Raw genomic sequence first — 57,671 nt, forward strand, 5'->3', positions numbered from 1 at the left:
GTTTGGCTGCAGTACAAAACTCACTCCTGCTCCCGACTTTTTCTTCGGAAAATAGATCTTTTTATGAATGGTGAAGGCTTCCCTGCCAGAATAATTGGAGATCACCTTCGCAGCACGGCCGGTAGGTGCCAGCAAAATCCCGCTTTTCTTGACCTGCCACAGGTTCTTTACCAGAGCACTTATAATGGTGGTCTTTCCTGTACCTGCAAATCCTTTTAAAAGAAAGAGCGCATCTTTTTTTTCATCAACAACAAAAGAGGCTAATTGCTGCAGTGCTATGTCCTGTTTCACTTTGGCTTCAAAATTCAGGTCCTTGAGTAACAGGTTGTAGAATGTAGCAGCAGTCATTTTATCCATAAGCAGTTTCCTCTGAGCCCAAAGATAACACGGTTTTTTTCGGAAGAATCTTTTGTGAATAAAAAAAAATTGTAGATTTGCGTGGAACACTTAAATAAATCTTAATCTGCACCCACATGAAACTTGTAATTCAGTTAGTTCTTTGGATCGTAATTATCTTCCTTGGATATCTGGTTTTTAATTCAATTTATGAGCCTATTAAATTTAACGAAGTTAAGGAGGCACGATATGCCAAAGTAATTAATAACCTTAAAGACATAAGGGATGCAGAGCTGGCTCATCGCCAGGTGACAGGAAAATTTGTTGGAGACTGGGATAGTTTGGTTCGTTTTATTGATACTGCACAATTCACGCTTACTCAGAGAAGAGATACTACAGTAATGGACGAGGAGTATCGTAAAACTTATGGCGTAGATCGAAGAATTGAGATCGTAGTAATTGATACTTTAGGGTACAAATCCATCAAAGATTCTCTTTTCAAGGGAACAGACAGATATAAAACTATGATGAACATCCCTATTAAAGGAGTTGATCGCAAGTTTGATCTTACTGCCGGAACGGTAGATAAGAACGATACAAAAATTCCTGTTTTTGAAGCCAAAGTTCCTAAAGAAGTTATTCTTTACGACCAGGATCCAGATCTAGTGAACCAGGCTGAGGAAATAGTTGGCGTTGACGAAGTTCCTGGACCATTCATATCTGTAGGTTCTATGGAAGAAGTTAAAACCAGCGGTAACTGGCCACTTAAGTATGGTGACGCCGAGTAAGGTCGCAGAAAATAAAAATATAAAGTTGTCCATTCAGGTTAGCCTGAATGGACTTTCTTTTTGCGGTCTTTCTGTTCCAGAAAGAAGGATCATCTTTTTCAAAGATCTTCTTTTTACCCGAAAACTCAGCCCCGCTCAAGTACTTCAGGAAATTGAGAAACTGTATGAGCAGGAGCCTTTTTTGAGGCAGGAGGATCCTGAAGTTGTAGTGCTTTTTTCCAACGAACTCTACAATCTTGTTCCCCAGGCGTTCTTTAACGAAGAACACGCATCAGAATATTTGAAGTACAACACCAAGATCCTGGAAACAGATTATGTAGCACATGACGAGGTGACAGTAGCAAAAATGGTGAACGTTTACATTCCCTTTACCAACATCAATAACTTCTTTTTTGAAAAGCATGGAGAATTTGAATACCGGCATTGTGTAAGTGTACTCGCCGCAGAATTTCAGATCCAAAACAAATATCAGACTGCCGGAACTCGTGTATATCTCAACTGCTTTCCGGGAGGTTATGACTTACTGGTCTTTCAACAAGGGAAACTTCAGCTCGCTAACACCTTTAAATGTGCAACAAAAGAAGATTTTATCTACTATTTACTCTTTACTGCCGAGCAGCTTGACCTTGATCCCTCCAGGTTTGAATTGATCCTGTTAGGTCGCATTAAAGAGCGATCAGATTATTACGAGATCGCATATAACTATGTCAAGGAAATAAAATTCCTCGACACCTCCTTCGGCTTTATTTTTGCTTCAAAAGAAGAACCTCCAAAAGGTTATATGCATTATCCACTATTTAAAGTACTCGAATGAGGATAGTATCTGGAATACATAAAGGAAAGAAGATCATAGCTCCAAAAAAACTTCCTGTTAGGCCTACTACAGATTTTGCCAAGGAAGCACTTTTTAATATTTTAAATAATCAGTATCATTTCTCTGCCCTAAAGGTTATTGACCTCTTTAGCGGAACCGGAAATATTTCTTTTGAATTTGCCTCACGTGGGGCCATCGAGATTATAGCCGTAGATGCCCATTATGAGTGCGTGAAATTCATCAATAAAATTTCTGAAGAACTGGATCTACCTATTCGTACAGTTAAGAGTGACGCATTTAAGTTCCTTCAGGCAACAGGAGAAAAAGCAAATATCATTTTTGGCGATCCACCATATGATTTTGATGCCGAAGCCTTGTCGAGAATGGTAGACACTACTTTTTCAAGAGGCCTCCTGGAAGAGGGAGGGGTTTTGATCCTTGAACACTCGAAGAAAATGGATCTTTCTACCCTGGAACATTTTTCTGATGCTCGCAAATACGGGAATTCTGTATTTAGTTTTTTTGTTTAACTTAGTGCATGGCCCTACCCTTAAAGATCCTTGAACTGGAGTTTACGGTTCTTGAATTTCATCCCACCTATGTCCTCTCCAAACCCCGGGAAGGCCAGGTTCTGGCTGGAAAACAGGTGGCAGATCTTGTAGAGGTCTGTTCAGATTTCTATGCTGATCAAACCTTTGTTTACTTGTCTTACAGAGTAAACGATTACAATGTTAATCCCACGATTTATCTGCATCTTGAAAATGTGAAAAACCTTGCTGGAATTGGTGTGGTTAGCAAAAAGGTCTCTTCACTGAACATGGCAAATTTCGAGAAAAACTTCTGTAAACTTCCCTATGAGATCTTTATGGAGCTCCCTCCAGCCGTGGAATGGGTAAAAGAGGTAATTGCCGAAAAGAATAAAAAAGCAGACCTGTAAGCCGGATTCTGTTGTGGAATAAATTCCGCCCCTTATCATTTATCTGAGACTTCTGTTGCCAAAAGCCTTTAGCTGCCTACCCTCCGGCATCGGACGGGCAATCCTTAACAGCCGGTATACATGGCATTGCACCGCATAGAGTTTACCTGATTTCACTACAGCATTACCTGTACATCCTTTCTGTTGCACTAGTCCTATTCCATTCATGAAAATTCAGAATGAAATGGTGGGTGTTACCCACTATGCTGCCCTGTGGTGTCCGGACTTTCCTCCATTCCAGATCAAGTCTGAAACAGCGATAAGGCGGTCTGCTTCGGGCAAATATACACCAATAATGCCATTTTTGAGAGGTATAAAAAAGAAGTACCAATGTCACCTATGTCAACAGGTTTTTGTGGATAAAAACATACCTAGAAGCCCCCGCTTCGGTTTGGTATTTTTATATTTGTCCTTCTAAAGCATTTCAATGGAACATTTTGTAGTATCGGCGCGAAAATACCGGCCCCAGACTTTTAAAGACGTTGTGGGCCAGCAGGCTATTACCAATACACTTTTAAATGCCATTGAACATAATCACCTGGCACAGGCCCTGTTGTTCACCGGCCCAAGAGGCGTGGGAAAAACTACCTGCGCACGTATTTTGGCCAAGAAGATAAACCAGGATGGAGAACAGGATCCCAATGAAGATTTTGCATTCAACATTTTTGAGCTCGATGCTGCCTCCAACAACTCTGTAGATGATATTCGGAACCTTATCGACCAGGTTCGCATTCCGCCGCAGGTTGGGAAATACAAGGTATACATCATTGATGAGGTGCACATGCTCTCACAGGCAGCTTTCAATGCTTTTCTGAAAACGCTTGAAGAACCGCCCAAGCATGCGATCTTTATTCTGGCAACTACCGAAAAGCATAAGATCATTCCCACCATCCTCTCCCGGTGTCAAATTTTTGACTTCAAGAGAATAACAGTTAAAGATGCGAAAGAATATCTTGGGTTCATAGCTGGGCAGGAAGGCGTTGAAGCGGAAGATGATGCCCTTCATATCATTGCACAAAAGGCAGATGGCGCTATGCGGGATGCGCTGTCAATCTACGACAGGGTGGTGAGCTTCAGCGGAAAAAACCTAACGCGACAGGCCGTTACAGAAAACCTGAACGTTCTGGATTATGACACCTACATTACCGCGACAGACCTTATTTTGAAGAATGACATTCCGCAGTTGCTCTTATTGTTCAACGAGATCCTGTCTCACGGTTTTGACGGCCATCATTTTATTGCAGGCCTGGCTTCTCATTTCAGAGATCTGTTAGTTTGTAAAGATCCAAAGACCATCAACCTGCTGGAAGTAGGTGATAATACCAAAGCGTTGTATTACAAACAGGCACAGGAAGCTTCCGCTCCATTTTTACTGAAGGGAATAGAACTGGCCAATGAATGTGACCTGCAATACAAGAGCAGCCGAAATCAACGTCTATTGGTAGAGCTGTGTCTTATGCAGCTTGCCTCGGTCACGTTCGGCGAAGAAAAAAAAAAGGATAGGGCATACATAATTCCGCCGAACCACTTCACTGGTACACCCATTCCGGCGCCGGCATTGAAACTCAGTCCGAAGGAAAAGGAGGTCATAGTAAACAATGAGTACGCCACAGGAGATTCGGCTGCTCCAGCTGCAGCGCAAATCCCTAATTTGAGTAAAGAACCTGGAGATTGCGCACCCGAAAATCAGCCACAGGGAGAAATAAAACCTGAAGTACCAACTCCACCCGTTCATGACCCTGGAAATAATTCTCCAGGAGCAGCTACAAATGTTTCTTCGGAAGCAGCTGAACAGGAAGAGATCCAGGTAGATGTGATGCCCGAAGTTAGCCAGAAAGTTTCTGGCCTGTCCTTAAAAAGTATTCGAAAGAAAAAAGAACTGGAAGCTCAGAAGAGAGAAGCCAGGGCTGAAGTTGAGGTGGTAAAAAATGGCAAATTTTCCGAGGAGGAAATGCAGGCCGCCTGGCAGGAATTTAGTGAAGAGCAAAATGAAAAAGGAGAGAAGATCCTTGCTTCTATCATGCAAACCGACACCCCCGCACTTATAGGAAAGAACATATGCGTGGAATTGCCGAATGAAACCATGAAACTGGAACTGGAGAAAGTACAGTACCATTTAATGGGATTTTTAAAGGAAAAACTTCAAAACACCCATATCCAACTAAAAGTAACGGTAAATGAAAAAGCTGAAAAGAAGTTTGCTTTTACTGCTATTGAAAAGTTTGAGAAACTGAAAGAAAAAAATCCGATGATCGAAAAACTGCGTGCAACTTTTGATCTGGATATTTAAGTTATGTTAGGACTAAAATTACCCACAGACCCAAGATGGGTCAATATCGTTGAGAAGAATATCGAGGAAATCCTCACAGATCATGCATACTGCGAGCAAAAAGCTGCATCTACGGCAATTTCGTTGATTGTGACACATCCCGAATATTCGGAATTAGTCACTGCTATGACAGCCCTGGCGCGAGAAGAAATGGGTCACTTCAAAATGGTTCATGACCGAATTTTAGAACGCGGCTACACCCTGGGCCGAGACAGAAAGGATGAATATGTGGCGAAGTTGATGACCTTCTTTCCAAAAGGGGGCAGCCGGTTGACCAGCCTTGTTCATCGCTTACTCTATGCAGCTTTGATTGAAGCCAGAAGCTGCGAACGCTTCAGGTTGCTTTCAGAAAACCTGGAAGACAAGGAGCTGGCAGAATTTTATCGTAGCCTTATGGTAAGTGAAGCTAATCACTATACCATGTTTCTAAATTTTGCGCGAAAATATGGAGATCGTAAGGAGGTGGACCAAAAATGGCAAAATCTGCTTGAATTTGAGGCCGAGATCATGAGAGATCTTGGTAAATCTGAAACTATGCATGGGTAGAGGCTTTCTCCAGGCTCTCCTGGTAAAGCGACTTAATAATACCATCTGAAAGTCCTATTTTTGGCACATATATTCTACGGGCCCTCGTCCACTTCATGGCCGATAAATAGATCTTTGCAGCAGGAACGATAACATCTGCCCTGTCCTGGTTAAGATTCAACTGAGTGATACGCTCTTCATAGGTAAATGACTGCAGCAGCTGGTAGTAGGAACTCAGATACAAAAAGCTGAGGGGCTTTCCATTCGCTTTTCCGCTGCTCTTGAAGATGTTGTTGATGTTTCCTCCGGAACCTATAAGGTCGATCTTGGTATATTTTGCAGTCACTTTTTTGATCCAAACCTCCACCTCTTCCCAAACATCATCGGAAACCATATTTTCCAGCAGTCTCACAGTTCCAAGTTTAAAGGAACGAGACGCTATGGTTTTACCTGCCGAGTATAACGTAAATTCTGTACTTCCTCCTCCAACATCCACATACAGGTAGGTCTTATCACTTTGGATCAAAGCATTAAGATCTGTAGCAGCAATGATGGCTGCTTCATCATTACCATCAATGATGTTGATCTTGATGCCTGTTCTTTCTTCAATAAGCTGGGCTACTTCTTCTCCATTTTTAGATTCTCTCATAGCAGAAGTCGCACAAGCTTTGAACTTTTCGATCTTATGAGATCTCATGAGAAGCTTGAACGCCTCCATGGTGTCGATCATGCGCGTAATGTTCTCTTCAGATATCTTCTGAGAAAGAAAAACGTCGGCGCCAAGCCTTATAGGCACCCGCACTAACGAAGTTTTCTTGAAGAGCGGTTCTCTTCCTTCCTGTTCAGTAATGGTCATGATCAAAAGCCTTACGGCATTCGATCCAATATCAATAGCGGCATATTTTCTTTGGTGGATCAAACTTTTTCTTTTTCTGGTTCAAGCTTTTTCAGGTAGTAGTCATAGAGGGCGAATTGAGATCGAAGTGGCGGCCTGTTATTCCGTCGGTACGCGTTATCCTGTTTGAGAGAGATTACGCGGGCCTTTACATTGTCACTCCAGCAAATTTCAAAAGTTTCCATCAGCTCTCGTTGAATGTTCTCGTCATAGATAGGACAGGTGATCTCCACGCGATAATCCAGGTTTCGCGTCATCCAGTCGGCCGAAGAAATATATACTTTTGGCTGACCTGCATTTTCGAAAATGTAGATTCTTGGATGCTCGAGATATTTGTCGACTATACTAATGACCTGGATGTTTTCACTCATCCCTTCGATACCAGGAACAAGACAACAAATTCCGCGTACAATAAGCTTCATCTTCACTCCCGCCCTGCTCGCTTCATATAATTTGTCAATAAGGGCAAAATCTGACAGGCTGTTGAGTTTTAATCTTATTCCCGAAACCTTGCCTTCTCTCGCATTATCGATCTCGGTTTGTATCAGTTTTACCAGGCTGCTGCGAGTATAATGGGGAGAAACAATAAGATGCTTATAACGACTTACCTTGTAATTCACTTCAAAAAAGTCAAAGACTTTGTTGACTTCCTTCAGAATATTCTGGTCACTAGTAAATAATGTAAGGTCTGAATAGACCCGGGCAGTAGATTCATTGAGATTTCCGGTGCTAATAAATCCATATCGCACCAGTTTTCCGTTCTGCATTCTTTCTATTACACAGGCTTTGGAATGTACTTTTAGGCCTTTCACCCCAAAGATGAGATTTACGCCTTCCCGTTGCATTTGTTCGGCATAATTAATATTTGCGACCTCGTCAAACCTGGCGCGCAATTCAATTTGAACCGTTACTTTTTTTCCGTTTTTGACAGCATTTATAAGGGAACTGGCAATGTGAGATATTTTCGCCAGCCGGTAGATGGTTATTTTGATTGATTTTACTGCTGGATCTAGAGCTGCTTCTCTCAAAAACTTCACGGTATATGAAAAGGACTGGTAAGGAGTATGCAGGAGATAATCCCTTTTCGCAATCTCTTTAAAAAGACTTCCCTGAAGGACCAAACCGGGAACAGGAAGTGGCTCATAGGCCTTATACTGCAGCTCTTCTGAACCCAGACTTGGAAAATTCATGTAATCCCTGCGATTGTGATACCGGCCACCGGGAATAATACTGTCAGTTGCGTCTATGCCCATCTTCCGCATCAAATACTGCAGCGTGTCCTGCTCAATATTCATGTCATAGACGAACCTTACCGGCTCTCCTTCAATTCGTTCCCGTACGCTGGCAGAAATTTTTTCAATAAAAGATTTACTCAGGTCACTGTCAATATCCAGTTCTGCGTCGCGTGTTATTTTTATCATATGAGCCGTAATGTTCTCGTACTCAAAGATGTTGAAAATGGAATGAAGATGATATCTTATGAGGTCATCGAGTAAAATGATGTACTGCTTATCCCCTTCTTTCGGAAGCACAACAAATCTTTCGATACTCCGTGGAATTTCGATGAGCACGTACTTTTTTTCTTTTTGTTGCCCCCTAACAACCTGAGAATTTACCCTTTTTGGCACTGTATCTTTCATGACCATTTTTACGGCCAGGTAAGCTGCACTGTCCTTTAATCTTGGTAATTCGGCAAGGTCATTAAGTACAATGGTCACCAGCGCCGGACTCACTTTTTGTAAAAAGAAGTTCTTGAGATAGGCCTGCTGGGATTTCTTCACCTCCTTTTCATTAATGATGAATATGTTATGATCTTTCAGTTTATTCTGAATGGCATCAAGGATCTTCAGACTTTCAGTTTGCTGATCAATTACGATCTGGGTGATTTCCTCTAGCAGTTTGTTGGCTTTAATACCTCCCAGTACGCTCTTTCCTCCCTTACCTGCGAGATCAATGCGTTTTATGGTTGCATATCTTACCTTAAAGAACTCGTCGAGATTATTTGAAAAAATTCCGAGGAACCTCAATCGCTCAATCAGGGGAACGGTTTTATCTGCCGCCTCCTGTAAGACCCGGGCATTAAACTGCAGCCAGCTGAGCTCCCTGTTTATATACTGGTTGTTCTCCATTTATCTTAAATTCTTCGGGAATAAATATAGTAGCGTTTTGCCATTTTTGACACTGCTCCAGTCATTGGTCTCAAATTGGATCATACACAATCCTGTGGTAGGTATATTGGAAAAATTCTGATCTCCTAAGGTGTTTGCAACACCCGTCATAGCGGGATTATGTCCAAAGATCATTAAATTTTCAACAGCTTGATCGCAACTGCCAATCATCTTAAGGAGTGCATTCCTGTCAAAGGTGTACAGGTCTTTTTTAATTTGAAACCGAGCTTCAGGAATTTCCAATTCTTCCTGAAAGTATCTTGCTGTTGTCGCGGCTCTTACTGCAGGACTGCTCCACAGCTGAATTTCTTCAGGAACAAATTCAGAAAATGCATTTATAACCAGGGTCGCATCTTTGTAAGCGCGTTTTTTTAAGGGCCGTTCAACATCGGGCAAATCATCTACCCATGACGATTTGCCATGCCTTACCAGGATCAATTTCTTCATAGTTTTATGGTGCCAGGCGATCCATTTTCCAGGTCGTATCCTCCTTGCTGAAATAGATACGATCGTGCAGCCTGTTTGGTCTGCCCTGCCAGAATTCAAATTCTGATGGGATCACTTTATATCCTCCCCAATATACGGGTTTTGGAATTTCTTTTCCCGAAAATTCCTGTTCCAGCAATTCGAGTTTTTCCTGCAGGTAAGAACGAGAAGGAATGACCGAGCTTTGTTGAGAGGCCCATGCTCCCAGTTGACTTCCTCTGGGACGGGTCTGGAAATATGCTTGAGATTCCTCGTCTGTAGTCTTTTGGGCTAAGCCTTTGACCATAACCTGTCTTTCAGAACCTGGCCAGAAAAAGCTGAGACAAACCTTTGGGTTTCTTTCTATAGCCTTCCCTTTCTCAGATTCGTAGTTGGTATAGAACACAAAACCTTCACGATCGTATTCTTTTAAAAGGACCACCCTGGTTTTAGGAAAGCCGTCCAGGCCAATGGTAGAGAGGTTCATGGTGTTCACCTCTTCAACTTCCCTGTTTGCTTCTATTTCTTTTAACCAAACCTCAAATAATTCAAAAGGATTATTGGGAATTCCCTCCTCCAGTAACTCGTGTTTCTGGTAAAGCCTGCGGTAATCGTGGAGTTTATTTTTCATACTGCCAATTTACAAAATCTTCATTTTCCGGAAGTAAAAATCGACTGTAGAAAATGGACCTTATTTGTAAGAACAACTCAGTTCTTAATCAGGACATTAAGGTCTGGTTAAAGGCATAATGGAAGGCAAAATTCAGCGTCAAAAATAAGAAAATTTTAGGTCGATTTTTCTCACCTTTTTCACATCCTAAAGAGGGAATGACGGCGAGGATTTCTATGAATTTATGCTCTTTTAATCAGGGATAGTTTGCTGTTTATGTGTCGTTTGTCCGTAAAAACCCACACTACATCTAAAAGATTTGAAATTTCTTTTTTTAACAGATTATCGCGCTAATTTTACTTCAGAATAAGATTGAATAGTGCCCCAAATTGATCTGATTTCCCCCCAACAAGTCAGACAGAATTTGTAAGAAAAAAATTTTCAAGTTGTCCTTCCCTAAGGGATGATATGAACTTAACCGAGACCAACGAACAAAACATAAAAAAAGTAACCTCTTGAGGATTGGTTCTATGAACTAATACAAGAGCAGGTCACCATAATTCAAACATGACGACTATGATTTGGAAAACTACGCTAACCAAAATTTTCCTTCCTTCGAATAAAGTCTCCTCCAGCAGAGAGAACTTGCTATTCGGGAAAATTTTCTCGAACCTGGACTCTACAACCGCTCTATTAACGACATTGTTGTTTGCTTTGTCTTTTGGTGTCGGTGCACAGAACAACAATAATACTCCAAATAGTATTGTTTCTGGAGACAACTGTATTGTTTTTGACAGCTGTCCTGAAGACCAGGAAATATGTGCAACTACCATTCAGGACGGTGTTCTTGGAGCAATGGTGAACTGGACAACTCCAATCGTTTCTCAAACTTGTACTGGAAATGGCAATATTGGAAATTTCCAGATGTTATTTGAACTTAACGAAAATCTTCTAACAGAAGAATGCTGGTACTTTAACTGGATTACCAGGGCAGGTGGAAATGGCGGACACTTGAAGCTTTTCAATAGTGTTGATGCAGACGGTTCTAAAACCTCTATTGTTGCAACTCCTTTTTTAATTTTAAATCCAAATGCTGAGACTTCCTTTGAAATTCAACATGCTAATGGAGAATATTACATACAGTTATTCCTTGAGGATCAAAACGGAAATACTATTGAAAGTGGTGCAAAGCAACAGGTAACAAAGGCATCTGACACTTATACTTTTAATACTTTAAATCCTCAAACAGGGGTTTACCGTCTAAAATATGTTTTCACCTATGTTGGAAGTAAGCCATCAAACGCAAATACTGGAGATACTTTAATAGCAGTTGATGGTATACTTAATGACGACGGTTGTACAGGAGGAATAGACTTTACTGTTTCAGGACCGCAGCAGGGATTTTATCCTGTAGGTTCTCATGACCTTGTATATGTTGCTACCTATACAAGTAATACCGGAACAGTAAAAACGAAAACCTGTTCTTTTAACATAACTGTTACCGCCCCAGATAAACCTGTAGTTACTTCGGTGGTGCAGCCAACTTGTAGCTCTGCCGTAGGATCGATTGAAGTCGATGTGGTAGCGGGTCAGGAGTATAGCATAAATGGTACAGATTACCAACCTGGCGGAATTTTCGCCAATCTTTCTGAAGGAACTTATACAGTAAGTACGCGCAGTAGCAGTGTTTGTTACCCCGTACAATCTGAAGTTATTACGATCAACGCACAACCTGCAACTCCAGCTGCTCCGGTTGTTGCTGAAACTACTCAGCCAACATGTACTGTTGCTACCGGATCTTTCAGCATCACTGCAGTTGGCGGAATGGAATATAGCTTCAACGGAGGAACTTTTGGAACTGCAACTTCCTGGTCTGCTCTTGCTGCCGATACTTATACTGTAACTGCGAGAAACGCCGACGGATGTGTGTCTGAGGCGGTTTCTGTAACGATCAACACGCAGCCTGCAACTCCTGCTGCTCCAGTTGTAGCTGAAACTGTTCAGCCAACATGTACTGTAGCTATCGGATCTTTCAGCATCACTGCTGTTGCCGGAATGGAATATAGCTTCAACGGAGGAACTTTTGCTACTACAACTTCCTGGTCTGGACTTACTGCCGATACTTATACTGTAACTGCAAGAAACGCTGACGGATGTGTGTCTGATGCAGTTTCTGTAACAATAAACGCACAACCTGCAACTCCTGCTACTCCGGTTGTAGCTGAAACTTCTCAGCCAACATGTACTGTTGCTACCGGATCTTTCAGCATCACTGCTGTTACCGGAATGGAATATAGCTTTAACGGAGGAACTTATGGAACTACAACTTCATGGTCTGGTCTTGCTGCCGATACTTACACCGTTACTGCAAGAAACGCGGATGGATGTGTTTCTGATGCGGTTTCTGTAACGATCAATGCACAGCCTGCAACTCCTGCTACTCCGGTTGTAGCTGAAACTACTCAGCCAACATGTGCTGTAGCTACCGGATCTTTCAGCATCACTGCTGTTAGCGGAATGGAATATAGCTTCAACGGCGGAACTTTTGGAGCTACAACTTCCTGGTCTGCTCTTGCTGCCGATACTTACACCGTTACTGCAAGAAACGCTGACGGATGTGTTTCTGATGCAGTTTCTGTAACTATCAACGCACAACCCGCAACTCCTGCTGCTCCGGTTGTTGCTGAAACTGTTCAGCCAACATGTGCTGTAGCTACCGGATCTTTCAGCATCACTGCTGTCGCCGGAATGGAATATAGCTTTAACGGAGGAACTTATGGAACTACAACTTCATGGTCTGCTCTTGCAGCTGATACTTACACCGTTACTGCAAGAAACGCCGACGGATGTGTGTCTGATGCAGTTTCTGTAACGATCAACGCACAACCTGCAACTCCTGCTACTCCGGTTGTTGCTGAAACTACTCAGCCAACTTGTACTGTAGCTACCGGATCTTTCAGCATTACGGCTGTTAGCGGAATGGAATACAGCTTCAACGGAGGAACATATTCGGAAAATGTCACTTTTGACAACCTATCTGAAGGAACTTATACTGTAACTGCAAGAAACGCAGACGGATGTGTGTCTGATGCAGTTTCTGTAACGATCAACGCGCAACCTGCAACTCCTGCTACTCCGGTTGTTGCTGAAACTGTTCAGCCAACTTGTACTGTAGCTACCGGATCTTTCAGCATCACTGCTGTAAGCGGAATGGAATATAGCTTTAACGGAGGAACTTATGGAACTACAACTTCATGGTCTGGTCTTGCTGCCGATACTTTCACCGTTACTGCAAGAAACGCGGATGGATGTGTTTCTGATGCGGTTTCTGTAACGATCAATGCACAGCCTGCAACTCCTGCTACTCCGGTTGTAGCTGAAACTACTCAGCCAACATGTGCTGTAGCTACCGGATCTTTCAGCATTACAGCTGTTACCGGAATGGAATACAGCTTCAACGGAGGAACTTTTGGAACTGCAACTTCATGGTCTGGTCTGACTGCTGATACTTATACTGTAACTGCAAGAAACGCCGACGGATGTGTGTCTGATGCAGTTTCTGTAACGATCAGCGCACAACCTGCAACTCCTGCTGCTCCGGTTGTAGCTGAAACTACTCAGCCAACATGTGCTGTAGCTACCGGATCTTTCAGCATCACTGCTGTTAGCGGAATGGAATACAGCTTTAACGGCGGAACTTTTGGAACTACAACTTCCTGGTCTGGACTGACTGCTGATACATATACTGTAACTGCAAGAAACGCTGACGGATGTGTTTCTGATGCGGTTTCTGTAACGATCAACGCGCAACCTGCAACTCCTGCTACTCCGGTTGTAGCTGAAACTACTCAACCAACATGTACTGTTGCTACCGGATCTTTCAGCATCACTGCAGTTAGCGGAATGGAATATAGCTTCAACGGCGGAACATACTCTGAAAATGTCACTTTTGACAACCTATCCGAAGGAACATATACTGTAACTGCAAGAAACGCGGACGGATGTATTTCTGATGCAGTTTCTGTAACGATCAACGCGCAGCCTGCAACTCCTGCTACTCCGGTTGTTGCTTCCACTACTCAGCCAACTTGTACCGTCGCCACCGGATCTTTCAGCATCACAGCTGTGGCCGGAATGGAATACAGCTTTAACGGCGGAACTTTTGGAACTACAACTTCCTGGTCCGGACTTACTGCCGATACTTATACTGTAACTGCAAGAAACGCCGACGGATGTATTTCTGATGCGGTTTCTGTAACAATAAACGCACAACCTGAGACTCCTGCTGCTCCAGTTGTTGCTGAAACTGTTCAGCCAACATGTGCTGTTGCTACCGGATCTTTCAGCATCACTGCTGTTAGCGGAGTGGAATATAGCTTCAACGGTGGAACATACTCTGAAAATGTCACTTTTGACAACCTATCTGAGGGAACTTATACTGTAACTGCAAGAAACGCTGAGGGATGTATTTCTGATGCGGTTTCTGTAACGATCAACGCACAGCCTGCAACTCCTGCTGCTCCGGTTGTAGCTGAAACTACTCAGCCAACCTGTACTGTTGCTACCGGATCTTTCAGCATCATTGCTGTAGCCGGAATGGAATACAACTTTAACGGTGGAACTTTTGGAACTACAACTTCCTGGACTGGACTTACTGCCGATACTTATACTGTAACTGCAAGAAACGCCGACGGATGTGTTTCTGATGCAGTTTCTGTAACGATCAACGCACAGCCTGCAACTCCTGCTGCTCCGGTTGTTGCTGAAACTGTTCAGCCAACATGTGCTGTAGCTACCGGATCTTTCAGCATCTCTGCTGTTAGCGGATTGGAATATAGCTTTAACGGCGGAACTTTTGGAACTACAACTTCCTGGTCTGCTCTTGCAGCTGATACTTATACCGTAACTGCAAGAAACGCCGACGGATGTGTTTCCGAAGCGGTTTCTGTAACGATCAACGCACAACCTGCAACTCCTGCTGCTCCGGTTGTTGCTGAAACTACTCAGCCAAGCTGTACTGTAGCTACCGGATCTTTCAGCATCACAGCAGTTAGCGGAATGGAATACAGCTTCAACGGTGGAACTTTTGGAACTACAACTTCATGGTCTGGTCTTGCTGCCGATTCTTATACTGTAACTGCAAGAAACGCTGAGGGATGTGTGTCTGATGCGGTTTCTGTAACAATAAACGCACAACCTGCAACACCAGCTACTCCGGTTGTAGCTGAAACTACTCAGCCAACGTGTGCTGTTGCTACCGGAACTTTCAGCATTACAGCTGTTGCCGGAATGGAATACAGCTTCAACGGAGGAACATACTCGGAAAATGTCACTTTTGACAACCTATCTGAAGGAACTTACACCGTTACTGCAAGAAACGCTGACGGATGTGTTTCTGATGCGGTTTCTGTAACGATCAACGCACAACCTGCAACTCCTGCTACTCCGGTTGTAGCTGAAACTACTCAGCCAACTTGTAATGTAGCTACCGGATCTTTCAGCATCACTGCTGTTGCCGGAATGGAATACAGCTTCAACGGAGGAACTTTTGGAACTACAACTTCATGGTCTGGGCTGACTGCTGATACTTACACCGTTACTGCAAGAAACGCTGACGGATGTGTGTCTGATGCAGTTTCTGTAACAATAAACGCACAACCTGCAACTCCTGCTGCTCCGGTTGTAGCTGAAACTACTCAGCCAACATGTGCTGTAGCCACCGGATCTTTCAGCATCACTGCTGTTAGCGGAATGGAATACAGCTTTAACGGCGGAACTTTTGGAACTACAACTTCCTGGTCTGCTCTTACTGCCGATACTTATACTGTAACTGCAAGAAACGCCGACGGATGTATTTCCGAAGCGGTTTCAGTAACAATAAACGCACAACCTGCAACTCCTGCAACTCCGGTTGTTGCTTCCACTACTCAGCCAACTTGTACTGTTGCTACCGGATCTTTCAGCATTACTGCTGTTAGCGGAATGGAATACAGCTTCAACGGCGGAACTTTTGGAACTACAACTTCCTGGTCTGCTCTTGCTGCCGATACTTATACTGTAACTGCAAGAAACGCTGACGGATGTGTGTCTGATGCAGTTTCTGTAACAATAAACGCACAACCTGCAACTCCTGCTACTCCGGTTGTAGCTGAAACTGTTCAGCCAACTTGTACTGTAGCTACCGGATCTTTCAGCATCACTGCTGTTACCGGAATGGAATACAGCTTTAACGGCGGAACTTTTGGAACTACAACTTCCTGGTCTGGGCTGACTGCTGATACTTACACCGTTACTGCAAGAAACGCTGACGGATGTATTTCTGATGCAGTTTCTGTAACGATCAACACGCAGCCTGCAACTCCTGCTGCTCCGGTTGTTGCTGAAACTGTTCAGCCAAGCTGTACTGTAGCTACCGGATCTTTCAGCATCACTGCTGTTAGCGGAATGGAATACAGCTTTAACGGCGGAACTTTTGGAACTACAACTTCCTGGTCTGGACTTGCTGCTGATACTTACACCGTTACTGGAAGAAACGCCGACGGATGTGTTTCCGAAGCAGTTTCAGTAACTATCAACGCACAGCCTGCAACTCCTGCTGCTCCGGTTGTTGCTGAAACTGTTCAGCCAACCTGTACTGTTGCTACCGGATCTTTCAGCATTACAGCTGTCGCCGGAATGGAATACAGCTTCAACGGAGGAACATACTCGGAAAATGTCACTTTTGACAACCTATCTGAAGGAACTTATACTGTAACTGCAAGAAACGCCGACGGATGTGTGTCTGATGCAGTTTCTGTAACTATCAACGCTCAACCTGCAACTCCTGCTGCTCCAGTTGTAGCTGAAACTGTTCAGCCAACATGTGCTGTAGCTACCGGATCTTTCAGCATCACTGCTGTTAGCGGAATGGAATACAGCTTCAACGGCGGAACTTTTGGAACTACAACTTCCTGGTCTGGACTTACTGCCGATACTTACACTGTAACTGCAAGAAACGCGGACGGATGTATTTCTGATGCGGTTTCTGTAAGCATCAATGCACAACCTGCAACTCCTGCTGCTCCAGTTGTAGCTGAAACTGTTCAGCCAAGCTGTACTGTAGCTACCGGATCTTTCAGCATCACTGCTGTTAGCGGAATGGAATACAGTTTTAACGGCGGAACTTTTGGAACTACAACTTCCTGGTCTGGACTTACTGCCGATACTTATACTGTAACTGCAAGAAACGCCGACGGATGTGTTTCCGAAGCAGTTTCTGTAACGATCAACACGCAACCTGCAACTCCTGCTACTCCGGTTGTAGCTGAAACTGTTCAGCCAACATGTACTGTTGCTACCGGATCTTTCAGCATCACTGCTGTTAGCGGAATGGAATACAGCTTTAACGGGGGAACTTATGGAACTACAACTTCATGGTCTGGTCTTGCTGCCGATACTTACACCGTTACTGCAAGAAACGCCGACGGATGTGTGTCTGATGCAGTTTCTGTAACGATCAACACGCAGGAGTCGATCCCTGCTACTCCAGTAGTTGAGGAGCTCATGCAGCCAACTTGCGAAGATCCAACTGGATTTGTAATGCTTACACTGGTTGACAATATCACATTTATCTTAACAGATGCTAATGGAAATGAATTTGAGGATGAAGATGCTAACGGAATTTTCGAAGACCTTGCTCCTGGAACTTATTCTGTTGTTGCAGTGAACGAAGATGGTTGTGAATCAGAGTCAGCTACTATAACCGTAGAGGAGCCTCAAGGTAATGTTACCGTTAACAACCCAACAAGCCCAATATGTGACGATTCAGAAATGTTTGACCTTGATAGCCTTGTTAGTGGTACTGCGACTGGAACCTGGGTTGATACAGATCAAACGGGAGCACTGTCTGGAAGTAATTTAAACCCAGATATGCCTGCTGGTTTTTACACCTTCACTTATGTTGTTGAAGGGGCATGTTCTTCAAGCACAGATATCACTGTAGAAATAGAGGATTGCGGACAGGTTCTTCCCTGTGAGATCCAGGATATTAGAAACAGCATCTCTAAAGCGGTTACTCCAAATGGAGACCAGATCAACGATGAGTTCGAAGTCGGAATCGGGATCAACTGTGATTTCACCTATACACTTCAGGTATTCAACCGTTGGGGGAATGAAGTCTATAAATCCAACAACTACACAGGTGGTTGGGACGGAACCTCCAGTAGCTCTGTTACCGGGGATCAATTACCATCTGGAACCTACTACTATATAGTTGAAATTAAACAAAGCGGATTTGAACCTATCCAGGGTTACATTTATCTAGGAACAAAATAAATTAATGAACATGAAAAAAATCTACCCAATATTAATCCTTCTGTTTGTTAGTGTATGTGCCAATGCGCAGCAGTTGCCCCAATTCACGCAGTACATGTACAACACTATTTCCATCAATCCGGCGTATGCGGGGAACCGCGATGCTATTTCGGTGGTTGGACTACACAGGAGTCAGTGGGCAGGAATAGACGGAGCTCCCGAAACTCAGACCTTATCCATACATTCCCCCTTGAGAAATGAAAAGATAGGTTTAGGTGTTTCTGTGATTAACGACAACATAGGTTATGAAAATTACACTTATGCCTATGCAGATTTCTCTTATACCATCAACGTTAGTGATAACACTACGCTTTCCATGGGCCTTAAAGGTGGAATGAGCTACTACAACCTCGAAGAGGAACTAATGACCAATGTACCCGATGATCCATTTTTTCGGGGAGATACTTTTAATCGCTGGACGCCAAATTTTGGAGCTGGACTTTACCTCTCTTCTCAGGAATGGTACCTTGGCCTTTCGGCTCCTAAGTTCATCAACAATGACAACAATGACCTGGAGGGAAGCGATTACGTGGCACTGGAACAGGTGCATTATTATTTGACTGGAGGTTATGTCTTTGATCTTAGTGAAAACGTTAAACTTCGCCCTACTTCCCTCTTAAAAATGACAAAAGGAGCTCCTCTTTCAGTAGATGTTTCAGGAACCTTTATCTTCAATGAAAAATTATATCTGGGCGCAAATTACAGGTTTGATGATGCGGTTGGAGCATTCGTAGATTTCCAGATCCTACCAAGTTTTAGAGTGGGTTATGGTTATGAATATTCTGTTTCAGATTTGCAACCCTATACTTCAGGTTCTCATGAGATCCTGTTGATCTATGAATTAAGATTAGGAAATACAAAATACAAATCCCCAAGGTTCTTCTAATTAAAATAAAGGATTATGAACAAAAAATACTTTCTGCTTCTGTTACTCTTCCTTCCTGCTATTCTCTTCGCCCAGGCGTCGAAGCAGAAGAAGGCAGACAGGTACTATGAGAACTTCGCCTACACCAAAGCAATAGAAGAATATAAAGACCTGTTGGAAAAAGAGTATAACCAGGCTTATAACCAGCAGCAACTTGCCAACAGCTACTACAAACTCAGAGACCCTGAAAATGCTGTAAAATATTACGCAATGGTAGTGGAACAACCCAATGTTTCCCCAGAGGTATATTTCAATTACGCCCAAATGTTACGCGGAGTGAGAGAATATGAAGCTTCACGCAGGTGGCTTGAAAAATACCAGGAAGCAGCTCGAAATCCCAAAGGAGTCGAACAATTGCTGAAAAGTGGAGACATTAACGTCTATAAAGGCCTGGAAAGCTTTAGAGTAAGACCGGCTGGTTTTAATTCCCAGTTTAGTGACTTCGGAAGTTTTGAGAACAATGGAACCATTTACTTCACTTCAGCAAGAGGAACTGCCGACACTAAGACTAAGATCTATGATTGGACGGGAGAGCCCTTCCTTGATATTTACAAGGTTACTGCCGGAAGTAATACAGTAAATCCCGTAAGCGGCGACGTTAATACAGTACGCCATGAAGGGCCGGTTACTCTGTCGGCCGATGGAAATACCATGTACTTCACACGTAATAATTATCTTAAGCGCGACGGGAAGAAAGATGATGAAGGGATAAACCATCTTAAAATTTACAAGGCATCCCTGGTAAATGGATCCTGGTCAAATATTGAAGAGCTGCCTTTTAGCAATAATGAATATTCGGTGGGACATCCAAGTCTTTCGGCCGATGGCAGGACCTTATATTTTGTTTCAGAAGCACCCGGCGGCATGGGAGGATCTGACATTTATAAAGTAAGTCTTGAAAATGGCATTTTTGGAACTCCAGAAAATTTGGGAGCTCCTGTAAATACTCCCGGAAATGAGGTTTTCCCTTTTATAGCTGAAAATGGTAATTTCTACTTTTCTTCAGATGGACATAAAGGATATGGTCTGTTAGATGTATTTGTAGTTACTACTGAAGCTCCAGGAAATGTTCAGAATCTGGGCGAACCTGTAAACAGCAGCATGGATGATTTCTCTTTTTCAGTTTCGGGAGCAGAGAACACTAAGGGCTTCATTTCTTCAAACCGCACGGGTGGCCAGGGGAATGATGACATTTATGAACTCAACATTCTCGCACCCCTTGTTCTAAAAGGAAAGGTCACAGATTCTATTAATGATAAACCTATTGCTAATGCTACCCTAAGGCTTCTGGATCAATCAAATCAACAGCTCGCCGTGCTGGAAACAGATTCTGTTGGAAACTATCAGGTGGAGATTGCAAGAGATAAGACTTATCCTTTAGAGTCAAAACACATTAAGTACAACACCAAAATGGAGGAGATCAATACTTCCAGCATGGATGAAAAGACAGAACTAGTTCATAATATCGAATTATCTCCAATTAACGACGTAGAATATCTTGCTGAGATCAATAAGATCTATTTTGACTTTGATAAGGCAAACATCCGTCCAGATGCTGCCACAGAACTGGATAAACTTGTTAACCTGATGAAGAATGAGTATCCAGAGCTGGTGATCGAAATTGGTTCCCATACAGACAGAAGAGGATCTGCCGCATATAACCGCAGACTTGCAGAAAGACGTGCCCAGGCTACTCGTGACTACCTTGTGAAAAACGGTATAGCTGCAGAAAGAATTGTGACCTATAAAGGTTATGGTGAGGAGCAACCAGAAGTTGACTGTACAACTTGTAATGAAGAACAACATCAGCTTAATCGCAGATCGATTTTCAAAGTGGTGAAAATGGAATAAGATCATTTTCTAACCAACCATCGAAGAGGAGGCTTTTATAGCCTCCTTTTCATTTTTGAAATCTTGGGGTCCTTTAAAAGCAGGGAATGTAATTCATGTAATACCAGTTAATCTTGTAGAATATAAACGAGCAGGTAAATTGCGGCGTCAAGTAAAGCTGAAGTATTTGACAGCTTCCCTCCGGCCTGTTTTAAGGAGCTTCATATTTTATGGATGATCCTTATCTCCTTTCAGCAGGTCTCAATAAAAGATCTGGAGAGCAGACTTGATTTATTTATTCCGGCATTTGCGATTGTTTTCTGGCTGCTTATGAAGCGGGGAATTTGTGAGTTAGTGTAGGGATCAGGTCGGCAGTATCTATTCAATTAAGAGCTCCTCTAAGATCATTATTCCCTACCATAGTTAATAGAAATAAAAAAGAGGCTGAAAAGCCTCTTTTTACTAACCTTAAAAAACTATGAAAAGAAAAGTATGCAGCCGTTTCTAAATTATTTTTTGACAAAGATATTGGTAAAGTAAAGCTTCCCATCTTTAGCTTCTTTTACAGAAATTCCGAAATGTGTATGATCGCCTTCTAAGTTTTTACGATGGCCATCACTTTTGATCCAAGCATTTACCACAGCATCTGCGGTACGAAAACCAAATGCAACATTCTCACTCACCGCTTTTGCATTAACGGAATTGACTAAAGCCTGATATCTGTTTCCGAAGAAATCATGACACACCTCATCATTTTCGATCATGTGCTCATTATGTGATGCCGCCTGAACTGAACCTTCAGCAAGGTCTACTAGTTCAGACAATCCTTTTTGGGCCCGGTAGGCATTAACTAAATCCAGTATTTCAGTTTCTATGGAGGAATACTCAACAGGTGCGGGTTTGGTAGTAAGATCGGCAGTTTCCATTTCCTCTACGCTATCCTTGGAGCAGGATGTAAGAGAAAACACACAAATTGCCAGTAACCAAACGGAGTAGGTTAAGTTCTTCATAATAAATTGATCTGTAGGTTTGGGATAGGAAAAGTAAGAATTATTTCCGATAAACAATCAATTTAATCGATGAACTACACAACAAAGTCAAATTTTAACACTAATTTAGCATTTCCCTACAAGATTCAGGGAAATTCCATATAAGATAAAGTGTAAAATAATATCGATAAACGGCAATTAAGAAAAACTGAAGCTTTTACCGTCATCGGCAAGTTCCACATGTTCAAATATCTCCTGCGCCTCTTCCTTAAAAGATGCTATAGAGTCGTAGCGGGTTGAATAGTGACCAAGTACAAGGGTGGATACTTGTGCTGCCCTGGCAATCGCAGCTGCTTCCCTTGCGGTAGAGTGCCCTGTAGGTGCAGCCAGGTAGGCATGTTCTTCTAGAAAAGTAGATTCATGATAAAGCACAGTTACACCTTTTAGCTGCCCGGCAATGCGTGGCTGGTAAGTGGTGTCACTACAAAATGCATAACTTTTGGGGGGCTCGGGGTCTGCAGTGAGCTGTACATTAGGAATGATAGTTCCATCATCCAGTACCGCATCTTTGCCCTTTTTTATACCATTATAATATGCAACGTCAATATCGTATTTCTCAACTTCCTGAAGTAGTAGCTTTCGAGGTTTAGGCTTTTCCCTGAATAAAAATCCATTTGCGTAGATGCGGTGCTTGAGAGGAATGGTCTCAACGGTAACCTTTCTGGTTCTTAAGATCACCTGCGGTTCTTCTCCCTTAAGTTCATGGAAGTATAGAGGATATGAAGTCCAGGAGTTGGAATGCTTGAGCTGTAGAAGTATGATCTCCTTAATTCCCACCGGTCCGTAAATGTGGAGCTCAGTTTTGCGGTTAAGGAGCATAAAGGTGGAGATGAGACCTACCAGGCCATAAAAATGATCCCCATGAAGATGGGAGATGAAAATGTGCTTGATCTTCCCGAATTTTACTTTGTTTCTGCGCAATTCCACCTGGGTCCCTTCCCCACAATCTATCAGGAAAACTTCATTATTCAACTCAAGTACCTGTGAGGTAGGATTGGTAAAGGTTCTAGGGGTTGCAGCATAACAACCTAGTATGGTAAGCTTCATAGCAGGCTTTTTTGGGTACAGGAGCTTAAAATCCGAGATCTCGTTCTATCTCCTCCATTTGAATAACGTCCGCCGCTTCCATAAGGGTGGGAACTACAACCAGCTCTTCTGGTACTGTATCAATGTTGATCGCATCATTAGCAATGACAAATGATCTATTACCTTTTCGATGCTCATTGGAAAGCTCAAGGAAAAGGAGCAGTTCCTCCATCTTCAGTTCTCCGTATTTCAAAATATCTATAACCACATTATCATTCCTGAAGAGATGGTGCTGCGATTTTAAATAAGTAGCATAATCAGAAACATCCTGCTTTTCATCTTCCAGGATCTTATATCCTTCTTTTTGAATCACTTTCATACCTGTTTGATTTTTGAAGCCAGTAAATAGATGACGGCCATTCGTATTGCCACTCCATTTTGCACCTGGTCCAGAATTATCGCCTGCTCAGAATCTGCCACATCACTGGTGATCTCTACCCCCCTGTTGATCGGTCCCGGGTGCATGATCACTATCTTTTTGCTCAAGGAATCCAGCAACTGCCGGTTAAGACCAAAGAGCTGTACATATTCTCTTGTGCTTGGAAAATAGCTAATATCCATTCTTTCATTTTGTACCCGCAGCATATTGGCCACATCGCACCATTCCAGAGCTTCTTTTAGATCTGGCTCAACTTCTACACCAAGGGATCTAATATGTTTTGGGATCAAGGTGTGGGGCCCACAAACTTTTACCTCAGCTCCCAGGAGTTTTAAAGCAAATATATTTGACAAAGCGACGCGACTGTGAAGTATGTCTCCCACAATCACTACTTTTTTTCCTTCTACTTCTCCTAATTTTTCTCTTATGGAATAGGAATCCAGCAATGCCTGGGTGGGATGTTCATGGGCTCCGTCTCCCGCATTGATAATACTGGCACCAACGTGTTTTGACAAAAATATTCCTGCTCCTGGATTAGGATGTCGCATTACAACCATATCCACCTTCATGGAAAGAATGTTGTTTACCGTATCTATAAGCGTCTCCCCTTTCTTCACAGACGAAGATGCGGCAGAAAAGTTGACCACATCTGCGCTCAGCCGCTTTTCGGCCAGCTCAAATGACAATCTCGTTCTGGTACTGTTTTCAAAGAATAGATTAGCAATAGTAATATCTCGCAGGGAAGGAACTTTCTTAATTGGCCTATTGATCACTTCTTTAAAATGATCGGCAGTTTGAAAAATGAGATCTATATCCTCTCTTTTCAGATATTTGATTCCCAGTAAATGATTTACACTTAACTCACTCATGTTGATTGTTTGCTAATAAGATAGACCGCATCTTCTCCTTCATTCTCCTGCCAATTCACTTTAACCTTTTCCTCGTTAATGGCGTCCACCTGCCTTCCATTATAATCAGGCTGAATAGGCAAATGGCGACTAAACCTGCGATCGATAAGGGTGAGCAATTCGATTTCGCTTGGTCTTCCAAAAGATTGCACCGCCGTAAGAGCTGCTCTTATACTGCGACCGGTATACAAGACATCATCTATAAAAATGACGCGCTTATCTTCCACCACGAAATCTATATGTGTCTTATTCGCTTCAAGGGGTTTTTCTCCTCTGCGGAAGTCATCGCGGTAAAAGGTGATATCCAGCTGCCCCATTTTTATTTCCGGAATGTTATATTCTTCCTTGAGAATTTTGTGAATTCTGTTGGCAAGAAAAACTCCACGCGGCTGAATGCCAATAAGAACGGAATCTTTAAAAGAAGTGTGATTTTCAATCAACTGGCAGGCCAAGCGGTGTAAAATGATGTGCATCTCTTTAGACGTAAGCAGCACTTTTTGGCTCATAGTTTCGATGTTAACATAACAAAAGTAAGATTTTTTTCCCGAGCAGGAGAGCAGCATCTCTGTTTTTAAGGCTCGAAAAATGGCTTTTTTTATGGTCAATTTAACCCTCCTGCTCTTTAGAGATAGCTAAATATTAAAGTATCTTGCAGTAAAAAATTTTCATGCTCTACCTTTTACATGAACCTTCGGAAACAGAAACTGTAAAAGAAAATATCCTTCCCCTGCTGAAGAATATTGAGCATGAAATGATCGCGCTTCCCCTGGAAAAAGAATTCGATCTTGACACCTCTTCTTCCCTGATGTGTTACCTTCCAGATGCAGCTCTAAAGGAGATCATTCCAATGGCTGCGCGCAATAAATGGACAGTGACCATACTGCCTCATCCCGAAAATAAGTTCACTTCCCCCGGGCTCGGAGTTTCAGATAATTTAGAAGAAGTGATCACCGAGTATGCCGAATGTCAGGAGCCATTTAAAGTAGACCTGTTGTCCTGTAATGAAGTTCCGGTCTTTAGTTCGGTAAACATTGGAGACATTTTTATTTTTTCAGAAAGGAATGGCAAAAAGAGCTTTTTTCAGGAGGTAGTAAATATTGTTCGCAACATTAGGCGTGCCTCTTCTCTTTCTCATCACTCCTACCAATTAAGTGCCGATGGCGAAAAGCTCATTCACACCTCAGCTCTTGGGATAGTTGTGGTGGAACATGCCTCTAGTTCTCTCGTCTCCCGCCGCCTGCTTAAAGGCAGCTCAATGAGCGATGGCTCCTTTCAGGCTTTTATCCTGGCGCCGCAAAATATTCTGGTGTTGTTCTGGTTCTTTGTAAAAAGCCTTGTTCCCAGAAGTAAGACCTTAACTCGTCTACCATCATTCATTGGCAAGATAAAGACTTCAAATCTCAAGATCGCAGATGAAAAAGCTATGGAATATACCATAGACGGTGAAAAAAAACAGGCCCGTGAATTACATTTTGAAGTGAAGAATCAGGCGGTAATTCTACGGCAGAAGAGCAGTTTCAGTCAGAATGAAAGCAAGGAAGATGGCAGGAAGAGTCTGAAGCTGGAAGGTATGCCAAAAGGAGAAACCCGTAAGGAATTAATAAGAAGAAGTCTTCCCCTCTTGCCCCGGGCCAGTTCAGAACAGTTCCAGGAGCTGTTTAAGGTTTTAAGGTCAAACTCCACCATTAGTCCCGCTTTTATGGTCATGATGATCCTTTCTACCCTTATTGCAACCTTTGGCTTATTTGGGAATTCATCACCCGTGATCATTGGCGCAATGATCCTTGCACCCGTAATATCGCCCATAGTTTCCTTCTCTATGGGAATGGTGCGATACGACGTTCAAATGCTAAAGGCGAGTTTTTTAACCATAACAGCTGGAACGCTCGTCTCCCTAGCCATTGCTGCCGCAGTAAGTCTTATAGTACCCTTGAAAGTTTTAACGCCCGAGATCGAAGCCCGCCTCTCTCCTACGCTTCTCGATATGGGAATAGCGATTTCCTCTGGAATTGCCGCCGCATACGCTCATTCTAATGAAGGCATAGCAAAAAGTTTAGCAGGAGTTGCCATAGCAGTAGCGCTGGTACCACCATTGGCGGTATCGGGAATTGGAATAGGCTGGTGGGATTGGCAGGTATTTTCGGGAGCTATTCTTTTGTATGCGACGAACCTCGCCGGGATCATCCTTTTTGCCGGACTCACCTTTTTACTTCTCGGATTTGCCCCCTTTAAAAGGGCAAAAATGGGATTGGTCTATACGTTGATCATCGTGATCCTCGTTGCAGTTCCTTTATCACTGTCGTTCAACCGAATTATGCAGGAAGCAAATATCACGCGTGCCCTGGAAGGAGCTACTATCGAAAATGTGGTGTTAAGAGATGTAAGGATCAGGTTTGGGCCACAAATGGTCGTTTCCCTGAGGCTCGTTGGTGCCGAAACCATTGAGCCCGAAAGAATTCAGTCGATCAAAGAGGAAATTGAAAACAGGATCGATCAACCCATAGTCCTGGAGGTTGTCTCTGCAATGTCCTTTTAACCTTTGCTCAAGCACCTCGTGCTACCATATTCTCAGCTTTCAAAAAAGGTTTTGCAAGGAAATTTCAGGAATATTGGGTTTAATTTTTTAAATTTTTCCGCGGAACTTATCTGCTTATGAAGAAATTCTTACTTTTTCTTGTCACCTGTCTGCTATTGTTCTTAGGGCTCACCTACTGGTCTCTTGCTATAGGGCCTTCAGAAATAGAAATTTCCCGGGTCATTTCTCCCGAGGTAAATTCCGAAGAAGATTATCGGAATCTGGAACTGGTTGAAGTTGCACCAACCAATCAATATCATCCCAACAGGCTCAAATCCTTCATGCAGGGAGTAAACTATCGCAAAGCATGGGAAACTCCTGTAAAAGCACAAGTCTTTTTCCTCGATTCTTTTGCTATTGTAAAGGAAGGTGGTGGAAATCAAACCCGCTCTCTGGAGATCAAAGGTCCCGATAGCATCGTTTACAGCCTTAGAAGCATTAATAAGGATCCGGCCCCGTTGATCCCCAGGGTTGCAAAAATTTTAGGTCTCGAAAATATCATTATTGACGGTGTATCTGCACAGCACCCTTACGGCGCTCTTTTGGCAGCTTCCCTTTCCGAAGCAGTGGGAATTCTTTATACCCACCCGCGTATCGTCTTTGTTCCAGAACATCCTGCCCTGGGAACTTTTTCAAGAGCCTATGCCAACCGTCTGTATTTGCTGGAATACGAAACTGAAGGAGCAGTGAATTGGACCAGTTATGAGCATGTGCTGAAAATAGTGGAAACCGATGACCTGCAGGAATTAAAAGCCGAATTAGGCGCAAAATTGCAAATTGATGAACAGATGCTCGTCAAGGCTCGTCTTTTTGACATTCTCATTGGAGACTGGGACAGGCATGCAAAACAATGGGGTTGGGTATTACAGCAGCAGGAAAATTCAATTAGGGCTATCCCTTTACCAGGAGACAGGGACAATGCCTTTTTCCGGATTGATGGCGTCCTTCCTACTCTCATCACAAATGAACTCGTGCAACCCATGGTACGTCCTTTTGAAAAGGATATTGATCACATCCCCGGCTATGTCTATCCTTTCGACCGCTATTTTCTGAAATCTGTGCCTGAAGAAGTGTTTGTAGAGGAAGCAATTCGGCTGAAAAATGAACTGACAGATGAGAAGATCCGCAACGCTATTGCGCAATGGCCTGCAGGAGCAGCGAGGCTGAATGGCGATGAAATCTTTAAAAAGCTGAAACACCGGCGTGATGACCTTCCAAAATATGCGCGGGAATTTAGTAAGGAAATAAAGAATTCCAAACGAGACGAGAAGCCCTTAAAGGGCTCTGAAGACCTCCAGCTGCCAGCTCCATTACAAAAGTGCTTTCAATGTAGCTAAAATTTTTGCAGAGACTGCAAATTTTGTTGACCACTTTGTTTCTGAAGGTCAGCTAATTAATGAAATTTATTGGTTGCCATTTCATAAAACTGCAGTCATGAAAAACCAGATCTTTTTTGCGCTTCTTTCTGCGATATGCTTCTCCTGTACTGCTGTGAAATTTGAAGAACCTCAACCGGTTAACAGTCAGTCATTAGAGGAATTTCCGGAAGAAATGCGGGGTATTTTTGTTTCCAGCGAACAGGACACGCTGCAAATTGAAGCACAGGCTTTTCGATATTCGAGTGGGAAAGACGTGAGTGTGAGTACAACTCTATCTGCTTCAGAGGCAGTTTTGAGAAAGATGGATAAAAAGTATGTACTTAGTTTAAAAGAAGAGGATGGCTGGGATGTTTTCCCGCTAAAGATAAGCAGGAACCGCCTGGTTGCACAGTACGTTCAGCTCACCCCAGCTACAGAAAAATTGATCCTCAACATGAAAAGCACTTCGGCAGTAAAAACTATTAAGACCGAAGATGGAAAATTCGATCATTACCTGGTAGCGCCTTCAGAAAAGGATTTTCAGAAGCTTGTAAGGAAAAGATTGTTTTCAAACAAGATGGTCTTCAAAAGGCTGAAGTGATCAAGATTTCATTTTTCGGCTTTCAGTAGCCATTATTCTATCCCAGAAGGTAAAGTACAATCCATAGTTGGTCATATACTCTGTGTGGTGATGGTGGTGATGGGTAGCGCCGATAAACTGCTGTCCAAATTTACTTTTTTGGAACCACGTAGGATAGATCTCAATATCCAGGTGATTTACCACGCTGCTTATGGTCATTATTAAAAGATAAAAGCCAAGAACATAGACGTTGACTGGGAGGACAAGTAGTATTAAAGGTACAATAACAGCTTCGATCACGCTTTCCCATGGATGAAAGGAAAAGGCGGTCCAGGGTGTGGGAATACGGCTGTCGTGATGGACCTTATGAACAATTCTAAAAACCTTTGGATGATGCATCCACCTGTGTACCCAGTAATAATAGGTTTCATGCAAAAGGGAAAGCAGGACGAGGCTAAGCGGTAAATACCAGTAACCAAATTGATCGACCTCGAGATAAATGGCGGTTTTCCCTTCCAGCCACAGCCAGTAAGTAAGGGTTCCAAAAAAGGCAAAAATCACTGAGGATTTTATGCTCCACAGCATCTCCTTTCTCACCTGTTTCTTATCTGCCAGTCTTTTACTTAACCGCTTTTGGTCATATCTGGAAAAATTTTTCACGTAATAGTAGTAGTAAAATACCCCGGCAGCAACAAAATATCTGAAGACTATGGCAAAAAAGAAGATGGCAGTATAAACCAGCAGGAAGATGGGAGAATTCTCTATTGGATCTGAAAGTACTGTCATAGGTCTAAAAATACGATTTACAATCTTAAAACTTTCTCAAAGTGACCCGGGCACTTTATTATACCATGAAAAAAAGGTCAAATTATCAAGGCTGGGGATAAGCTTTCTGCAATAATTTATACCTTTATTTTCAAAATAAAAACATGAAAGAAACTATAGCCCTTATTGCCCACAACAGCCGTAAAACTGATCTTTTGAACTGGGCAAAGGTACACCGCGATGCGCTCCTCAAATACAATCTCATTGGCACCACCAACACTTCCAAACTCTTAAGCGAAATGCTCGATATAGATGTAAAAGGTTTTGGTCATGGCCCCAGCGGTGGTGACATTCTTCTTGCTGCCAAGATCCTTCAGGGAGAGGTGCAAATGATCATCTTTTTTATTGATGCTGAAACGCCGCACGGGCACGAACATGATATCCAGACTTTGATTAGAACTGCGGTCATCAACAACATCCCAATTGCGCTCAACCGCGCATCGGCAGACCTGTTTATTCTGAAGGAAAAAGAACAGGAGCAATCAAAAAATTAGGACAAAAATTCCCCTTTTTGACACCCTAGAATTCAGGATCTTTCCAGGCTCTGTTCCTGTTGCAGCGATTATTTGGGGATAACATTTTAGTATTTCTTACCTTGTTTGACTTCAGCGATCTTTTTTGCTGAAGCGATCACATCTCCGTATAACTAAACTAGAAATCACATGAAGATCCTTCTTACCGGCGCAACGGGATATATCGGCAAAAGATTACTACCTCTTTTAATAAATGAAGGGCATGAAGTGGTGTGCTGTGTAAGGGACAGGAAAAGATTTCCTTCAGAAGGTATTTATTCTCATGCAGCTGTTTCGGTTCTCGAAGTTGATTTTCTGCAGAGTCTGCCGCCATCAGAAGCAATTCAGGATATAGAGGCTGCTTACTATCTCATTCATTCCATGAATGCAGGCAGTGGAAATTTTGCAGCACTGGAGGAACAGTCGGCAGAAAATTTTCTGAAGTTCGTTGAAGGCACTAGAATTCGGCAGATCATTTATCTCACCGGTATTACGAATGAAACCGAGCTTTCAAAACATCTCGCCTCTCGTAAGAATGTCGAAGAAATTTTGAGGAGCGGTGACATTCCTCTCACATCAATAAAAGCAGGCATTATAGTGGGTTCGGGAAGTGCTTCTTTTGAGATCATTCGGGATCTCGTGGAGAAGTTACCAGTAATGATCACTCCAAAATGGCTGAACACCAAAAGCCAGCCGGTGGCTATTCGGGATGTCTTAAAATACCTGGTAGGGGTGTTGCACAGGGAAGACACCTTAAACCGTTCCTTTGATATTGGAGGGCCGGATGTACTTACATACAAGGAAATGTTGTTGCAGTTTGCAGAGGTTCGGGGGTTTAAAAGGCGAATTTTCACGGTCCCTGTCATGACTCCAAAACTTTCTTCGTACTGGCTGTATTTTGTCACCTCTACTTCCTATAAACTGGCCGTTAATCTTGTTGACAGCATGAAGGTAGAAGTAATTGCCGACGCTAACGAGCTGGGAGAAAAATTAAATATTGAACCCACCTCTTACAAGGAAGCAGTAAAGCTGGCTTTCCAAAAAATTGAACAGAACAGTGTCATCTCCAGCTGGAAAGATGCTCTGGCCTCCAGTTATGCAGATAATTCCTTACTTGAACACATCCATGTACCTATAGACGGCTGCCTCATCGATAAAAGAGAAAAAAAGATCACTGGAGAACCCGATCGGGTACTTCAGAATATTTGGTCAATAGGAGGTAAAAAAGGCTGGTATTATGGCAGCTGGCTCTGGAAGGTCCGCGGATTTATGGATAAAATGGTGGGCGGTGTTGGCCTGCGAAGAGGGCGCACTCATCCCTACCAGATCAATACCGGTGATACTCTTGATTTTTGGAGAGTACTTGCAGCCGACAAACAAAACCGCCGACTCCTACTCTACGCCGAAATGAAATTACCCGGGGAAGCCTGGCTTGAATTCCAGATCATTGAGAGGAAAAGTGAATACTTCTTACAGCAAACAGCCACTTTTAGGCCCGAGGGGCTTGCCGGCAGGTTGTACTGGTATACAGTGCTACCTTTTCATTTTTTTGTTTTCGAGGGAATGGCCAGTAACCTGCTGAAACATGGATCTGCCGCACCTGGCACTCCTCTTTCTGATTAGAGTGAATTGCCCTTTTCTAAATAGCTTTTCCCTCTGCTGAAGAAACTTTAAACGATCACTCCTTTAAAATAGCAAATTAGACGGTCACTTAGAAATTCACTTCCTCATCTCCAGAATTTCTCACGATCTTCCAGGATCTGGTAATTACTTTTACTTTAGCAACAGAATAAATTTAATGGCTGTACGAAAAACTATTCTGTCTTTAATAGTGATCTCCCAATTTCTTTGCACCTCCCTCTGGTTTGCAGGAAACGGCGTAATGCGTGATCTTATGCTCAATTTCGAGCTGGAGCCGGCGGCATTGGGGCATCTCACTTCGGCGGTACAGGCAGGTTTTATCTTAGGCACCCTGGGCTTCGCTTTCCTGAACCTGGCCGACAGATTTTCCCCGTCAAAAGTGTTTTTCTATTCTGCCATTTTTGGCGCCCTTTTAAATTTAGGCCTGTTGTGGAATAGTAACACCATGACCTCTTTGTTCCTCCTTAGGCTTGGCACTGGGATCTCCCTTGCGGGAATTTATCCAGTGGGGATGAAGATCGCATCAGATTATTACAGAAAAGGCCTCGGCACCTCCTTAGGTTTTCTAGTAGGAGCGCTGGTCTTAGGTACTGCTGTGCCACACCTGTTGAATTACCTCCTGGGAACAGGAAGTTACTCCTGGAAGCTGGTCCTGCTTCTTACCTCGATCTTTGCGGCAACTGGAGGACTGCTGGTTCGGGTTTTCATCCCCGATGGTCCTTTTCGACAACCAATGGCGCATAGAGATCTCTCTGCAGTGTGGAAAGTTTTTAGAGTAAGGGATTTTAAGATTGCAGCTGCAGGCTATTTTGGGCATATGTGGGAGCTCTATAGTTTTTGGGCCTTTGTGCCATTCCTGCTTAGCTGGTATGCCGCCACAAGGCCTCACCTGGATCTCGATATTTCCCTGCTTTCATTCCTTATTATTGGTGTAGGTGGTCTTGCCTGTGTTGCTGCTGGTTTCATTTCGAAAACTGCAGGAACCAAAAGAACTGCGGCCACAGCCCTCTCCCTCTCCGGACTCTGCTGCCTGGTATCACCGGTTTTCTTCTTGCAAGATTCAATTGGGGTATTGATGATCTTTCTTATTTTCTGGGGGATAGTTGTTGTTGCAGATTCTCCTCTTTTTTCTACGCTCGTCGCCAATCACGCCGCGGAAAATGCCCGAGGTACAGCGCTTACCATTGTCAATTGCATAGGTTTCGCTATAACTGTGGTAAGTCTGCAACTCATCAACTTCCTTTCTCTTGTTATTTCTGAAGCTTACCTCTTCCTGTTCCTCCTGCCCGGCCCTCTGCTAGGTATATTTTTACTGCTGAAAAAATCCAGGGCTGGTTGATATCGTTCCTTCTGAATCCCTTTTAAAATATGACAAACTTCCTCTTGCTGAATTTCAGCTGAAGGTTTCCTGGTCCCCGAAAGAAAGGCGAGATAGCTTCAGAAGATACTTATCAGGTTTTGTAAATTTGCATCCCGGAAAAAGGTGTCAAAAATGACATTTTTGAGAGGTAATTCAGCAGTATTATGATTAAGATCGATATTTGGAGCGACGTGCGCTGTCCTTTTTGCTATATAGGAAAACATAACCTGGAAACAGCGCTGAAAGAATTTGAAGCCAGAGAAGAAGTGAAGGTTGAATGGCACAGTTTTCAGCTTGATCCAAACCTGGAGACTCAGCCAGAGCTCTCCACAATAGATTATTTTAAAAAAACCAAGAACATCAGCGAAGATCAGGCGCGCCAAATGCTGGCCGGAGCTAAGGAAATGGGGGCTAAGGCTGGATTGAACCTGGACCTGGAAAATTCCATTCTGGCAAATTCCTTCAGAGCGCACCAGGTAATTCAGCTGGCCAAGGAAAACGATCTTGCTAATGAGATCGAAGAAGCTCTTTTTAAGGCCCATTTTTCAGAAAGAAAGAATATTGACGAGATCGAAACGCTGGTGAAAATTGGAAAATCCGTTGGTCTTAAAGCTTCCGAAGTTCGTAGCGCTTTAGAGGAAGAAACTTTTGCCTATGCCGTAAAACAAGATGAACTTGAGGCCCGTAACATTGGGGTACGCGGAGTTCCCTTCTTCGTCATTGATAGTAAATATGGAGTTTCTGGGGCTCAACCCAGCGCGACCTTTCTAGAAGTATTGAAAAAAGTAAAAAACGGATAGAATTTATTTAGACTTGGTTTCATTCAGTACAAAGATCCGGAGGTTCATGCTTCCGGATTTTTTTTATCTGTTGATTGTAACAAAAGTTACTTTACAAGAGCGATACACCTACTACTTTTACAACTGAAAAATAAGTAGTTATGACAGTAGAAAAGCTAATTAGTGAAAGAAGTGGAACCATCGTTGATGTTCGTACTGCAGGAGAATTTAGCGGAGGCCATGTAGCTGGCTCCCTTAACATTCCTCTCAACGAATTGCCTAAGCGACTGGACGAAGTGAAGGGACTTGAAATGCCTTTGGTGCTTTGTTGTGCCTCGGGCATGAGAAGCAGCCAGGCCGAAAGTTTTTTAAGTCGGGAAGGTATTGAATGCCTTAATGGCGGTTCCTGGTTAGAGATCAACTTCCTTCAATCTGAAAATCTTTAAGATGCTAAATACGTTAATAAATATTCTTGGAATTGGATCAAAACCTAACTTTTCAGAGCTGTTAAAAGAGGGAGCAATGATCATAGATGTGAGAACCAAACGGGAATTTGAAACTGGGCATATCCCAGGATCCAGAAATATTCCCCTGGATACTTTACCCGTTCACCTCAAAAAGCTTGGCGACAAGCAGGCCGCGATCATTACCTGCTGTGCATCAGGAATGCGAAGTGCATCAGCCAGGAACCTTTTAAAATCGGCAGGATTTGAACGCGTATATAATGGCGGAGGCTGGAAAAATTTGAACAACAAGTTGAAATGAGAGAAAAAATACTCAGCGGCTGGACATGGTCCCGAATTCTTTTCCTGGTAATCGGAATTCTGGTCATGATACAAGGCTTTTCTGCAGATCAATGGTCAGGTACAGCTTTGGGATTGTACGTTGCGGCAATGGGTTTATTTGGGATAGGTTGCGCTGCAGGGAATTGCGGGAGCGGGAATTGTATTTCCAAACATGATCGAGATCAGGAAAAATAGGAATGCGCAGCACTAAATTTGCCTATCAAATTTCACAACATGGAAGAACATATTTATAATGTAGATCTTGAATGGAGATCACAGCGCAAAGGAGAAATTTCTTCTCCAGAACTGGAGAAGCCTATTGAGGTGGCTACCCCGCCCGAATTTCCGAAAGGGATGGCGGGCATCTGGTCACCAGAGCACCTTTATACCGCTGCAGTGAGCAGCTGTTTCATGACCACTTTTCTTGCAATTGCTGAAAATTCCGGACTGGAATTCACCTCCTTAGTGTGCCCTGCAAAAGGAAAATTGAGCAAAAAAGAAGGCAGGTTTGTTATGTCTGAAATCATTCTTGCTCCGTTACTAACAATTCAGGAGGAGAAAGACTTGGAGAAAGCCGAAAAGATCCTGCACAAAGCAGAAAAAGCCTGCCTAATCACCAACTCTATCACCGCCGAAGTTATTTTAAAGCCGCAGGTGGAACTGGCAGAATCTTTGATATATTAAAAACAGTACCCCCCTACACTGGAGATCCCGTACGAAGAACTTTCTTCTGCGGGATTTTCTTTTTATAATATATTAGTTTTCAGCGTCATATATCCGAGGCAGAATGAAAGAGGTATTTACCAGAATTTTCGGGAATTTTTTTTGAATTAGCTGTAACAACTGCATCTCCAAACAGTCTCTAGGAGGAATATACTTTGAAATTCAAATCATAAATTGAAAATTCTTTAACCTTTAATCTTTTATATAGCTATGAAGTTCGTTGTTCTCTTTTTTGCCGTTTTCACCATTTGTCATAGCTCGGCAGCCGGGGAAAGAATTATAACAACATCAGACGGGGTAAACCTGTACGTTAAAGTAAAAGGAACGGGTACACCTCTTCTTTACATCCATGGTGGTCCGGGTTCTGCAAGCTTGTGGTTTGAAAACCTTTCGGGTGAATTTATGGAGAAACATTTCACAATGGTGTATCTTGATCAACGTGGCGTAGGACGTTCGGGTAGCCCGAAGGACCAGAATTATTCCCTGGACCGAATGGCACTCGATTTTGAGGAAGTAAGGCAAGCGCTGGGTTTTGAGCAATGGCTAACACTTGGACACTCCTTTGGAGGCATTTTACAAATGGCCTATGCTGAGCGATATCCAGCTGTTCAAAAAGGAATGATCATGTTGAATTGTACCATTAATCTTACTGAATCGGCTTGTGAAAGCTGGATTCCCAAAGCAGCTGAATTCGTGGGTGAAAAATATTCCTGTGAGGGAGACACGGTGTCTATTCCACAGAGAATGAACGAGTATGGAAGTAAGTTGCGGGACACTGGCTTGTTCTGGAAAATGGGTTCCCGAAATCCGGATACTTTTTCCCGATTAGACGAGGCTTCTGCAGGAATTGAAAATTTCAACTTTGATCTAAGTAATCATGTGCTGGGTCAACAGGAGTATTGGACAAATTTTAAACCTTTAACAGCCTCAATGCAGATGCCCGTGCTTTATTTCTATGGTACATCAGATTTTATGGTGGGCCCGGAACACTATAAAGGATTAAATTTTCCGAAATTAATGCTGTGGAAAAATAATGGTGGCCACGTACCGTTTATTGAAGACAGTACAGATATGGAAAATGCAATTTTAGCATTCAGCGATAAGTTTCAATTGTAAGATAATTGTTTGAGGGAAAGGGTCGTCAAAAATTTATTTTTTGGCGACCTTTCTTTTTACTGAACTTCAACACCTGTAGTATTAGATAATGATCCGGGTTCGGGGTCGACGGAATCAAAATTCCTGGTATCGGTTCTATATTTATCTACATATGTTTTAAGGGTTCCCATTTCTTCGGCTGTCAAAAAGTTGGAATGAGGGCGCGAAGCCAGATCTAGCCATGGCGCCTGCCCCTCAAAATCGTATTCTCCAAAAACCATAAAAAGAGTTCCATTCTTCAAAATCTTCTGCCCCGATGGATCAAGTTTCCATTGTTTAGCCCAGTCATAAATGAATCTGGCATCCTCGTTTTTAAGTCTCACACAAGCATGGCTGGCAGGATATCCCGGCATAGCATATTCATGCACCCCTACCCCATCAAAATTGAGGAAATTGAAGTAGTACGGCAATATCCAGGCCTCATCTACAGTGCTTATTTTTCTAATGGCTTTATAATTTCCGTAAAAGAGCCCGGCGGGAGTAGGTGTCGATTCCTTACCCGAACTAACAGGTCCCCACCTAAGAAGGTTTCCGTTTTCATACAGCCCAAATGCCTGTACGCGCCTTGAGATCAACACCGTCCTGGGAATGGAATCGAGCATTTCAAAACGAATGGGAAAGGGAGAGTAGTCATTGAGATCAGTTGTCAAGGTATCTGGAATCACCAGCCTATCTCCAGGACTTAGTCTGTTTGCATCTATCCTGTTTAATGCAAGAATGAGATCCAGCTCCACTTCCTCATAACTGTTCTTAAAACTATCTATAGCAGCTCTTGTTGGCAGACTGTCGAGATGATAATTGATCATCAATGGGAGTTCCTCGACTTCGAGTGGCTGCGGAGGATCCATCTCTGTTTCGTTAATCTGTTCAGAAACATTTTTGGTTTGCGCAGTTTCCGCAGAAGGTTCACAGGCACAAAGGCAAGAAACCGCTATGAGGAGAACGAAGAAAAGCCGAATAACACGTAGATTTTTTAGCATTAGAAAGTGGGCTTTTACCGAATAATTCGGAATTGCATCCAGGCAAATTTGAACCCAGACCGGTACAGAAAGCATATGTAAAGGCTATTTAAAGTTCAAGATTTTGAGCGACATTTCCAATAAATAGGGACTGAATAACCTGTTTTAAAAAGGTCATTTTTGACACCTGTTATTCAGAAAAATTCCAGGTTCAAAGTACCTGAAAAACCTCGGAAAATTTTTAGCTACTTAACAAATAATTAATACCTTGTGGTCATTATTAAAATCTGCAGAATGAAAGTAATAGCGCTTATTTGTTTCTTGTTTTTTGGCTTTAGTGCGGTGGCACAGGAAACACCAGTTAGCTTTGAAGGGAAAGGAGTATATTTTTCGGGAGATCACAGTGTGACACGGGAAGACAAGCAGATTGTAGAATTTACGGGGAATGTACATTTTACTACTTCCATTGTAGAGATAGAAAAAGCTGAAAAGATCGTTTACGATAAAAAGACTAAAACCTTTACCATAAGCGGTTTCAATGAACTTCTTCTGAATGGAAAAAAACGCCTGGCATCAGATCTTGGAGCTACAACCCTGAAGATCGACCTTGGCGGAAGCATCGCATATCTCGTTGCTGAAACGAAAAACTGTAACGGAAAAGGCTGCTAATTTTCTATGGCAGATCATCTTTACCGAGATCTTGAAATCTTATCTGAAGACTATTCTTTGCAGGCATCTGCCGAAGTGACTTACGAAAACTGCGTTTTCCGGGACTGTAATTTTTCAGAAGCTAACCTCTCAAAAATGTCCTTTTCAGAATGCATTTTTGACACCTGTAACTTTAGTAACACCAGGTTAGGAAGTGCTGCATTCCAGGAAGTGATCTTTAGGAACAGTAAATTGATTGGCCTCAATTTCGAGAACTGCAACAGCTTTTTACTCTCCTTCACCTTTGAAAACTGCCAGCTGAACTTCTCTTCATTTTTCAAACTGACCCTGAAAAATACCATTTTTGATACCTGTGCGGTGATACAAACAGATTTTTCCAATGCCGATCTTTCAGGTGCTCAATTCAGGAACTGTGATCTCAGCGGTAGTACTTTCGCTGGAACTCGGCTTGAGAAAGCTGATTTTTCGACTGCCCAGAACTTAAATATTGATCCTGAAGATAATTTTCTTTCAGGTGCAAGGTTTTCAGCTCAGAATATCCAGGGTCTGCTCAACAAGTACAAGATCATTATTGAATAGCCCGCCAGAAGTCCCAGGCTCAAAAACTTCTGAAAATCAAATAATTACATCCACTTATACTCATCAATGTAATACCGGCAGATAAAAAGTGTATCTTTGTCGCCTTCTTTACATGATAACACGGCAGGTTGTAAGCCGGTTTAGAATGAAAAAACATAGCTGTTTCAAGAAAATGCAACGTCTTTTCCAGCATTTCACATAAAATAATTTAATGTCTTTTAGAAATTTAGAATTAGATGAGACCTTACTAAAGGCGCTCGACACTCAGGGTTATTCAAAACCCACCCCTATTCAGCAGCAGGCTATTCCCATTGTTCTTTCAGGAAAGGATCTTTTGGGTGTTGCTCAAACAGGAACAGGAAAGACAGCCGCCTTTGGCCTACCTATCCTGCAATTATTAAACAATAAAAATCATTCTCGCAGGGGGATCAAGGCGCTTATCCTTACGCCTACTCGTGAACTTGCCATCCAAATCGATGAAAGCCTCGCTGCTTATGGACAACATACTTCATTGCGACATTCAGTCATCTTTGGAGGAGTTTCGCAGCATACACAGGTTCAAAAACTAAAAAGAGGAGTTGACATTCTGGTTGCTACTCCCGGCCGGTTACTTGACCTGATGAACCAGGGATTTATCGACTTGAAAACTCTGGAGATCTTCGTTCTCGATGAAGCAGACAGAATGCTTGACATGGGTTTTATTCATGACGTTAAGAAGGTGATCAAAAGCATTCCAGCCAAAAGACAAACGCTGTTCTTTTCGGCTACCATGCCCGAAGAGATCCAGAATCTTGCCGGAATGATGCTGAAGAATCCGGTGAAAGTAGAAGTTACTCCGCCGTCCTCTACCGTAGATAAGATACAGCAACGAGTCTATTTCACTAACAAACCAGATAAGCGGAAGCTTTTGCTTCACCTGCTGGAAACTAATGGCATCGACAATGCTCTTGTTTTTACCCGCACAAAACACGGAGCCGACAAAGTTGCGCGGTTTTTGGATAAGGCCAAGATAAGATCGGCTGCCATCCATGGGAATAAGAGTCAAAATGCACGTCAGAATGCTTTGAACAATTTCAAGAATGGCAATCTTAATGTACTGGTTGCAACAGATATAGCGGCGCGTGGAATTGATATCGATGAGCTGACACATGTTTTCAACTTTGACCTGCCCAACGTTCCGGAGACCTACGTGCACAGAATTGGCCGTACAGGACGCGCCGGGAATGACGGAGTCGCCATTTCCTTTTGTGCTGCCGAAGAACGGAAAGAACTTAAGGACATAGAAAAACTGGCGGCTATAAAAATTCCGGTGATCGACGAACATCCTTATCCAATGGATCTTAATGCCGAACCGGTTTCTGCTGCACCTGCGCAGAACCGCAGCAGGAATAACAACAGGAACAGAAGGAGACGATAAAATAAGTGCTCGTTGGCAGTGGTCAGTTGGCAGAAATTATAAAGAGTCTATTCCACAGGAATAGACTCTTTTTTTGATCCTAATATCGTATTTCTAATTTCTGCTTTTCTAAATTCATCCGTCATTCAGAGCGCAGCTTTTGCGGAGCGAAGAATCTCTTGGGTTCCGAAGGCTTCCCAATTTGTCCAAATAAAATTTGAAGCTATGTTCGGTATTCCTATCCGTACTTCTGACATAATTCTTCAGAAGAGATTCCTCCTACGTCGGAATGACTATGAGTAAATTCGCCTTCTAACCTACCTGGCGAGGTACCCTCCATCAATAGGATAATAACTTCCGGTTGCAAAAGAAGCTTTATCATTGCCTAACCACAGGATCAATTCAGCTACTTCCTGACTACGGCCAAGTCTGCCAATGGGATGCAGAGATATGAGTTGTTTTTTAATGTCATCATCGATCTGATCCAGGAGTGGCGTATCTATGAAAGCTGGTCCCACGGCATTGATCCTAATGTTCTGAGAAGAATATTCGAGGGCAGCATTTCTAGTCATCCCAACTATAGCATGTTTTGCTGCGACATATCCCACAGAACCTTCAAACCCTACGCTCCCAAGGATGGAGGAAATATTGATGATACTTCCCTGTCCTGTTTTCAACATGGCTTCGATCTGATATTTCATCCCGTAGAAAATACTGTGGAGGTTTACGTCGATGACCCTGTGCCAACCCTCCAGGCTCATATCTACGATCTTGTTAGCCTCTCCTCCTATTCCCGCATTATTCACTGCTATGTCCAATCTGCCATAAGTACTAACTGCAAAATCAACGAGCGACTTATTTTCGGCTGCAGAGGCTACATCGACCTTAAAAAAACTTGCAATTCCTCCGGCCCTCTCAATGCGCTTCACCACCTCCTTGCCGGCTTCGATATCAATATCAGCAACTATGACCTTTGCACCTTCCTTGCCAAAAAGGAGAGCCGTAGCCTCCCCAATTCCAGAGGCGGCACCACTAATAATGACTACTTTATCTTTCATGACCGTAATTTTTATGTGCTGTTAATTTAGTAAATCAGGAAACCAAAAAGAATGATTTAAATCATCAGGATTTAGAACCTGTGAAATTTTATATTTTAGACAGGTATGAAAACAGAGATCTCAGGAGTTACCATCGAGCTGCGACAGGGAGATATCGCCCAACAGGCAGATTGCGAGGCTGTAGTAAACGCAGCTAATGCGAAGTTGGAAACGGGTGGCGGTGTTGCCGGAGCCATTCACCGGGCTGCTGGACCTGGCCTGGCTGATGAAGCCCGGCCTTTAGGACCTTTGAAGCCAGGAGAAGCGGTAATTACTGGTGCTCATCTACTTCCAAACAACTACGTGATCCACTGTCTTGGGCCTGTATACGGTAAAGATAAGCCTGCGGGACCATTGCTCGCCAGTTGCTATTCAAGGGCGCTCGATCTTGCAGAGCAAGAAAAGGTCACTTCTATTGCCTTTCCGGCTATTTCTACAGGGATATTCGGATATCCGGTGGAGGAAGCCGGTATGATTGCCTTTACCACCATATTAGAAGAAATCCCCAGGTTAAAATATGTCACCAGGATCGTTTACGTGCTATACAGTACCGAAGATCTTGAAATGCACAAACACATGTTTGCTCAACTACTTTAAGGCCGGAGTAACTAGCCGGGGAATTAAGCTCAGCAGAAGTCACTTTCTTTTATACTGTACCTGGGCTTCCTTTCAATTTCGCTACACCTTTACGACCATCTTTCCAACGTTGCGTCCTTCGAACAGGCCAAGAAAAGCTTCAGGAAGTTTATCAAAACCTTCTACTATGGTTTCATCATATTCCAGTTTTCCTTCTTCCAGCCATAGACTCAATTGCCGTAGCGCCCTTCCGAAGTCTTTCACATGATCACGCACCAGGAAACCCTGCATTAATGCTGTCTTCTTAATAAGAATTCCTTCAGGACGCGGACCGGTGGGAATTTCTGTTTCGTTGTAGTGTGCAATCGCACCGCAGTTTATAATACGGGCATCCTTGTTGATGACCTGTAGAACAGCATCCAGAATTTCGCCTCCCACGTTATCAAAATAAACGTCTACGCCATCTGTACAGACCTGTCTCAGGACGGTTTCCATATCTTCGGTAGTATTGTAATTGATCCCTTTATCGAAGCCTAGCTTCTCTTCCAGGTATCTCACCTTCTCATCACTTCCAGCAATTCCTACCACCATACAGCCTTTTATTTTTCCAATCTGCCCCACGATACTGCCCACCGCTCCTGCAGCACCGGAAACAACCATAGTATCGCCTGCTCTCAGTTTACCAATCTTGTCTAATGCCAGGAACGCAGTGAGTCCAGTAAGTCCCAGGACTCCTAAAAAGGCAGAAGGAGGAGCAAGCTCTGCATCAACCCTGTTTAAGCCTGTTCCGCCCGAGGTTTGTAATTCTTTCCATTTCAGCATTCCCGAAACAAACTCGCCTTCTTCAAAATTATGGTTCTTAGAAGCAATAACTTCAGCAACGACCATGGATTCCATAGGCTCATCCAACTTAAATGGCGGAATGTATGATTCCTCATCTCGCATTCTACCGCGTAAATAAGGATCGACAGAAATATAATGTGCTTTTAAAAGGACCTCTCCCTCACCGGGCCCCGGAATTTTTTCATTAATGATCTCAAAATCTGACGTTGCTGGTTTCCCTGCCGGACGATTTTTGAAAAGAACGGTTTTACTCATAATCTCTCAATTTCAATTGGTTGGTTAAAGAAGGTAGGGAGCTTCAGATTGTTTTTAGGACCATATGTGGTAAGACATATTTGGTTGTAAAAAGATATAAAAAAACCTCCTTAGTTGCCTAAGGAGGTTTAGAATATTTAGAAAAATTTGCAAATAATACTTTCCCCTGAAACTATTACGTAACTGCTATCTGTTCTAGGTTTGCGCCAGAATTGTTTTGATAAGAAGGAAGTTGTGGTGCAAAAAATATTAGAACGAGTTTTTCCTGATTTGTTAGGTTGGAACTAGTCTTCTTCTGTTGAAATAACAAAACCACTCCAAGGCCTGTTGGAATCTCCCCAGGTGTAGGTGCCGGAAACTTCATTTTCAATAATATCTCCGGTTAGAATGTAATCATCCCTATCATCATCGGGAAGCATATCGTAAGTCAGGAAATTACCTTCCAGGTGCCAAACTCCCCAACTGTCATAAACCCCCGGCGCATCAGGTTCTGTATAAAATGCCGTGCCATCTTCGTAAAACGAAAGGTGCGCCATCCAGGACACATCTTCTTCATGATGAAAAGTAATCTTCCAGGTACTTTCTGCCAGTCCGGGAGTTTCCAGGCTAATCTCATCTCCGTAAGCAGTGCCGGCATCATTGGTAGCAAAGGTGCGGAAGTAATATGTCTCTCCCAGATCAAGATCTGTAATTCGTACTACAAAAGAATCTTCAGCCTGCTTGGTGCTGTACCTGTTACTGGAAGATGTTGCAGCTGCACCAGATTCCGGAAATGCGACATTATCTTCAAGAGTAGGATTTGGTTCTGTTCCCCAGGCTACTCCGTAGGCAGTGATCTCATCAGTTTCCTTGATACTGCCATTGATTTCTACTGAAGTATAGGTTACCGCAGCTTCTGTCTCATCACTTACTGTAACTACTTCCGGAAGTTGTGGTTCCTGTGGATCATCCTCATTATCACAACCAAATAACGAACTAAGGAAGAATACAAACAACAATTTTGGTAAAGCTTTAATTTTCATAAGATCAATTTTTGATGAATTAGAAAATTAGTACAGCTCTGGTTGAAACGCAATACCCACTTTGAGGTATTTTATTCATTATCAGATAAATACAACTCCTTAGTAGGATCCATAAAAAAACCTCCTTAGTTGCCTAAGGAGGTTTAGAATATTTAGAAAAATTTCCGGATTATGACTTTCCTTCCATTTTATCTTTCAACGCTTGAAGTTCTGCGTTCACATCACCAATTGTAGTGTTGTTCTGAGCTTGTTGCGCAGCGGCTTTTTTCTGAGCCTGCTTTACAATTTGCTGCTCTTCTTCCTTGTGGATCGCAGTGTGAGATGCTACCACTCTCTTGAATTCTTTGTTGAACTCAATGATTTGGAATTCTGCAGATTCTCCCTGCTTCAGTTTGCTTCCGTCTTCTTTTTCAAGGTGACGTTGCGGCACAAATGCAGTGATATCTTCGTTAAAGTCGATAGTCGCACCTTTGTCAACGATCTCTGTAATTGCAGCTGTGTGTGTAGTACCTACAGCGAATTCAGTTTCGTATTTATCCCAAGGGTTAGACTCAGTTTGCTTGTGACCAAGGCTTAGTTTACGTCCTTCAACATCAAGTTCAAGAACTACAACTTCAAGTTTATCACCTACGTTAGTGAATTCGCTTGGATGCTTGATCTTCTTAGTCCATGAAAGGTCTGAGATATAGATAAGTCCGTCAATTCCTTCTTCAAGTTCTACGAACACTCCGAAGTTAGTGAAGTTACGAACAATACCAGTATGTCTTGAACCTACAGGGTATTTAGAAGTGATGTCAGTCCATGGGTCTGGAGTCAATTGCTTGATACCAAGGGACATTTTTCTGTCTTCACGATCTAAAGTAAGGATCTGTGCTTCAACCTCATCTCCAACGTTCACGAAATCCTGAGCTGAACGCAGGTGCGTGCTCCATGACATTTCAGAAACGTGGATAAGACCTTCAACACCTTCAGCAACTTCGATAAATGCACCGTAATCTGCGATCACAACTACTTTCCCTTTTACTTTGTCACCAACTTTAAGGTTCTCGTCAAGAGCTTCCCATGGGTGTTTGCTAAGCTGCTTAAGACCTAACTGAATTCTTGTTTTAGCCTCATCAAAGTCAAGGATAACAACGTTCAGTTTTTGATCAAGCTCAACGATCTCATTTGGATGGTTGATTCTTGACCAGCTAAGGTCTGTGATGTGGATAAGTCCATCAACACCTCCAAGGTCAACGAATACACCGTAAGAAGTAATGTTCTTAACAGTACCTTCAAGTACCTGACCTTTTTCAAGCTGCCCGATAATTTCTTTTTTCTGCTCTTCGATATCTGCTTCGATAAGCGCTTTGTGAGAAACAACAACATTCTTGAATTCGTGGTTGATCTTAACCACTTTGAATTCCATTGTTTTTCCAACATATGCATCGTAATCCCTAATTGGTTTCACATCGATCTGTGAACCTGGAAGGAAAGCTTCAATTCCAAATACGTCTACGATCATACCACCTTTTGTGCGGCACTTCACGTATCCATTCACGATAAGGCTTTCATCATGTGCTTTGTTCACACGATCCCATGCTTTGATCACACGAGCCTTACGGTGAGAAAGGATCAACTGTCCTGTAGCATCTTCACGCACGTCGATCAATACTTCTACCTCATCTCCAACTTTAAGATCTGGGTTGTAACGGAACTCGTTAAGAGAGATTACACCTTCACTTTTTGCATTGATGTCGATGATCGCATCACGATCTGTAAGGTTGATCACTTTTCCGGTAACAACTTCATCATGTAAAGTGTCAACGAAATTTTCTGCTACAAGCTTCTCAAATTCTTCCAGCTTTTGATCGTCGATAGGATCAATTCCTTCTTCGTAGTTGTGCCAGTTGAATTCCTTTAAGAATTGCTCAGGATCTTGTTGCTGAACTTCTGCCTCAGGTTGAGATTGTGCATCCATACCTGCTACTGGTTGAATTTCAGCGTTTTCAGAACTCTGAACTTCTTGGTTTTTGTTTTCTTCAGCCATTGCTGATAATAAATTTGTATCCTGTATTCCTCCGGAAGATCTCTGCAATAAAGAACACAGAAGTGTTTATAATATTGATTTTCAACCCTTTTTACTCTTCACGAATATTGCTAAAAAGGAGCGCAAAAATACAACTAATATTGACAATTGTCAATATTTAGATATGAGATTTTAGTATTGAATATTGAGAGGTTGAAAAATTGTCTAATGTATATTGGATTAATTCTTTTGAATAACCTTTCAGATCTGTAATTCAGAACCTTGCCCCATAAAAAAAATCTTTGTGCTCTTGAATATTTCCCGAAGTTCACAAGAGTATCGCAGATCTTCAAATCCTCAAATTATCAAATCTTCAAATTGAAGATCTTTGGAATTTGGCCCACCTGCGCTGCAGCTTCGGCGGGTAAATGCTTGTAATTTGGAAATTTCAATGATCATTGTTAATTGCTTCATGGTAAAGCTCCAGGATCCTTTCAAACTGTCCGGCCAGAGTGAGGTGGGAATTGTCAATTTCTTTGGCGTCTTCAGCCTTTACGAGAGGAGAATCTTTTCGGGTGGTATCTAAAAGGTCTCTTCCCTCGACATTTTCCAGCACCTCCTTATAAGTGACCTCTTCACCTCTTTCACTCAATTCCTTATAGCGTCGCTGGGCGCGCTCCTGGGCGCTTGCGGTCATGAAGATCTTAAGTTCGGCGTCAGGGAATACGACGGTTCCAATATCACGACCATCCATTACTATTCCTTTTTCTCTTCCCATTTCCTGTTGTTGAGCCACCAGCATTTCCCTCACCTGGGGCACTGCAGCAACCTTACTTACGTATTGAGATACTTCCATTTGCCTGATCTCCTTTTCTACTTTCTCATCATTCAGATACATCTCTCCAAAGCCAACTTCAGGATTGAAGATAAATTTCAGCTTAATTATGGGCAGGTCATTTATTAATGCAGCGGTGTCAAAATTGATTTCTGAAATATACTTTTTCCGTAGGGCATAAAGTGTCACCGCACGATACATGGCGCCGGTATCCACGTAGACATAACCTAATTCCTTTGCAAGTTGTTTAGCTACCGTGCTTTTGCCGGTTGATGAAAATCCGTCTATCGCAATGGTGATCTTTTTTGTCATAGAATTTGCTTCTTCGGCTTAAGCTGCCGGAAATAAAGGTGTCAAAAATGCCTTTTTTGACACCTCTGCAAAAATAAGCATTTAAAGCAGGTTTAAAAGGGAATACCCCTTAAAGAAAAAGAGGCTGCCTGAAAATTCAATTTTTCAGACAGCCTCTTTAACTATTTAGCTTAGTCTCTTACAGCTTTTTTGGATTCTTTACCTTCTCATCAAGAATAGCAAGTTTGATCACCTCTTCCATTTCCTTTACATAATGAAAGGTAAGGCCATTGAGATATTCTTCTTTGATTTCTTCGATGTCTCTCTTGTTCTCCTCGCAAAGAATGATCTCCTTCACATGAGCTCGTTTTGCAGCGAGGATCTTTTCTTTGATTCCGCCAACAGGAAGCACTTTTCCTCTCAGCGTAATTTCACCGGTCATGGCAATATTTTTCTTCACCTTTTTCTGAGTGAAAAGAGAAACCAGAGATGTGAGCATGGTAATTCCCGCGCTCGGGCCGTCTTTTGGGGTAGCACCTTCAGGCACGTGGATATGAACATTGTATTTATCCATAACCTCTGGATCAATTCCCAGTTCTTCGGCATTACCTTTAATATATTCCAATGCAATGGTGGCAGATTCTTTCATCACCTTACCAAGGTTTCCGGTAATATTTAAGGAGCCCTTACCTTTTGAAAGTATAGACTCTATAAACAAGATGTCCCCACCTACCTGCGTCCATGCCAATCCAGTAACTACACCTGCAGTTTCATTGTCCTCATATTTATTGCGTTCCAGTTTCGGACTCCCAAGAACTTCCAATACATCGGCATCTGTAACCTTAATATTGTACTTCTCTTCCATTGCAATATTTTTAGCAGCATGTCTCACCATTTTGGCAACCTGCTTTTCAAGGCTTCGCACTCCAGATTCCCTGGTGTAGCCTTCTACTATTTTTTCAAGTTGCTTTTTCCCAATTTTGAGGTGTTCCTTGGAAAGACCGTGCTCTTTTAATTGCTTCGGAAGCAGGTGTTGCTTAGCGATCTCCACTTTCTCTTCGATAGTGTATCCAGTAACATTGATGATCTCCATACGATCTCTCAAGGCTGGCTGAATGGGAGAAAGGTTATTGGCGGTCGCAATGAACATCACCTTAGAAAGATCATAAGGCATCTCAAGGAAATTGTCATGGAACTCCCTGTTCTGTTCTGGATCCAAAACCTCCAGCAAGGCAGACGATGGGTCACCACTATGACCAATGCTCAATTTGTCAATCTCATCCAACACAAAAACAGGATTACTTGTACCTGCCTTTTTCAATGACTGCACGATCCTTCCGGGCATTGCCCCGATATAGGTCTTCCTATGGCCGCGAATTTCGGCCTCGTCTCTTAACCCACCAAGGGAAACTCTTACATATTCACGTCCCAAAGCTTCAGCAATTGAGCGTCCTAAACTAGTTTTTCCAACTCCCGGAGGTCCATATAAACATAGAATTGGAGACTTCATATCATTCCTGATCTTTAAAACGGCCAGGTATTCAATGATACGTTCCTTTACATCTTCCAGCCCGTAATGATCTCTGTCAAGAATTCGCTGTGCCCTTTTAAGATCAAATTTGTCTTTACTGAATTCATCCCACGGGAGGTCCAGGAACAGGTCAAGGTAATTCCGCTGAATGGAATATTCGGCCACCTGCGGATTCATACGCTGCATCTTGGAAAGCTCCCGGTTGAAATGCTCCTTTATATCTTCACTCCACCTCTTCTTCTTTGCACGGGCACGCATTTCCTCTACTTCTCCTTCATGTGAGACCCCTCCAAGTTCTTCCTGGATGGTCTTCATTTGCTGATGTAGAAAATACTCCCGCTGCTGCTGGCTCATATCACTCTGCACCTTACTCTGAATATCATTTTTAAGCTCGAGCTTATGATATTCCATATTCATGAACTTCAGCGTTGCTAAAGCACGATCTTTAAGATCATTCGTTTCCAGCAGCTTCTGCTTTTCATCCACGGTGAGGTTCATGTTGGAGGAAACGAAGTTGATAAGGAATGACGGGCTCTCGATATTCTGAATTGCGAAAGAAGCTTCCGAAGGAATGTTTGGGCTGTTTTTAATGATCTGTAAAGCAAGATCCTTTATAGATTCGATGATCGCCCCAAACTCTTCATTATCCTGTGCGGGTCTCGCTTCGGGAACTTCGATGATCTTAGCCTTCAAAAATGGCTTTTCTGAGATCACTTCATCTATTTCAAATCGCTTCTTCCCCTGAATGATCACTGTGGTATTGCCATCGGGCATTTTCAAAACCCTTAAGATCCTTGCTACTACACCAATTTTATTGATATCCTTTGCAGCCGGATTTTCAACTTTCTCGTCCTTTTGTGAAACTACTCCAATTACCTTACTCCCATTATTTGCTTCGTTGATCAATTTAATGGAAGCATCACGGCCGGCAGTTATAGGAATTACTACGCCCGGAAAAAGTACCGTATTTCTAAGTGGCAGGATTGGCAGCACCTCGGGTAGCTCCTCTTTATTTATCTCTTCTTCATCTTCAGGCGTCATTAAAGGTATTAATTCTGCATCTTCATCAATTCCTTGTAATGACAGACTGTCAAGATTTGTAAATTTTGTTCTGGCCATATCTATTTTTAAGTCAAACTGTCACAGCAGTTATTATATCATTAATTTGCAAGTTACTTTATTACCCGTTCTTTCTATGATAAACAGGCTCTTAAAGCACATTTTACGGGCATTAATTCAATTGTTATGCCACGCAAAGAAAAAAAATCAAAAGAAATTTCTCCCAAACTGTAACAATTCCACCTTCAGCTTATCTTTACTATAAAGCGTTCATATTTTGACACTAACCACCACACATATTGAGGAGCTTTTAGAGAAATGCCGTCAGGGTGACGAGCGTGCTCAAATGAAGATCTACAATAAATACGCTAAAGCAATGTACAACGTGGCATTACGTATTGTAAAGGATACTGCAGAAGCTGAAGATATCATGCAGGAGTGCTTTTTGAAAGCTTTTGAAAAACTGGATTCCTTTGAAGGCAATTCTACTTTTGGAGCCTGGCTCAAAAAGATTGTGGTGAATCAAAGTATAAGCGTCTATAATAAGAATACGAAATATAAAGAAGTTCAATTTGATGAGCAGTTCAAACATGCAGCCGATGAAGCCAATGGCGTGATCCTGGACGAAGATGAGCAGAATTCTAAGGTGAGAAAGATCCTTAAGGCGATGGAATCTTTAAAAGAAAATTACAGAATGGCGCTCACCCTGCATTTAATTGAAGGATATGATTATGAAGAAATCTGTGACATTCTGAACATCACCTATGCGAACTGCAGAACAACAATTTCACGGGCCAAAGAAAGCCTGCGCACCAAACTACTAAGCTATGAAAACTGATAATGATCTAAAAAACCTTTTCGACGGGCTGGATTTTGATATTGCAGCACCATCATCGAATCACGAAGCGAGGTTCAGGGAAAAACTTGGAAAGCTGCCGCAAAAGAAAAAAGCGCGCCGCAATGGAGTCATCTCCCTCTGGGGACCTGCAATGGCAATTGCAGCAACATTCCTGGTTGCCTTTCTCCTAATACAGGGTGGTCTTGCCAATCCTTTCAACACCGAGCAGGAATTGGCCAATGTCTCCCCAGAAATGAAACAGACTCAGGATTTCTATGCCTCTGTCATAAGGACTGAACTAGCTGCACTTGAAGATCAAAAAACTCCGGAAACCGAAGCTGTAATTACCGATGCTTTAATACAACTGGAAATTCTCGAAAGCGATTATGATAAGCTCAAGGAAGATCTCGGGAAAAGCGGGCAGGATAAACGTGTGATCTACGCAATGATCTCAAACTTTCAAAAGAGGATCGACCTTTTACAAACCGTACTAGAAAAAGTAAATACTATAAACACCCTAAAAAACACCAATCATGAAGACAACATTATATAAGGCGCTGCTTCTCTTCTTTCTTGTCCCGGCCGTAGCCTGTGCCGAAGGCGATTTTAAAGGAAGACATACCAAGCAAAAACGAATCAAGAAGGAATTCAAAGTATCTGCCAATGACCTGCTCAAGATCAACAACAGCTACGGAAATATAGATATCGTTACCTGGGACCAGAACCGTGTGGAGATCGAAGTGCTGGTTAGGACCAATGGCAATGATGAGGAAAAGGTGGAGCGAAAGCTAAGAGAGATCGACGTGATCTTTAACCAGAGCAACGGACAGGTTTCGGCCAAAACAATCTTTGAAAAGGAATCTGGCGGATCTTTTTTCAGCAGTCTTTTTGGAGGCAGCAGTAACGTGAGCATGGAGATCAACTACAGGATAAAGGCGCCGGTGACGAACCAGGTTGACCTTTCCAATGACTACGGAAGCATTAACCTTGATAAACTGAAAGGCGATGCACGTATCTCCTGTGACTACGGAAGGATACTGGTTGGCGAACTGCACGGCAGTAATAACTACCTTAGCTTTGATTACACCCGAAACAGCAGCATTGGCTACGTAAAGCGGGCGAAGATAAATGCCGATTATTCCGAATTCACCATTGATGATGCAGGAACAATAGACCTGAGTGCAGATTATACCGACTCCAGGTTTGTTAAGGTCGAAAACCTTAGCTTTAGGAACGACTACGGTTCATTAAAGGTGGAGAAACTTCGGAATCTAAAAGGCTCTGGAGATTACCTCGGAATAAAATTAGGTTTCGTTTACAGCAGCCTTGACATTAGTATGGATTATGGCTCCTTAGCAATAGATAAGGTAATGCCGGGCTTGAAGGAATTGAGGATCAACAGCGACTACACTGGAATTAAGATTGGATATGACCGGGACGCTTCCTTTAATTTTGATGTAAAAACGGAGTACGGCGGAGTAAATGGCATAAGCAACAGCAACTTCACTGTAAATAAGCGCAACCAGAGTGGCTCTGAAAATCATTACCAGGGATATTACGGCACCAGCAACTCTGGCGGTAATATTAGTATTAGCTCCAGCTATGGCAGTGTCTCCTTTGTAGATTAAAACAAATTCAACCATTAAAACCTCAATTATGAAAAAGCTATTTACTACAATTTTTGTTCTCTTGATCTTCGTAACCGCCTCTCACGCACAATGGTGGCAGGGCACAAAGAAGGTTGACGGAAATGGAAATATGGTTACAAAAACACGCAATGTCCCCAATTACGAAGCTGTAGCTCTTACGGGATCCATGGATGTGGTGCTTATCAAAGGCAGAGAAGGCAATATCAAAGTTGAAGCCGAAGAAAATCTTCAGGAACACATTGTGACTGAAGTAAGCGGCGGAAGATTAAAAATCTCTGTCGAAAAAGGGTATTCCCTTAATCCTTCCCGCAATCATGATATTAGGATAACGGTTCCTTTTACCGATATTGAGGAAGTAAGCTTAACAGGATCTGGAGACATTTCTTCAACAGACATGGTCAAAGCCGAAAAGTTTGCCATTAGCATAACGGGATCAGGGAATGTCAAATTGCCTCTTGAGGCCAGGAATGCTTCGGCAAGCATCACTGGATCTGGAGACATAGATCTTTCGGGAAGCACGGTGGACTTTGATTGTAAGGTTACAGGATCTGGAGATATCAGCGCATTTGACTTCCGGGCGCAACACGTTTCTGCTATGGTTACAGGCTCGGGAGATATACAGGTTTATGCTTCAGAATCTCTTAAGGCCAGCACTCCGGGTTCAGGAGATATCGAATACCGCGGAAATCCTAAAAAGGAAGATTTCAGAACCATGGGTTCTGGATCGATCAGCAAGAATTAAAAATTCCGAAGAAAATTCAGCGGCTTAAGGTCCCTTTGACTCAGGTTTCAAAAAGGGGATTTTAGGCCGCTCTTTTTTTTGCAAGTTTTCCGGTACGCGGAACCTTCAGCAGTAAAAATACGCCGACCAGGAAAAAGGCGGTAAGGAAAAGTATGGAGAACCTGATACTTCCGAAGATCTGCGTAACTATTCCGTAGAGCAGCATGCCAATCACAATTCCTATTTTTTCTGAAACATCATAAAAACTGAAGTAGCTTGTGGTATCAAGAGTGCCTTCAGGAAGCATTTTTGAATAGGTAGAACGAGAGAGGGTTTGAATTCCTCCCATCACCAGTCCTACAAGGCCGGCAGCTATATAAAATTGCATTGGGGTCTTTACAAAATATGCGTAAATACAGATTCCTATCCAGAAAACGTTTACCAAAATAAGGGTTTGAATATTTCCCATTTTTGAGGAGAGACGGGATGTGATGGTTGCCCCTGCCACTGCGACAAGTTGGATTAAAAGTATGCTCACAATTAGTCCGGTAGTAGCATCCTGTCCCGTCCAGTTCACTTCCTCAATTCCGAAATAGGTTGCGATCAACATTACCGTTTGAACCGCCATACTGTAAACAAAAAAGGCGCGCAAATACTTTTTTAACTGCAGATTGTTCTCAAAAGACTTCCATATCATTTTCAGTTCCCTGAAACCATTAAAAAGCACATCTTTTGTTAGCTTTTCCTTTTTGTTTCCTTTGGGCAAATAGTAATAGGTGATCTGGCTGAAGCCTATCCACCAAACACCGGTAAGTACGAAAGACAGCCGTGTAGGCATCCCTTCGTCCTCAAAACCGAACCATTGATAGTTGAGCACCATCAACAAACAAAGGATCAAAAGAATGACGCTGCCTATATAACCCATCGAAAAACCCTTAGCACTTATTTTATCCTGTTGTTCGGGAAAGGCGATGTCGGGCAGATAGGAATTGTAAAATACGAGGCTGGCCCAGAAACCAACGAGCGCAAGAAAATAACAAAGAAGGCCAAAGAGCAGGTTTTCTACCGAAAACCAATATAACCCAATGCAGGAAGCAGCTCCCAAATAGCAGAAAAATTTCAGGAAATTCTTTTTATTTCCTACATAATCGGCAATTCCTGAAAGAAAAGGACTTATTACGGCTACCACCAGGAAAGCTAAGGCAGTCACATAACTTATAAGAGAATCATTATTGAAATCTAAACCAAAAAGCTGAACCGTATCATGGATCACCGTCCCCTCCTCATCCTTTACTATGGTCAAGGCTGCATAAAAAATGGGGAATATAGTTGAGGCAATTACAAGGCTGTAAACGGAATTGGCCCAATCATAAAAGGCCCAGGCGTTCAGTAATTTTTTACTTCCTTTCGGGAGTTGTCTCATACAGGGGAAAATTAAAAGAGCTGCCAAAATTGGCAGCTCCTAAAATACTGTTTTTTTTCTCAGTCTATTTGAATGAAGTCACTCCGTACTTTCGAGCTTCGGCTTTAGCCTGTGGTGCCCATTGTTCAATATTATTGATCCTGGTTTGTGGATTAGGGTGTGTACTTAAGAATTCTGGCGGGGCCTGCCCTCCACTGTTCTGCTCCATCCTTCTCCAAAGGTTCGCAGCTTCGGCGGGATCATATCCGGCAATTGCCATAAGAGTTAAGCCAATTCTATCGGCTTCACTTTCGTGGCTCCTGCTAAAAGGCAGCATTCCTCCAACGGTTGTACCCAGACCATAAGCCTGCGCGATGATTTGTTGAGTACTCTCACTTCTTCCGCCTACTGCTGCTCCTACTACGGCACCACCAACTTGTTGTAATTGAGCGGCACTCATACGTTGCGCCCCATGATCGGCCACAGCGTGAGCTACCTCATGGGCCATGATCGCGGCAACACCGGTTTCATTCTTTGCAATGGGCATGATACCTGTATAAAAGGCGATCTTACCTCCGGGCATTGCCCAGGCGTTAACCATTTCATCATCTTTGATCAAAGAGAACTCCCATTCGTAACCTTGTAAATATCCCTGATATCCATTGGCATCCAGAAATCTTTCTGCTGCCACGGCAATTTGCCGGCCTACATTCTCAATCATTCGGGCATCTGCAGTACCTCTTTCAACTTTACTCTGTGCCAGTACCTGGTCATACTGCTCAAAAGCAGCAGGAAAGATTTGAGAGTTGGAAACAAAATTCAGGTTTCGCTCTCCGGTAAAAGGGTTGGTCTTACAACCTGCAAAAAGCAGGAAAAAACTAACCACTATTGCTATTTGTCTAATTTTCATAATAAATGGTTTTTGTTAAAGTTAATGAATCAACCCCGCTCCACTTAAAGCTTTAAATTAGGTTTAACAAAATACCTGCCAAAATGAAAAACAGCCGGTAACTAAGGTCCAGTAAGGTCTCAATATTTGTATCTTGCTTCTTTTTTTAAAAATGACGAAACAGAAAAAAGATAAAACCCCTGTCCAGCGATTACTTGTACCTTCTTATATCCTGGCTGCCGGAAAAGCCTTAACAATCCTTTCGCCTTTTCTAGCCAGCAGATTTGCGGCCAGACTTTTTCTAACTCCTTTTAAGTATAAATTGCCGAAGAGAGAAAAAAAGATGGATGCAGGGAGCCGACAAACCCGGCTGCACCTGCCTCATTTTCAAAGGGAGATCATAATTTACGAATATGGCAAATCTTCTAAGAAGATCCTGCTCGCTCATGGATGGAGTGGCCGCGGCACTCAGCTTGCTGTTATGGCCGAAGAACTTTTAAAATCAGGTTATAGCGTGGTAAGTTTCGATGCCCCGGCACATGGCAAGGCACCTGGAAAAAGAAGCATGATGCCCCATTTCATAGAAGCCATTGAGGTTATCGAAAAACAATATGGCCCTTTTGAAGCAGCTATAGGGCATTCACTTGGAGGCATGGCTTCCCTGAAGGCTGTGTCTGACGGACTACCAGTTAAGAAACTCGTCATTATTGGAACCGCAAACAGCGTTACCCGAATTACTAAGGAATTTGCACAGAATATGAAGATGAACGACGAGGTAGCGAAAAAGATGAAGTCTTATTTCGACACGAGATTTGGAGTCGACATGGACACGCTCTCGGGTGCAGTTTCTGCTGAAGGCGTGGAGATCCCTACCCTTGTCATTCATGATAAACAGGATGTGGACGTGAATGTGGCTTCGGCTTATGAGATCAACGACAAATTGAAAAATGGAGAACTTCTCATAACAGAAGGTTTGGGACACCGCCGCATTTTAGGTAATTCGGAGGTAATTAATAAAATCATTGAATTTCTTTCGGTATAGTTCTTGATCTTTCTGAAAAAAAGAATTCCATGAAACGTATTTTAACTGTTATTTTTTCACTGCTCCTCCTTAGTTGCAACAGCAACGCCCAGGACTCTAAAAAACAAAAACAATATCCTGTTTCCAAAACAGAAACAGAATGGAAGGCTGAATTAAGTGCAGCAGAATATCAGGTTTTACGAAAAAAAGGTACCGAAAGAGCATTTTCAAGTAAACTCAATGCTGTAGACCAACCTGGAACTTTTGTGTGTGCCGCCTGTGGAAATGAACTTTACAAAACCAAACATAAATTTGAAAGCGGAACGGGCTGGCCAAGCTTTGACCGTCCTGTTAAAGAGGCTAATGTAGATTACAGGCCAGACAGAACCGGAGGATTCCCGGCTACAGAAGTGCTCTGTGCACAATGTGGAGGACATCTAGGCCACGTTTTCAATGATGGGCCCCAGCATACAACAGGAAAAAGACATTGCATAAATGGAGTAGCCATGAACTTTGTTCCCGAAGCGAAGCAGTAAAAACAGAGAAAAAAGTTTACCAATTGTTTAAGATAAGTTGCCCTTGCTATTCTCTATTTTTAAAAGAAACACAAAAAAATGGTCAAGAAATATCCAATAGAACGTTCGGAAGCAGAGTGGCGCAAGCAGCTCTCTGAGGAGCAATACCGTGTACTCAGGGAAAAAGGAACAGAAGCCCCTCATTCTGGCAAATACAATCTGCATTTTCAGAATGGTGAATATCGTTGCGCCGCATGTCAAACGAAACTTTTCGAAAGCGACCAGAAATTTGAAAGCAACTGCGGCTGGCCTAGCTTTGATGATGCCATTGAAGGTTCCATCGAATATGTACAGGACCGCAGTTTCGGCATGATTCGCACGGAAATCCTTTGTGCTACCTGCGGAAGCCACCTGGGGCACGTGTTTGACGATGGCCCAACCGAAACAGGACAGCGCTATTGTGTCAATTCAGCAAGTATAGAATTTGAATCCAAATCCACATAATTATGAAAAAAATATCCTTTTTATTCGCTTTTATAGCGTTCAGCCTAACCTCCTGCACCTCAGATGAGCCAGGGCCCCAGGGCCCTCCCGGGGAACCCGGCGTAAACATAGTAGGACAGACCTTTGAATTTGAAGATGTTGACTTTGAATATTTTGCCGAAAGCAACTTTTATGCTACGGTCATTGATATTCCGGGAGAAATAGAAGTACTGGAGTCAGATGCCATCCTGGTTTATCGCCGTGAAGTGATTGACGGAACTGAGACCTGGAGCATGATTCCCCAA

At 42.7% G+C, this 57,671-nt stretch carries 52 protein-coding genes and 1 other RNA gene (2 of these 53 running past the window's edge); 32 read left to right on the forward strand and 21 right to left on the reverse strand.

What is annotated here, in order from left to right; all coding sequences use genetic code 11:
* Positions 1 to 348, reverse strand: the 5' portion of a protein-coding gene (locus tag HC175_RS06550) for an ATP-dependent DNA helicase (protein WP_438865919.1). 1,083 nt of this gene lie to the left of the window's left edge; only the first 348 of its 1,431 coding nucleotides appear in the window; its start codon is at positions 346 to 348; its stop codon lies beyond the left edge, outside the window.
* A gap of 125 nt (positions 349 to 473) precedes the next feature.
* Between HC175_RS06550 and HC175_RS06555 the strand changes: the two genes are divergently transcribed.
* From HC175_RS06555 to HC175_RS06565, 3 genes are read left to right on the forward strand one after another with little or no spacing between them, the layout of a single operon-like run.
* Positions 474 to 1,124, forward strand: coding sequence for a hypothetical protein (locus tag HC175_RS06555; RefSeq protein WP_168137692.1), 651 nt, complete (start codon positions 474 to 476; stop codon positions 1,122 to 1,124).
* Entirely contained in the window at positions 1,108 to 1,938 is an 831-nt protein-coding gene (locus HC175_RS06560; RefSeq protein ID WP_262887221.1) for a DUF3822 family protein, read from the forward strand. The genes HC175_RS06555 and HC175_RS06560 overlap by 17 nt, the downstream gene beginning before the upstream one ends.
* Positions 1,935 to 2,468 (forward strand): RsmD family RNA methyltransferase, encoded by a 534-nt coding sequence (locus HC175_RS06565; RefSeq protein ID WP_168137694.1) that lies wholly within the window; start codon positions 1,935 to 1,937, stop codon positions 2,466 to 2,468. Before HC175_RS06560 ends, HC175_RS06565 begins: the two co-directional genes overlap by 4 nt.
* Before the next feature lie 388 nt (positions 2,469 to 2,856).
* On the opposite strand, the gene rnpB is transcribed toward HC175_RS06565, so the two are convergent.
* Positions 2,857 to 3,190, reverse strand: an RNA gene (gene rnpB, locus HC175_RS06570) — RNase P RNA component class A.
* Positions 3,191 to 3,341: 151 nt separating this feature from the next.
* On the opposite strand from rnpB, the gene HC175_RS06575 reads away from it, so the two are divergent.
* Together HC175_RS06575 and HC175_RS06580 are read left to right on the forward strand one after the other, a co-directional pair.
* Positions 3,342 to 5,204 carry a DNA polymerase III subunit gamma/tau gene (locus tag HC175_RS06575; RefSeq protein WP_168137695.1) on the forward strand — a complete coding sequence of 621 codons (1,863 nt, stop codon included), beginning with the start codon at positions 3,342 to 3,344 and terminating at the stop codon, positions 5,202 to 5,204.
* A 3-nt stretch (positions 5,205 to 5,207) separates the two neighbouring features.
* The gene (locus HC175_RS06580; protein ID WP_168137696.1) at positions 5,208 to 5,789 is read left to right on the forward strand and encodes a MiaE family protein; all 582 of its coding nucleotides are present in this window, start codon (positions 5,208 to 5,210) and stop codon (positions 5,787 to 5,789) included.
* On the opposite strand, the gene HC175_RS06585 is transcribed toward HC175_RS06580, so the two are convergent.
* The 4 genes from HC175_RS06585 to pdxH are packed head-to-tail and all read right to left on the reverse strand — an operon-like array spanning position 5,776 to position 9,927.
* Complete coding sequence (locus tag HC175_RS06585) at positions 5,776 to 6,687, reverse strand: Ppx/GppA phosphatase family protein (protein ID WP_168137697.1); 912 nt, start codon at positions 6,685 to 6,687, stop codon at positions 5,776 to 5,778. The genes HC175_RS06580 and HC175_RS06585 overlap by 14 nt on opposite strands.
* Positions 6,684 to 8,792 carry a polyphosphate kinase 1 gene (ppk1, locus tag HC175_RS06590; RefSeq protein ID WP_168137698.1) on the reverse strand — a complete coding sequence of 703 codons (2,109 nt, stop codon included), beginning with the start codon at positions 8,790 to 8,792 and terminating at the stop codon, positions 6,684 to 6,686. Before ppk1 ends, HC175_RS06585 begins: the two co-directional genes overlap by 4 nt.
* Entirely contained in the window at positions 8,793 to 9,278 is a 486-nt protein-coding gene (locus HC175_RS06595; protein WP_168137699.1) for a SixA phosphatase family protein, read from the reverse strand.
* 4 nt (positions 9,279 to 9,282) lie between these two features.
* Positions 9,283 to 9,927, reverse strand: a complete 645-nt coding sequence (gene pdxH / locus HC175_RS06600) for a pyridoxamine 5'-phosphate oxidase (protein ID WP_168137700.1) — start codon at positions 9,925 to 9,927, stop codon at positions 9,283 to 9,285.
* Positions 9,928 to 10,551: 624 nt separating this feature from the next.
* On the opposite strand from pdxH, the gene HC175_RS06605 reads away from it, so the two are divergent.
* From HC175_RS06605 to HC175_RS06615, 3 genes are read left to right on the forward strand one after another with little or no spacing between them, the layout of a single operon-like run.
* Complete coding sequence (locus HC175_RS06605) at positions 10,552 to 18,219, forward strand: T9SS type B sorting domain-containing protein (protein WP_209309939.1); 7,668 nt, start codon at positions 10,552 to 10,554, stop codon at positions 18,217 to 18,219.
* A 10-nt stretch (positions 18,220 to 18,229) separates the two neighbouring features.
* Positions 18,230 to 19,144: a PorP/SprF family type IX secretion system membrane protein gene (locus HC175_RS06610; protein WP_168137702.1), complete on the forward strand. Its 915-nt coding sequence runs from the start codon at positions 18,230 to 18,232 to the stop codon at positions 19,142 to 19,144.
* 15 nt (positions 19,145 to 19,159) lie between these two features.
* Positions 19,160 to 21,034, forward strand: coding sequence for an OmpA family protein (locus HC175_RS06615; protein WP_168137703.1), 1,875 nt, complete (start codon positions 19,160 to 19,162; stop codon positions 21,032 to 21,034).
* A 488-nt stretch (positions 21,035 to 21,522) separates the two neighbouring features.
* Here HC175_RS06615 and HC175_RS06620 read toward each other — a convergent pair whose 3' ends face one another.
* From HC175_RS06620 to pyrR, 5 genes are all read right to left on the reverse strand, one after another.
* Positions 21,523 to 22,023: a CAP domain-containing protein gene (locus tag HC175_RS06620; RefSeq protein ID WP_168137704.1), complete on the reverse strand. Its 501-nt coding sequence runs from the start codon at positions 22,021 to 22,023 to the stop codon at positions 21,523 to 21,525.
* A 177-nt stretch (positions 22,024 to 22,200) separates the two neighbouring features.
* Positions 22,201 to 23,109 carry a ribonuclease Z gene (locus tag HC175_RS06625; RefSeq protein WP_168137705.1) on the reverse strand — a complete coding sequence of 303 codons (909 nt, stop codon included), beginning with the start codon at positions 23,107 to 23,109 and terminating at the stop codon, positions 22,201 to 22,203.
* A gap of 25 nt (positions 23,110 to 23,134) precedes the next feature.
* A complete protein-coding gene (locus HC175_RS06630; RefSeq protein WP_168137706.1) occupies positions 23,135 to 23,467 on the reverse strand; it encodes a ribonuclease Z in 333 nt (110 codons plus the stop codon).
* A complete protein-coding gene (locus HC175_RS06635) occupies positions 23,464 to 24,396 on the reverse strand; it encodes an aspartate carbamoyltransferase catalytic subunit (protein WP_168137707.1) in 933 nt (310 codons plus the stop codon). Before HC175_RS06635 ends, HC175_RS06630 begins: the two co-directional genes overlap by 4 nt.
* Entirely contained in the window at positions 24,393 to 24,941 is a 549-nt protein-coding gene (pyrR, locus tag HC175_RS06640) for a bifunctional pyr operon transcriptional regulator/uracil phosphoribosyltransferase PyrR (RefSeq protein WP_168137708.1), read from the reverse strand. The genes HC175_RS06635 and pyrR overlap by 4 nt, the downstream gene beginning before the upstream one ends.
* Before the next feature lie 161 nt (positions 24,942 to 25,102).
* Between pyrR and HC175_RS06645 the strand changes: the two genes are divergently transcribed.
* The 3 genes from HC175_RS06645 to HC175_RS06655 all read left to right on the forward strand — a co-directional run bounded on the left by HC175_RS06645 (position 25,103) and on the right by HC175_RS06655 (position 28,969).
* Positions 25,103 to 26,971 (forward strand): DUF389 domain-containing protein, encoded by a 1,869-nt coding sequence (locus tag HC175_RS06645; protein WP_168137709.1) that lies wholly within the window; start codon positions 25,103 to 25,105, stop codon positions 26,969 to 26,971.
* Positions 26,972 to 27,087: 116 nt separating this feature from the next.
* Positions 27,088 to 28,347 (forward strand): hypothetical protein, encoded by a 1,260-nt coding sequence (locus HC175_RS06650; RefSeq protein WP_168137710.1) that lies wholly within the window; start codon positions 27,088 to 27,090, stop codon positions 28,345 to 28,347.
* A 97-nt stretch (positions 28,348 to 28,444) separates the two neighbouring features.
* On the forward strand, positions 28,445 to 28,969 hold the full coding sequence (locus tag HC175_RS06655) for a hypothetical protein (protein ID WP_168137711.1): 525 nt from the start codon (positions 28,445 to 28,447) through the stop codon (positions 28,967 to 28,969).
* On the opposite strand, the gene HC175_RS06660 is transcribed toward HC175_RS06655, so the two are convergent.
* On the reverse strand, positions 28,970 to 29,734 hold the full coding sequence (locus tag HC175_RS06660; RefSeq protein ID WP_168137712.1) for a sterol desaturase family protein: 765 nt from the start codon (positions 29,732 to 29,734) through the stop codon (positions 28,970 to 28,972). It lies immediately after the preceding gene.
* A 143-nt stretch (positions 29,735 to 29,877) separates the two neighbouring features.
* On the opposite strand from HC175_RS06660, the gene HC175_RS06665 reads away from it, so the two are divergent.
* The 9 genes from HC175_RS06665 (at position 29,878) to HC175_RS06705 (ending at position 36,689) form a co-directional block, all read left to right on the forward strand.
* Complete coding sequence (locus HC175_RS06665) at positions 29,878 to 30,267, forward strand: methylglyoxal synthase (protein ID WP_168137713.1); 390 nt, start codon at positions 29,878 to 29,880, stop codon at positions 30,265 to 30,267.
* 168 nt (positions 30,268 to 30,435) lie between these two features.
* On the forward strand, positions 30,436 to 31,908 hold the full coding sequence (locus HC175_RS06670; RefSeq protein ID WP_168137714.1) for an SDR family oxidoreductase: 1,473 nt from the start codon (positions 30,436 to 30,438) through the stop codon (positions 31,906 to 31,908).
* 175 nt (positions 31,909 to 32,083) lie between these two features.
* Positions 32,084 to 33,265, forward strand: a complete 1,182-nt coding sequence (locus HC175_RS06675; RefSeq protein ID WP_168137715.1) for an MFS transporter — start codon at positions 32,084 to 32,086, stop codon at positions 33,263 to 33,265.
* A gap of 185 nt (positions 33,266 to 33,450) precedes the next feature.
* Complete coding sequence (locus tag HC175_RS06680; protein WP_209309940.1) at positions 33,451 to 34,086, forward strand: DsbA family oxidoreductase; 636 nt, start codon at positions 33,451 to 33,453, stop codon at positions 34,084 to 34,086.
* Positions 34,087 to 34,226: 140 nt separating this feature from the next.
* The gene (locus tag HC175_RS06685; protein ID WP_168137716.1) at positions 34,227 to 34,511 is read left to right on the forward strand and encodes a rhodanese-like domain-containing protein; all 285 of its coding nucleotides are present in this window, start codon (positions 34,227 to 34,229) and stop codon (positions 34,509 to 34,511) included.
* Position 34,512: 1 nt separating this feature from the next.
* Positions 34,513 to 34,830, forward strand: coding sequence for a rhodanese-like domain-containing protein (locus HC175_RS06690; protein ID WP_168137717.1), 318 nt, complete (start codon positions 34,513 to 34,515; stop codon positions 34,828 to 34,830).
* Positions 34,827 to 35,045 (forward strand): hypothetical protein, encoded by a 219-nt coding sequence (locus HC175_RS06695; RefSeq protein WP_168137718.1) that lies wholly within the window; start codon positions 34,827 to 34,829, stop codon positions 35,043 to 35,045. Before HC175_RS06690 ends, HC175_RS06695 begins: the two co-directional genes overlap by 4 nt.
* A gap of 39 nt (positions 35,046 to 35,084) precedes the next feature.
* Positions 35,085 to 35,534: an OsmC family protein gene (locus HC175_RS06700; protein WP_168137719.1), complete on the forward strand. Its 450-nt coding sequence runs from the start codon at positions 35,085 to 35,087 to the stop codon at positions 35,532 to 35,534.
* Between the two features lie 249 nt (positions 35,535 to 35,783).
* The gene (locus HC175_RS06705) at positions 35,784 to 36,689 is read left to right on the forward strand and encodes an alpha/beta fold hydrolase (RefSeq protein WP_168137720.1); all 906 of its coding nucleotides are present in this window, start codon (positions 35,784 to 35,786) and stop codon (positions 36,687 to 36,689) included.
* A 56-nt stretch (positions 36,690 to 36,745) separates the two neighbouring features.
* On the opposite strand, the gene HC175_RS06710 is transcribed toward HC175_RS06705, so the two are convergent.
* Positions 36,746 to 37,708, reverse strand: a complete 963-nt coding sequence (locus tag HC175_RS06710; protein ID WP_168137721.1) for a L,D-transpeptidase — start codon at positions 37,706 to 37,708, stop codon at positions 36,746 to 36,748.
* A gap of 273 nt (positions 37,709 to 37,981) precedes the next feature.
* Here HC175_RS06710 and HC175_RS06715 point away from each other — a divergent pair, with 273 nt between their 5' ends.
* The 3 genes from HC175_RS06715 (at position 37,982) to HC175_RS06725 (ending at position 40,352) form a co-directional block, all read left to right on the forward strand.
* A complete protein-coding gene (locus HC175_RS06715) occupies positions 37,982 to 38,356 on the forward strand; it encodes a hypothetical protein (RefSeq protein WP_168137722.1) in 375 nt (124 codons plus the stop codon).
* A gap of 6 nt (positions 38,357 to 38,362) precedes the next feature.
* Complete coding sequence (locus HC175_RS06720) at positions 38,363 to 38,935, forward strand: pentapeptide repeat-containing protein (protein WP_168137723.1); 573 nt, start codon at positions 38,363 to 38,365, stop codon at positions 38,933 to 38,935.
* Positions 38,936 to 39,146: 211 nt separating this feature from the next.
* Positions 39,147 to 40,352, forward strand: coding sequence for a DEAD/DEAH box helicase (locus tag HC175_RS06725; RefSeq protein ID WP_168137724.1), 1,206 nt, complete (start codon positions 39,147 to 39,149; stop codon positions 40,350 to 40,352).
* A 296-nt stretch (positions 40,353 to 40,648) separates the two neighbouring features.
* On the opposite strand, the gene HC175_RS06730 is transcribed toward HC175_RS06725, so the two are convergent.
* On the reverse strand, positions 40,649 to 41,389 hold the full coding sequence (locus HC175_RS06730) for an SDR family NAD(P)-dependent oxidoreductase (protein WP_168137725.1): 741 nt from the start codon (positions 41,387 to 41,389) through the stop codon (positions 40,649 to 40,651).
* A gap of 105 nt (positions 41,390 to 41,494) precedes the next feature.
* Here HC175_RS06730 and HC175_RS06735 point away from each other — a divergent pair, with 105 nt between their 5' ends.
* Positions 41,495 to 42,025 (forward strand): macro domain-containing protein, encoded by a 531-nt coding sequence (locus HC175_RS06735; RefSeq protein WP_168137726.1) that lies wholly within the window; start codon positions 41,495 to 41,497, stop codon positions 42,023 to 42,025.
* A gap of 81 nt (positions 42,026 to 42,106) precedes the next feature.
* Here HC175_RS06735 and HC175_RS06740 read toward each other — a convergent pair whose 3' ends face one another.
* The 5 genes from HC175_RS06740 to lon form a co-directional block, all read right to left on the reverse strand.
* Positions 42,107 to 43,102 carry an NADP-dependent oxidoreductase gene (locus HC175_RS06740; RefSeq protein ID WP_168137727.1) on the reverse strand — a complete coding sequence of 332 codons (996 nt, stop codon included), beginning with the start codon at positions 43,100 to 43,102 and terminating at the stop codon, positions 42,107 to 42,109.
* 284 nt (positions 43,103 to 43,386) lie between these two features.
* Positions 43,387 to 44,124 (reverse strand): hypothetical protein, encoded by a 738-nt coding sequence (locus tag HC175_RS06745; protein WP_168137728.1) that lies wholly within the window; start codon positions 44,122 to 44,124, stop codon positions 43,387 to 43,389.
* 169 nt (positions 44,125 to 44,293) lie between these two features.
* Positions 44,294 to 46,153, reverse strand: coding sequence for a 30S ribosomal protein S1 (gene rpsA, locus HC175_RS06750; RefSeq protein WP_168137729.1), 1,860 nt, complete (start codon positions 46,151 to 46,153; stop codon positions 44,294 to 44,296).
* 427 nt (positions 46,154 to 46,580) lie between these two features.
* A complete protein-coding gene (gene cmk / locus HC175_RS06755) occupies positions 46,581 to 47,279 on the reverse strand; it encodes a (d)CMP kinase (protein WP_168137730.1) in 699 nt (232 codons plus the stop codon).
* A gap of 178 nt (positions 47,280 to 47,457) precedes the next feature.
* Positions 47,458 to 49,908 (reverse strand): endopeptidase La, encoded by a 2,451-nt coding sequence (gene lon / locus HC175_RS06760; protein WP_168137731.1) that lies wholly within the window; start codon positions 49,906 to 49,908, stop codon positions 47,458 to 47,460.
* A 217-nt stretch (positions 49,909 to 50,125) separates the two neighbouring features.
* On the opposite strand from lon, the gene HC175_RS06765 reads away from it, so the two are divergent.
* Genes HC175_RS06765 through HC175_RS06780 form a run of 4 tightly spaced genes read left to right on the forward strand, consistent with a single transcriptional unit; the run spans position 50,126 to position 53,077 of the window.
* Positions 50,126 to 50,686, forward strand: coding sequence for an RNA polymerase sigma factor (locus tag HC175_RS06765; protein ID WP_168137732.1), 561 nt, complete (start codon positions 50,126 to 50,128; stop codon positions 50,684 to 50,686).
* A complete protein-coding gene (locus tag HC175_RS06770) occupies positions 50,676 to 51,239 on the forward strand; it encodes a DUF4179 domain-containing protein (RefSeq protein WP_168137733.1) in 564 nt (187 codons plus the stop codon). Before HC175_RS06765 ends, HC175_RS06770 begins: the two co-directional genes overlap by 11 nt.
* The gene (locus tag HC175_RS06775; protein ID WP_168137734.1) at positions 51,220 to 52,314 is read left to right on the forward strand and encodes a DUF4097 family beta strand repeat-containing protein; all 1,095 of its coding nucleotides are present in this window, start codon (positions 51,220 to 51,222) and stop codon (positions 52,312 to 52,314) included. Before HC175_RS06770 ends, HC175_RS06775 begins: the two co-directional genes overlap by 20 nt.
* Positions 52,315 to 52,342: 28 nt before the next feature.
* Positions 52,343 to 53,077 (forward strand): head GIN domain-containing protein, encoded by a 735-nt coding sequence (locus tag HC175_RS06780; protein ID WP_168137735.1) that lies wholly within the window; start codon positions 52,343 to 52,345, stop codon positions 53,075 to 53,077.
* Between the two features lie 61 nt (positions 53,078 to 53,138).
* Here the strand turns inward: HC175_RS06780 and HC175_RS06785 are convergent, their stop codons facing one another.
* Both HC175_RS06785 and HC175_RS06790 read right to left on the reverse strand, forming a co-directional pair.
* On the reverse strand, positions 53,139 to 54,479 hold the full coding sequence (locus HC175_RS06785; RefSeq protein WP_168137736.1) for an MFS transporter: 1,341 nt from the start codon (positions 54,477 to 54,479) through the stop codon (positions 53,139 to 53,141).
* Positions 54,480 to 54,543: 64 nt separating this feature from the next.
* Positions 54,544 to 55,368 carry a M48 family metallopeptidase gene (locus HC175_RS06790; RefSeq protein WP_209309941.1) on the reverse strand — a complete coding sequence of 275 codons (825 nt, stop codon included), beginning with the start codon at positions 55,366 to 55,368 and terminating at the stop codon, positions 54,544 to 54,546.
* A 151-nt stretch (positions 55,369 to 55,519) separates the two neighbouring features.
* On the opposite strand from HC175_RS06790, the gene HC175_RS06795 reads away from it, so the two are divergent.
* From HC175_RS06795 to HC175_RS06810, 4 genes are all read left to right on the forward strand, one after another.
* A complete protein-coding gene (locus tag HC175_RS06795) occupies positions 55,520 to 56,389 on the forward strand; it encodes an alpha/beta hydrolase (protein WP_168137737.1) in 870 nt (289 codons plus the stop codon).
* 29 nt (positions 56,390 to 56,418) lie between these two features.
* Positions 56,419 to 56,904 carry a peptide-methionine (R)-S-oxide reductase MsrB gene (gene msrB, locus HC175_RS06800; protein ID WP_168137738.1) on the forward strand — a complete coding sequence of 162 codons (486 nt, stop codon included), beginning with the start codon at positions 56,419 to 56,421 and terminating at the stop codon, positions 56,902 to 56,904.
* Positions 56,905 to 56,982: 78 nt separating this feature from the next.
* Positions 56,983 to 57,387, forward strand: a complete 405-nt coding sequence (gene msrB, locus HC175_RS06805; protein ID WP_168137739.1) for a peptide-methionine (R)-S-oxide reductase MsrB — start codon at positions 56,983 to 56,985, stop codon at positions 57,385 to 57,387.
* A 2-nt stretch (positions 57,388 to 57,389) separates the two neighbouring features.
* On the forward strand, positions 57,390 to 57,671 hold the 5' portion of the coding sequence (locus HC175_RS06810; protein WP_168137740.1) for a collagen-like protein. Its footprint extends 222 nt past the window's final position; only the first 282 of its 504 coding nucleotides appear in the window; the start codon lies at positions 57,390 to 57,392; its stop codon lies beyond the right edge, outside the window.

It is taken from the genome of Salinimicrobium oceani (genome assembly GCF_012037645.1).

Bases quoted from the DNA above. Each gene is read 5' to 3' on its own strand.
- HC175_RS06555 (WP_168137692.1), top strand. From the start codon at position 474: ATGAAACTTGTAATTCAGTTAGTTCTTTGGATCGTAATTATCTTCCTT.
- HC175_RS06560 (WP_262887221.1), top strand. From the start codon at position 1,108: ATGGTGACGCCGAGTAAGGTCGCAGAAAATAAAAATATAAAGTTGTCC.
- HC175_RS06565 (WP_168137694.1), top strand. From the start codon at position 1,935: ATGAGGATAGTATCTGGAATACATAAAGGAAAGAAGATCATAGCTCCA.
- HC175_RS06575 (WP_168137695.1), top strand. From the start codon at position 3,342: ATGGAACATTTTGTAGTATCGGCGCGAAAATACCGGCCCCAGACTTTT.
- HC175_RS06580 (WP_168137696.1), top strand. From the start codon at position 5,208: ATGTTAGGACTAAAATTACCCACAGACCCAAGATGGGTCAATATCGTT.
- ppk1 (WP_168137698.1), bottom strand. From the start codon at position 8,792: ATGGAGAACAACCAGTATATAAACAGGGAGCTCAGCTGGCTGCAGTTT.
- HC175_RS06595 (WP_168137699.1), bottom strand. From the start codon at position 9,278: ATGAAGAAATTGATCCTGGTAAGGCATGGCAAATCGTCATGGGTAGAT.
- pdxH (WP_168137700.1), bottom strand. From the start codon at position 9,927: ATGAAAAATAAACTCCACGATTACCGCAGGCTTTACCAGAAACACGAG.
- HC175_RS06610 (WP_168137702.1), top strand. From the start codon at position 18,230: ATGAAAAAAATCTACCCAATATTAATCCTTCTGTTTGTTAGTGTATGT.
- HC175_RS06615 (WP_168137703.1), top strand. From the start codon at position 19,160: ATGAACAAAAAATACTTTCTGCTTCTGTTACTCTTCCTTCCTGCTATT.
- HC175_RS06620 (WP_168137704.1), bottom strand. From the start codon at position 22,023: ATGAAGAACTTAACCTACTCCGTTTGGTTACTGGCAATTTGTGTGTTT.
- HC175_RS06625 (WP_168137705.1), bottom strand. From the start codon at position 23,109: ATGAAGCTTACCATACTAGGTTGTTATGCTGCAACCCCTAGAACCTTT.
- HC175_RS06630 (WP_168137706.1), bottom strand. From the start codon at position 23,467: ATGAAAGTGATTCAAAAAGAAGGATATAAGATCCTGGAAGATGAAAAG.
- HC175_RS06635 (WP_168137707.1), bottom strand. From the start codon at position 24,396: ATGAGTGAGTTAAGTGTAAATCATTTACTGGGAATCAAATATCTGAAA.
- pyrR (WP_168137708.1), bottom strand. From the start codon at position 24,941: ATGAGCCAAAAAGTGCTGCTTACGTCTAAAGAGATGCACATCATTTTA.
- HC175_RS06645 (WP_168137709.1), top strand. From the start codon at position 25,103: ATGCTCTACCTTTTACATGAACCTTCGGAAACAGAAACTGTAAAAGAA.
- HC175_RS06650 (WP_168137710.1), top strand. From the start codon at position 27,088: ATGAAGAAATTCTTACTTTTTCTTGTCACCTGTCTGCTATTGTTCTTA.
- HC175_RS06655 (WP_168137711.1), top strand. From the start codon at position 28,445: ATGAAAAACCAGATCTTTTTTGCGCTTCTTTCTGCGATATGCTTCTCC.
- HC175_RS06660 (WP_168137712.1), bottom strand. From the start codon at position 29,734: ATGACAGTACTTTCAGATCCAATAGAGAATTCTCCCATCTTCCTGCTG.
- HC175_RS06665 (WP_168137713.1), top strand. From the start codon at position 29,878: ATGAAAGAAACTATAGCCCTTATTGCCCACAACAGCCGTAAAACTGAT.
- HC175_RS06670 (WP_168137714.1), top strand. From the start codon at position 30,436: ATGAAGATCCTTCTTACCGGCGCAACGGGATATATCGGCAAAAGATTA.
- HC175_RS06675 (WP_168137715.1), top strand. From the start codon at position 32,084: ATGGCTGTACGAAAAACTATTCTGTCTTTAATAGTGATCTCCCAATTT.
- HC175_RS06680 (WP_209309940.1), top strand. From the start codon at position 33,451: ATGATTAAGATCGATATTTGGAGCGACGTGCGCTGTCCTTTTTGCTAT.
- HC175_RS06685 (WP_168137716.1), top strand. From the start codon at position 34,227: ATGACAGTAGAAAAGCTAATTAGTGAAAGAAGTGGAACCATCGTTGAT.
- HC175_RS06690 (WP_168137717.1), top strand. From the start codon at position 34,513: ATGCTAAATACGTTAATAAATATTCTTGGAATTGGATCAAAACCTAAC.
- HC175_RS06695 (WP_168137718.1), top strand. From the start codon at position 34,827: ATGAGAGAAAAAATACTCAGCGGCTGGACATGGTCCCGAATTCTTTTC.
- HC175_RS06700 (WP_168137719.1), top strand. From the start codon at position 35,085: ATGGAAGAACATATTTATAATGTAGATCTTGAATGGAGATCACAGCGC.
- HC175_RS06705 (WP_168137720.1), top strand. From the start codon at position 35,784: ATGAAGTTCGTTGTTCTCTTTTTTGCCGTTTTCACCATTTGTCATAGC.
- HC175_RS06710 (WP_168137721.1), bottom strand. From the start codon at position 37,708: ATGCTAAAAAATCTACGTGTTATTCGGCTTTTCTTCGTTCTCCTCATA.
- HC175_RS06715 (WP_168137722.1), top strand. From the start codon at position 37,982: ATGAAAGTAATAGCGCTTATTTGTTTCTTGTTTTTTGGCTTTAGTGCG.
- HC175_RS06720 (WP_168137723.1), top strand. From the start codon at position 38,363: ATGGCAGATCATCTTTACCGAGATCTTGAAATCTTATCTGAAGACTAT.
- HC175_RS06725 (WP_168137724.1), top strand. From the start codon at position 39,147: ATGTCTTTTAGAAATTTAGAATTAGATGAGACCTTACTAAAGGCGCTC.
- HC175_RS06730 (WP_168137725.1), bottom strand. From the start codon at position 41,389: ATGAAAGATAAAGTAGTCATTATTAGTGGTGCCGCCTCTGGAATTGGG.
- HC175_RS06735 (WP_168137726.1), top strand. From the start codon at position 41,495: ATGAAAACAGAGATCTCAGGAGTTACCATCGAGCTGCGACAGGGAGAT.
- HC175_RS06740 (WP_168137727.1), bottom strand. From the start codon at position 43,102: ATGAGTAAAACCGTTCTTTTCAAAAATCGTCCGGCAGGGAAACCAGCA.
- HC175_RS06745 (WP_168137728.1), bottom strand. From the start codon at position 44,124: ATGAAAATTAAAGCTTTACCAAAATTGTTGTTTGTATTCTTCCTTAGT.
- rpsA (WP_168137729.1), bottom strand. From the start codon at position 46,153: ATGGCTGAAGAAAACAAAAACCAAGAAGTTCAGAGTTCTGAAAACGCT.
- cmk (WP_168137730.1), bottom strand. From the start codon at position 47,279: ATGACAAAAAAGATCACCATTGCGATAGACGGATTTTCATCAACCGGC.
- lon (WP_168137731.1), bottom strand. From the start codon at position 49,908: ATGGCCAGAACAAAATTTACAAATCTTGACAGTCTGTCATTACAAGGA.
- HC175_RS06770 (WP_168137733.1), top strand. From the start codon at position 50,676: ATGAAAACTGATAATGATCTAAAAAACCTTTTCGACGGGCTGGATTTT.
- HC175_RS06775 (WP_168137734.1), top strand. From the start codon at position 51,220: ATGAAGACAACATTATATAAGGCGCTGCTTCTCTTCTTTCTTGTCCCG.
- HC175_RS06780 (WP_168137735.1), top strand. From the start codon at position 52,343: ATGAAAAAGCTATTTACTACAATTTTTGTTCTCTTGATCTTCGTAACC.
- HC175_RS06785 (WP_168137736.1), bottom strand. From the start codon at position 54,479: ATGAGACAACTCCCGAAAGGAAGTAAAAAATTACTGAACGCCTGGGCC.
- HC175_RS06790 (WP_209309941.1), bottom strand. From the start codon at position 55,368: ATGAAAATTAGACAAATAGCAATAGTGGTTAGTTTTTTCCTGCTTTTT.
- HC175_RS06795 (WP_168137737.1), top strand. From the start codon at position 55,520: ATGACGAAACAGAAAAAAGATAAAACCCCTGTCCAGCGATTACTTGTA.
- msrB (WP_168137738.1), top strand. From the start codon at position 56,419: ATGAAACGTATTTTAACTGTTATTTTTTCACTGCTCCTCCTTAGTTGC.
- msrB (WP_168137739.1), top strand. From the start codon at position 56,983: ATGGTCAAGAAATATCCAATAGAACGTTCGGAAGCAGAGTGGCGCAAG.